The sequence below is a fragment of the Alicyclobacillus sp. SP_1 genome, from assembly GCF_024706985.1.
Taxonomy (GTDB): Bacteria; Bacillota; Bacilli; order Alicyclobacillales; family Alicyclobacillaceae; genus Alicyclobacillus_I.
This window is the reverse complement of record NZ_JAMCCX010000019.1, coordinates 1-57,671: the sequence shown is the minus strand read 5'-3', so window position 1 is coordinate 57,671 and position 57,671 is coordinate 1. Positions and strand designations below refer to the sequence as shown.

Here is a 57,671-nt window from a genome sequence, read left to right as displayed (position 1 = left end):
CAAGCTACTGAGCTTTTGCGCGCGTCGGAACAGACTGTGGTCAAAATTCTTGAAAACGGGGAGCTCCCCTTTCACATGGCTGGTTCCCACCGTAGCATGCTTTTAAGTGACCTGAATGAATACAAGAACAAAAGAGACGCTTAGCGAAGGGAAGCAATGGAGGAACTGTATCAAATCTCCGATGCGGCCGGAATGTATGAAATAATCAAATTTCCGAAAGAAGAGGACTAGTTTTGAATCAATGCGAAGAGGTAAAATAAGGACAGCCGTAGAGTATTGCTAATACGATACGGCAGGTGACAAGTGCACCCTACGGGGCGCGGCTTGTTGATAATACGGGGTGATTGAGCCGTCGGCTTATGCTGACGGCTCAATCTTTTTGTCACAATTAACTCCGCTCACGTTAATTCTCCTAAACATTATCGACGGAGTATCTGCTGCGATCTAGAATGCTTCTCAGATTAAAAGCGGCAGGTGATAAAAGTGGTAACACCGAGACACTTACTCTACACGACGAGGAAAAGTCAAAACCTATCACGACGTGAAGTAGCTGAGGGAATTTGTGCAGCGTCAACAATCGCTCAATATGAACTTGGACATCTAACTCCGACAGATAAGATGCTGGACCTATTGTGCCCAAGATTAGGGATCGAAAGAGCCTACATGGCGTTGGTTGTAGCTGTGCATAGGAAAATCATGAAGGACCTAAGCCATGCGTGTAAGATGGGAGATTACAATACCGCAGGGAGGCTATTTGCCGAACTGGCTCGGCGTGAGCAAATGCCATCTGTAGCAGAACGGTATGCTGAAACTGCACTGTCCTGCATGAGGATCATGTTAAGGGTCGATTAGATTAGTCATGTTCCTCTATTCCTACAGAAGGATGAACGATGAGGTGAAATAAGGGCAGCCATACCGTGTTCGACCACAATACGGCTGAGAAGGTGGCACCCACACTGGGTTGCGGCTTGTTAAGTAAAAACGGGAAAGATTGAGTCGTTGGCTAATGCTAACGGCTCAATCTTTTTTATTAAAAGGATCAGCATCGGTCGGTGGTTTTTCAACGAAGCTAGACTTTTCATCGGGTATGTACTCAAGTAGGTCGCCGGGTTGGATGTTTAGCGCATCACAGATGCGATTCAAAGTGTCGAGATCAATACGCCGTGCGCTACTCTTCACAGCGGGATTATGCGTGTTGCACAAGGCATTGACGGTATTGTGTCTGACCCCTGCCATTTCTGCCAACTGGAGTTGCTTAAGGTGTCGTTCAGCTAGAATTCGGGCTAGATGAATCTTGATCATTTGCCAACACTCCTCCTTTCATAGTTTATCACATGTACATACGTCTGATCTCAGAGCAATAACACCTTGACGGTATCTAATATCGTATATATTATATCTAATAAGCGATATACTATATCTACTAATAGATATTTTCTTTGAGTGTTGAAGATACATGACATTCCGTAGCCATCAGAGATGGAGGAGAACATATGACGTTGACAGTAGAACGCGCAGATGATCGTGAGTGCATTGTGGAGAGCATCTTGTCCAAGTCCAAATGCCCATGTTGTGGCCGGAAAATGGAAATGTCTATCTTCGTCAATCTCGATTCTGAGCGGCCACTGCAAATCACGTGGGTCTGTAGCAACATGGAGCATTCTGATGGGCGACAAGACCTCAGTATGGCAGTCCCCGGCATGACACGAGCAGAGAGGTTGGACAGCGTACTACATATAACCAAGTCGATAGCTGATTACGCAATGAGTTCTAACAAGTTGAGCGCGCTAAACGACCTGTTACAGATCGCTGCCACAGAAGGGATACGATTAAGTTATCTAGACCTTGCATCCACGGGAACGGTACTCGGGGGATTCTTTCACTGTGACGGCGTGCCATACATCATACTCGACGAAGGACTCAAAGCAAGGCCAATGGAGCACGTCGAGGTTCTGGCTGAAGAAATTGGACGCTATTTTGCCTTCAAAACCAACGCATCGCCGAACCACGAGGTATTTGCGCTACGTTGGGCCCTGAAGTTCGTAGCCGCAGTTCCAGAGATGATTGGTTGAGTAAGTTACAGTATGAGTTCGCGAAAGAGGGTGGCTCAACGTTCTATGACCACAGGTGTCAGGTAGAACAGACTACGTATGTCTACTGAAGCGTATGAATAAAATTCGTTCTGGAACGCGCGTCAAGAAAATGGTGAGGTGACTAGTTTTGAAAGACGGGATACAAATTCATAATATTATGACTTCTCTTGTGCGGAAACGGCCCTGTTACCACTCTGAGGACGATTTTAAGCATTCACTTGCATGGGAAATCCATAGTATTTATGACAACTTGCCTGTCAGGCTTGAGGTTCCGTTTGACCTTGGGGATAAACGAGGCTATGTGGACGGAACTGTGGGCAGTACATACATCGAAGTCAAGTATCCTACCATGACGTCCGTTTTGAATCATCGTGATGAGACATACCACTTGCGCGACTGTTCGGCGAATCCGATGAGGTATCAGTTCTGGAAAGACGTAGAGCGTTTGGAGAGGCTCAAGGAACACATGAACATTCGCGGATTGGCGATTATGCTCACAAACTATCATCGACTATGGAGGCCGTCTCGATGGGGAAAACCAACTGCGGACGAGGAATTTCGTATGGAAGATGGATCAATTCGGAAAGGAACACTACAGTACGCAAATTCATCTTATGAACCGATTCATCTTCAAGGTGTTTACGAATGTAAATGGCATCCGTATTCCCGTATCGGCGGGGTCGAGTTCCGATACTTGGTGCTTGAAGTGTAGCCGAGATATTTAGTCCAATCATACATAAATTTACTAGGGAAGTGGGAAGGACAGTAGGCGGGTGAACTAATCACGAAAGCCGAGGGAGCGTTTCGCAAACCACAACTGTTTTGATGGAGGTTACAGGTAACTTGAACACAGTGATCGATGGCATTCAAGTTCTGCCCTACGAAATCAATGTGAACGTCGCCAATGAACAACACCGAGACACATATTATTCCGAATATGCGGTAGAAATCCTTAATCGGTGCGTTAAGTCTGACATCAAAAAAATTTACTTCATAAACTTTGTTTCCGAAAGCCGAATGAAAACCTCGTACCGAGTCATTGGAATGGAATACATTGCTCCGTGCCAAATTGGTCATTGCCGATTGTACAACGGCTACGGCACGGCACTCCAATCGCATGATTATCGCCAGCAAGTTGCGCTGGAATGGCACGATCAGTTGAACAAGGACAAGGCTTGCATTGAAGATTTAACCAATGAAAATAAGACCGATGTCCAGAATATGTTGAAGGTTTACGTAAAGCATGTGCCGAGCGAACAAAAGTCACAGTTCATAGAATATTTGCTGGACACTTCTGACCTCGCGATTCTGAAGGAGGTCGGGTTGGCGTTCATTCGGTTTCTCCGTTATGCGGTGACGATAGAATGACTTCGCTATGCGAACTAACTCAGTAGGGTAGTAACCAAGATGTTTTAGCAATAGCCATGTTGCAAGCCTGAAGTTCATCGGCGTCTGTGTGCAACGTAAGAGGCGGCGGAAGGTTGACGATGGCGAATGAGAGTAGCGGCACATGGCGGCGCGTGCTCAGGCGTCCGTGGACAAAATCGGTCGGCGTGACCGTAATTCCATCGTTCGTTGGACATGCAAATCACATGGGGCTGGCGGAAGGCGATAACAATATAAATTGAGGACTGAGAAGGGGACTTAGCATTGGGATTTTTGAGGATGAGGTAGCAGAACTAGCAGTGTATGCAACACTACTCGATGAAGAGGTGGTGTTGGAGCTATCGTAAAACCCGCGAAGGATGCGCGTCGGTGTGTAAGCAGAAGAGTACGGTGACAAAGGGAGGCCGGATGGCCTCCCTTTGTTTTAGTTGCGGGGGTCGAGAGGGTCAACGTCCGGCACCTGAAACTTCCCAATTGTCCCTTAGTTGCCTAATGTCGCGTTCGCATCGACTGATGCTTGTTGATTCAACCGCCACATATATATTTCACGGTTTTCTTCTCATCTTCCCAAACTGGCCCATTCCCACAGTGCGAACAAACCACCAAAAGGCTACGTGGCCATCGCACCGTTCAAACTCGGCAAGACCATAACTCTTGGGAAGAAGCGAAGCAATTACCCAAAGAAACTTTGAAGATTTCCCTTTAGATACGTCGAATCATGTCGTGAAAATGATCGAAACGAGTAAACTCAGCCACTTTGCAGAGAGCAGGTGGTTATATGGGTTGTCAGGCAAGAGGGAAAAGCAGTGTCGCATACGCTCGAATGAAGGGCGTGAGCGAAGTGGGACAAAGTTTAAGAAGCGACAGAAATCACTTTCGAGTCACGGTTCATGGTTCTGGTGATGGCAAAACGTTGGATCAGTTGTTGCTTGAAATGTCAGACCTCATTGCTGAAACAATGACAAAAGCCTCTAAGAGATATGTTGTGAAAGAAAATAATGATAATCTAGTGGACATAGTAAACAATCAGAGAGATGCGGCGGTGTTTGAATGATTACTTTGTCCATAACAAAGGGATATTTAAATCCCTACAGTGCCCGTGAATTGGACAACTTGGCAGCGACCATAAAAGCATTGATATACGCTCGTGTATCAACTGACGATCAAGCAAGGCACGGATATTCTTTGGAATCTCAGGTGGAACGATGTGCTGAAAAATTGATTAGAGATGAGTCTGTTAAAACTGACGAGATCATTGCATTGGTTGAAATGGGAGAGATGGGGGATGACCCTAATCGTCCTGCACTTAATTTTGGCAAGTGGTTAATCCGACACGGGGTGGGGCAAAAGTTCGCGGTTTTACATCCTGACAGACTTGCACGTAACTTTCGGCAACAGGTTGAATTCATCGAAGATGAACTCTTAGAAAATGGGATTCAGTTGGTAAGCGTAGAAGTTCCTTATGATCCAGACAACGCGGAATCTGTCCTGTTTTTCAACATGCAAGCGGCGATAGCTCAGTACAATAAGGCAAAAATTCTTGCAAATTCAAAGCGTGGTCGTAGGCAGAAGGTCAAGAATGGGAAAATACCCGGTGTGCGACGAATATATGGTTACACATTCGACAAACAAAATGACACTTTGGCTGTGAACTCGGAAGAGAGAGACGTCTATTTATTAATGGTCGATTGGATACTGAATGGTAAAGATGGTCAGCCAATGAACCTAACCTCTGTAGCCCGCGAATTATCCCTGCTTGGAATTCCAGCCCCGAATGGTGACAAATGGTATCAAGCGACCGTTAGTCGTATCCTCAAAAATACGGTTTATGCAGGCCGTTTTTACTACGGCAAGACAGAATACAAGCAGAAAAAAGGTCAAAAAGACATCTTGAAAAAGCCGGAGTCTGAGTGGCAACTGGTTCAAGTCCCTGCTTATATAGATGAGGAAACTTACGAGAGACTACAACTCAAAATATCCACTTTTGCACGTGCAAACCGTGGTGCAAAACCACAAAAGACGTACTTACTCAAAGGAATGGTACGTTGTGGTCGTTGCGGAAGTGCAGTTGTAGCAGGTCCTCCCTCTCGAAACAAAAAGACCGGGGAAATCATGCACCATTATTACATTTGTTCAGGCAAAGGTCGTAAAGTCTTTGAAGTTGGTACTGGGAGGGAAGTGCATCAGTGTAAAGGCCGTAATTGGCGGCAAGATGTGATCGACGATTATGTATGGCGGTACTTGGTTCAGGTTCTGACCAAACCAGACGATGTGTTTCGAGCAATTCTCGAACGCCAAGGTGATCCTTCAAAGTTACAAGAGTTGAATACCAAAAAACGAATGCTTGAATCCGCTCTGGAAGAAAAGCAGACTGAACGCAAGCGATGGATCAATCTCAACGTCAAGGGGCGAATTAGTGACGAAGAGCTCGACGAGGCGTTAGAACCTCTTGAACGAGAAATCGAACAGCTTCGTTCGTCCATCGAACTCGCTATTGATGCTTTAGCTTCGCAGGAACTGGATAAACGACAATTAGACGAGATAAAAGCAACTATTGATGCCCTTCGTGGCTATATAAAAGAAAAAATGCCTGATGAGGAAAAACGCAAGTACGCAATGAAGCTGATAAAGCGCGTTGTCCTACATGACGATGAAATCGAGATTTTCACATCTTGGGACATTACGGGAAAGCCCGATAACCCCGACCCCGATAACGGCGGTACGAAGACCGGGCATTCGTGTGATCATGACTCTAATAATTCAAACGCTGGTCAAAGGCATGGAGGACCACCGCAATCAGTTTGTGGCCATCATCGCGGGATATGAAGCGGAAATGCAGGCGTTTCTTGCGACCAATCCGGGACTTCCTAGTCGCTTCCCACTGCAATTGACCTTTCCTGACTATACGCTCTCGTCGTTGATGGCGATTGCGAAACGCACTGCAGCCTTGCATCAGTATAAATTGTCCGCAGATGCGGAGTTTGTGCTGCGCCGTGTTCTTCAGCGAGCACTCGCCAATCCGAGTCGTCGCGAGCACTTCAGCAATGCGCGGTTTGTGCGGAATTTGATGGAAAAGGCCATTCGTGCTCAGTCGAGTCGACTCTTTGAACAACTCAATCCGTCGCGAGAAGAATTGATGACGCTTCGTCCGGAAGACTTTAGAGAGGGGAGTTTTCTGTGAATCGATACGCACAAATTGTTATCGTCGGCCGACCAGGTTGTGGAAAAACGTCTTTTTTACGGGAGTTTCTTAAAGTTGCGGGGAGGGTGGAGGCAAAAGTGCCGTATGCCGATCTCAACCAGCCCTATCCATCAAGGTGGCTTGCGGAAGCCTCTGGTCCAGTAACAGCACCAGTTTTGGTCATTAGCAAACGAGGCTTTGTGCAAAAGCGTTTCATTTTGCACGACACATTTGCGCTTGATGACGATCCAGAACGCGAAAATCAGCACCGCCAGCAGTTGAGCGACACGTTGCGCACGTTGCTCGCTGCAGACATTGTCTTACATTTAGTCGAAGCATCCGCACTCTTGGATGTTTCTTCGCCTACTTCCTTGCAGGTCAAGTCCATGAAACTGCACGGGATTGATTTGGACCTCTGGGCTTACGGAAGGTCTAGGCCTCGCTACATGATGCTTATCACGAAGTCAGACACTATCCGTAAGCGTTTTTGCAAAAGAGATGTACGCCGTGTGGTCGGCAACATTCCAGTGGCGTTAGTATCTTCGTCGGACGGCCGGGGGCTTCTGGAGGTCAAACAGCATGTCTGGCGGATGGCCTGAATTTATTCGGGTTCTTCTCTCCGTCGCGTGCATCGGAATAGTCATTCAGTGGATGGATGACATCTTTGATGTGGAGCGAGACGTCGGTGCCGGGGAGCGGAGATTCGCGGTCCGCCTAGGACGACATATCTTGCCGTATTCCGTTATCTTGGCCCTGTCTGCTGCGGCGTTCGACTGGCGCCTCGCGGTCGCCATCTTTCTCGGGGCATTTTCCGTCGGCATGTTCGGTTGGTGGAAAGGAACTCCGTCTGGCATTCTCCTTTGGTTAGAGCTTGTTGGGGCAGTGTCTGTCTCAGTCTACGGGGTAGGCTGGTTGCTCACGGGATGGGCTTTGTCTATTGTCATCTTTCTCGATGTTTTTGACGACGTCATCGACCTCAGACACGACGAACGGTTAGGCGCCCCCAACATCGCCGTGCATCTCGGCGTTCCACTCTCGATGCTGCTTGCATTAGTCGCGTTATCGGCCAGTTTTTGTGTCTCTGTTGAATGGACGGTTGCGGTGCTGACCGTGTTACCTCTTTTGACGTTATTCACGGAGTGGTCGACGGATTACATTGAGCCTCCGTCTTGATGAGTGTGCACGAACAGTCTGCTTGTCGCATGGCCCGACACTCTCTATCGCCCCATCCAGTCTCCATCGGGTTACTCGGACGATTCGCCGAGTAACCTGATTTTGTCATTGTCCGTGATACAATATGGACAAAGGGGTGACTCGCATCGCATGTCTATGAATGACAGCCAGCAGCAGGAACCTGTTTCTGTATGGTTAGCCGGAAAAGTCAGGTCACGTGAGACGACAGATGCGTGGCAGCGCCGTTTGAGTGAACTGGAGAGTTTGGTGGAAGCAGCCGGGGGCGTGGTGGTCGGGCAAACTATCCAACAACAATCCGACGTCAAATCGGCCAGTTATTTGGGGAAAGGAAAATTAGAAGAACTTCGCATGTCCTTGCCCAGTGGTGTGTCGTTGGTGGTGGTCGATGCGGACCTAGCACCCTCTCAAATTCGGAATATGGAGTCGGCGCTGTCGTGCCGAGTCCTGGACAGAACGCAACTCATTTTAGATATCTTCGCTCTGCGCGCCAAGTCGCGTGTAGGGCGTCTTCAAGTCGAACGGGCGCTCCTCGAGTATCAGTTGCCGCGATTGACTGGGCGGGGAGTGGAGATGTCTCGGCTAGGCGGTGGAATTGGCACGCGTGGACCCGGAGAAACCAAACTGGAGACAGACAGACGTCGTATCCGGGAAAAAATTCAGACCTTGGATGCAGAGTTGCGGGTGGCTACAAAGACACGTGAGTTGCAGCGGGCGCGCCGGACCTCGTCCATTCCGACCGTTGCTTTGGTAGGATATACAAATGCAGGGAAGACCACTCTGTTACGGCGTTGGAGTGCCGAACGAGGTGCGGGAGTACCGGTCCCCGAGGGACGGAATCGTCTCTTTGATACGCTCGATCCGCTCGCGCGTCGGGTCAAAGCTGGCGTTGCGTCGGAATTGGTGTTGCTCGACACGGTTGGTTTTATTCGCAATTTGCCGCATTTGTTGGTAGAAGCGTTTCATTCCACACTAGAAGAAGTTGCCTCTGCGGATGTCATCGTTCAGGTCGTGGATGCCTCGTATGAGTTGGATTTGCAACTGCGCACAACGTCTCAGGTGCTAAGGGAGGTGGGTGTCGCGGATGTGCCGTTCATCACCTTCTATAACAAATTGGACCTAGTTAGTTCACCACCAGCTCCGGATGTCGCAGCGACCGCAACTGTTTCTGGGAGCGCTTTATCAGGTATCGGATTGGACGACCTCTACCGGGCCGTGGAACGAGTTTTGCGCTTGACTCCGGTGCGACTCACGCTGTCCCCTTCTGTTCAGAAACTTCCGTTTTGGCGTGATGTCCTGTCTCATGGACGGGTCATGAATACTGTCTGTGATGAAAACGGCGAGGTTCAGCTCGTTGTCGAAACCGACGAACGCTATGCAGAGCGGCTACAGCCGTATGTCACGAACATGCACGAATAGGAGAATGTATGTTGAACGAGATCGACCTATTGAAATGGGTAGAACAACAAGAATCGGCAGTTCGAGGAGCGATGCATCGGGTTGAGAAGGTCGCATTGCACAATCAGCGCCGAGTGCTCGAAGCATTTTCGGCCGAGCGCGTCTCTGCGAGTGACTTTGCCGGGTCTAATGGATACGGCATTGGCGATGCGGGGCGAGATAAACTGGAACGGATTTATGCACGTCTATTCGGGACCGAGGGAGCCCTGGTTCGAACCCAATTGGTGTCTGGCACGCATGCGTTGGCGGCGGTCCTTTTTGCGGCGTGTCGGCCAGGCGACCACGTACTGTTCGCGACGGGTATGCCTTACGACACCTTGCAATCGGTGGCGGGAATATCGGATACACTCGGCAGCGCGAAAGAGTGGGGTATTCAAGTCGATGTCGTTCCTCTGCAGGAGAATGGGGCGCCAGATATTGTAGCAACACTTAGCCGTATTCTGCCGTCGACACGACTCGTCATGTGTCAAAAGTCTCGGGGATATGGGGCGAGAAGAGCTCTGACGAACGCAGAGTTGGCTCCTTTGTTCGACGAGATTCGGCTCCACCATCCTGACGTGTGGATCGCAGTCGACAACTGTTATGCAGAATTTGTAGAAGCGGAGGAGGTTACAGTTCATGGCGCCCATATCGCCGCGGGTTCTCTCATCAAAAATCCGGGCGGTGGGATTGTGCCAACGGGGGCTTATATCGTTGGGCCGGTGGACTTCATCGAGCGAGTTGGGGCGGAAGTTTACGCTCCCGGTATTTCGTCAGAGTTAGGACCGACGCATGGCCATTTGCGAGAGATGTTTCAAGGCCTGTTCATGGCCCCACACGTTGTCTCTCAAGCACTGAAAGTATCCATTCTGGCAAGTCGAGTTTTTGAACAACTCGGCTATACCGTCTCTCCAAGGTATGATGAGCCTCGTGCGGATTTAATTTTGTCCATCGATTTTGAGGACCGTCAGGCTCTTCAAACATTTGCTCGAGAAGTGCAAGCGACTGCCGCAGTCGATAGTTTTGCGGTTCCTGAATTCGCCTCCATGGCTGGATATTCGGACGAGGTTCTAATGGCTGCTGGTACCTTCATTCAAGGGGCGTCCCTCGAATTGACCGCCGATGCGCCGCTCCGTCCCCCCTTCCGAGCATATCTTCAAGGGGGATTGACCTACGAACATGGCTTTTGGACGCTCTTTCAAGTGGCACGCACACTGGACCAAAACATTGTCACGAGTGAGTAAGAAAACCTCACAAAAGTTGTTTACGTGAGTTCATCTGGCGTAGTAAGATAGGAGCTAAAGCTGACTAGGGGGAGGGGCATTGCTATGGATCTCAACGAACGTCGGCAGTTGCCTCTCTTTTCCATCGGTACTGTCCAGAAACTCACTGGTCTCAGTGCGCGACAAATCCGTTACTACGAGGAGCAGGGGCTCATTTCTCCGATACGGTCTGAGGGGAAGCAACGTCAATTTTCTTTTGTTGACGTCGAGCGACTGATGCGCATTCGCGAGTGGATGGAAGATGGCGAGAGCTTGAGCGGAGTAAAGCGGCGTCTGTTGGACCCTAGGTTCGGAAAGGCTGTTGTGTCTTCAGACCTGTCCGATGAGCAAGTTTATGAACAACTGCAGAGAGAACTTTTAAAAGGGTCTTCGGCTGGTCTGCAGGCGCTGTTTCAAGGGGATTTATCCCGCTTTTATCGACGTAAGTCGTGAGATTCCCATGGGTTTGGGGGTCCGGAGCAGTAAGTGCTTGCTGAAAGTGCCACAGAGTCGTGGCGAATTGTAAAGAGAGACAGGAAACGTAGCAAACAAGAGGATGGTGTCGTGAATGAGGCGAGAGCACACAAAAGAAGAAATTTTGCGTTTGGCAGAGGAAATGGATGTCCGCTATGTGCGGCTGCAGTTTACGGACTTACTGGGTGTCATTAAAAACGTCGAAATTCCAGTAGACCAATTGACAAAAGCATTAGACAATAAAATCATGTTTGACGGTTCTTCTATTGAAGGCTTTGTTCGTATTGAAGAGTCAGACATGTATTTGGTCCCAGACCGCGCAACATGGTTGGTGTTTCCGTGGGATTCTAACCAAGGACGGGTCGCCCGACTCATTTGTGACATTCACTTGCCTGGCGGAAAGCCGTTTGCTGGAGATCCACGAATGATTTTGAAGAACGTACTTGCTGAAGCCAACAAACGTGGTTTCTCGGCGTTCAACGTCGGACCAGAGCCGGAATTCTTTTTGTTCAAATTGGACGAGCACGGCAAACCAACACAAGAAGTGAACGACGAAGGCGGATATTTTGACTGGGCCCCATTGGACTTGGGCGAAAACTGCCGCCGGGAAATTGTCTTGACGCTGGAAGCCATGGGTTTTGAAATCGAAGCGTCCCATCATGAGGTGGCACCAGGTCAACACGAGATCGATTTCAAGTATGCGGATGCCATTGAGGCGGCGGATAACATCGCCACTTTCCGCTTAGTTGTCAAGACAGTTGCGCGCCAATATGGTTTGCATGCGACGTTTATGCCAAAGCCGGTGTTTGGTATCAACGGGTCCGGCATGCATTGTCATCAGTCCCTGTTTGCTGATGGCAGAAATTCATTCTACGATGAGTCGGATGAACTTGGTCTCAGTCAGATTGCTCGTCACTACTTAGCCGGTATTCTGGCCCACGCAGAGGCGTTTACGGCTATCTGTAATCCTACAGTTAACTCCTATAAGCGACTCGTCCCAGGTTTTGAAGCTCCCAGCTACGTAGCGTGGTCAGCGAAGAACCGTTCTCCCTTAGTGCGCGTACCAGCGGCGCGCGGCGCGAGTACGCGTATTGAGGTACGGAGTCCGGACCCATCCTGCAATCCGTATCTGGCTCTTGCAGCAATGCTCGCTGCGGGTCTGGATGGCATTGACCGCAAATTGGAATTGGCACCTCCTGTTAATCGAAACATCTATATCATGACTGAAGAGGAGAAGGCGACTGCTGGTATTCAAAGTTTGCCTGGCTCTCTCTTCGAAGCCATCGAATTGTTTGCCCAAGACGGAGTGTTGAGGGATGCTCTGGGAGAGCATGTCTTTACGCACTTCATTGAAGCCAAGAGAATTGAGTGGGGAATGTACAGAATGCAAGTCACAGAATGGGAAAAAGAGCAATATCTGGCCAATTATTGAAATCGGTAGAACTCCAGAGTTCCTCTTTGTCAGTCAACCCGCGTCTGTCGACAGACGCGGGTTGACTTTGTGTCTCGGTCGCTCAACAACGGTCCCTGATTGTAAACGGAAAAGTCGTCATTAGAGAAAACCGAGTGGCATACAGGATGTACGGCACGACTCTCTTTGTACCGGTTTCAATGAAAGAATCGATAGACCCCTACAACTTTTCCCAGAATCGTTACCGTATCAAAATAGAGTGGCTCCATCGAACTGTTCTCCGGCTGCAATCGAATTCGGTGCTGTTCCCTGAAAAATCTTTTGACTGTCGCTTCGCCTTCTTGAGTCATAGCGACGACAATATCGCCATTTTGTGCCGTGGGCTGCTGACGCACGAGGACATGGTCGCCATCGATAATTCCTGCATCGACCATACTTTCACCGATGACCTGTAGAGCAAACAATTTTCCATCACCCGTGTGTTGGCTCGGAACTGGAAAAAACTCTTCAATTTGCTCTACTGCCGTAATCGGAATTCCCGCTGTGACTCTCCCTACCACCGGTACCATGGTCACATCGACGGACCGGTCAGTTTCTCGCATCCGACTTGTCTGAGTCGAACTGGAGCGTATCAACAGTTCCATAGCTCGAGGCTTTGTCGGGTCTCTGCGCAAATACCCACGCTGTTCTAATCGAGCAAGATGTCCATGCACAGTCGAACTGGAAGCTAGGCCTACGGATTCGCCAATTTCTCGAACAGAGGGCGGGTATCCCTTTTCATCTATGTTTTTCTGAATACAATCGAGAATGGCTTGTTGCCTGCGAGTTAATCCGGCCATCGTAGTTCTCTCCTTTTTTGACCATTACCATACGCGCGAACCTACCGTCGTTAAAATACTAACACACTTTTTACATTTTGCAAACATGTGTTCGCGGTCGCTTGACAGAACATAAGTTCTTATGGTTTGATTACAGTAGAACATACGTTCCGAACAGGGGTGGGCGCATGGCAAAGGACTTTAGAGAGATGTCTATGAGAAGAACGACCGCGAAGTCAAAAGAGGAAAGGGTTTTCTTTCGCGCAAGCAAAACCGCAGTCGTCTTCATGTGTGTCCTGTGGTTTGTGGCTTTCTTGATTGGGCACAATCCGAATCAAATCATGGCAACAGCGCAGGCAGATCAACCCATGCGAGTTTATGTCGTAAGGCAAGGAGACACTCTGTGGAGTTTGGCTAACCGTTTTGGGGAGGGGGTATCTCCATGGGACTGGATAGACAGTGTTGAAGAAGCGAATGGAATGAAGAGCGGTCATGCTCTGGTGGTAGGAGAAAGATTATTGTTGCCGATGGCGGCCAATCGAGCGCATTAACACGTGTCCCAGGAGGCGCTGATCGCGTGGATTGAAGAGTGCAACTACCACCCCCTCGGTCTGCCGTCCTCGACTTCGCAGAGATTGAAAGTATCCATCTTCCAAAAAGCGAATTCTCGATGGTGTCAATACGGTCACGGAGATGAGTTGCTGCGTTTGTTCAGATTAAGTTGAGCTTGTGCAATGCATTATAGACGCCATTCTCTCTGGCTTCGGTGGTTGTCCAATCCGCTTGCTCCTGCACTTCTCTCGGTGCGTTACCCATGGCCACGGAATGCCCCAAACGTTGAAACATGCCTATGTCATTTCCTCCGTCACCAATGTGCAGCGCACTTTCCGGCGCAATGTCGAACTGCCGCAGAAGTGCCAGTGCTCCATGGGATTTGTCACTTTTCGCGCGTTGTAAGTCCACTGCATACGCGTCCCATCGATACACAAAGCATTCATTCGTAAGAGATTGGAGGGCGTGGTCCATTTCTTGTGGAATGAACGCGTTCATTTGAAAAATGGGCGTCTTCGAGATATTTACATCCGTGTCGCTCAACACATAGACTGGCGGAAAGTCAAAGCTTCGTAAGATGGATGTGAAATGGTCTGGCACGGGATGCACTGTGAAGATCCTCTCTTGACTGTGCAACAGGTAACTTCGCTCCTCTGATTCTAAATATGACATCAAAAGCTCTACCACATGGGGTTCGAAAGGAGAAGAGTGAACAATGGTGTTGTCCGTGAGCGCCAGACTTCCGTTGAAGTAGACGCCATGGCGAATTCCCAAGCGACATTGGAGCGTCCGTGTATGTAACAAAGACCTTCCCGTGCATAGTGCAACTGGAATGTGATTGTGCTGGAGTCGTTGAATTGCCTTGACAGCACTTGGCACTAGACGTCCATGAGAATAGATGGTGCCATCAATGTCTAGGAACACAAACTGAATGGGCATAATTCCATTCCCTTCGGATTTGTTACAACGGATAGACGATGAGATGGACTATTGACGTGACCATTGATTATGCAAGCATGTTGAAGTTGACGTCCGCCGCTGTGCCGAGGGACGGCCCCTGCTGCACCGTACACATTATATCAGCAACGGGAAGGGATTATCTTTCTCACGAAGGTCTTACCGAATGTTCCTGTGTCGTTGCGTTCGCATAGATGCTCCAGTATGATAGCAACAATATGGCTGGGAACGGAGGACAATCGACATGGCGAGTGCAATGGAACAATTGGTCTCACTGGCAAAGCGGCGGGGATTTATTTTCCCTGGCTCAGAAATATATGGAGGTCTGGCGAATACCTGGGACTATGGACCTCTTGGAGTGGAGATGAAAAACAATTTAAAGCGATTGTGGTGGAAACATTTTGTTCAAGAGTCGCCCAATATGGTGGGGCTGGACTCAGCCATCTTGATGAATCGACAGGTGTGGGTTGCATCTGGGCATGTTGGTAACTTCAATGACCCAATGGTGGATTGCCGTAGCTGCAAATCGCGGTATCGGGCGGACAAACTGATCGAAGACACTGCGACTGCACTCGGTAAGGAAATTTTTGCGGATGGACTTGACTTTGCGGAGATGGACCAATTATTGGCAACCTTAAACGTTGTTTGTCCAGACTGCAAAAGTCGCGACTTCACACCAGTTCGTCAGTTCAACATGATGTTCAAAACCCATCAAGGCGTTACGGAAGAGGCGACGAACGAGATTTATTTACGACCAGAAACTGCTCAAGGTATCTTTGTGAATTTTGTCAACGTCCAGCGGACGATGCGTAAGAAACTTCCATTTGGGATTGCTCAAATCGGTAAGAGTTTTCGGAATGAAATCACGCCAGGAAACTTTACGTTCCGCACTCGCGAGTTTGAGCAGATGGAAATTGAATTTTTTTGCAAACCCGGAGAGGACAAGGAATGGTTTTCGTATTGGCGGCAGTTTGTTTATGACTGGTTGCTGCAGTTGGGATTGTCACAGGGGAATTTGCGCTTACGAGACCATGAGAAGGAGCAGTTGTCCCATTACAGCTCCGCGACGACAGATGTGGAGTATCACTTTCCTTTTGGCTGGGGAGAACTACTCGGCATTGCGGACCGCACGGATTTTGATTTAAATCAACACGCGAAATTTTCATCAGAGGATTTTTTGGTTAAAGAAGAGAATGGTTCGTCGTTTATACCATATTGCATCGAACCTTCTATGGGTGTTGACCGATTGTTCTTGGCACTCTTTGCGGACAGTTATTCCGAAGAGGAAGTGAGTGAAGGAGACATGAGGACAGTCCTTCATTTACACCCGCAACTGGCACCGTATAAATGCGCTATTTTACCATTGTCGAAAAAGTTGTCGGATGGTGCAGAGCGGTTGTGGTCGGACATTCGGAAGTCATTTTCCTGCGACTTTGATGACTCCGGGTCAATTGGCAAGCGTTATCGCCGTCACGACGAAGTTGGCACACCCTATTGCGTAACGTACGATTTTCAATCGGAAGACGATGGGATGGTTACCGTTCGAGACAGAGACACGATGCTACAAGAGCGCGTCTCTATGACGCAATTGTCTGCTTGGTTGCGAAGTCATATTGAGTAAGGTCAAGTGACGGCGCGGTTAGGACAATTCCATCGCCCCTCATGTGACCATGGCACAGGTCTGTGTGGATAATGCGAAGACGGTCAGGGAACACATTAGGCAGGGGGTGTTCCATATGGCAAATCAGCACACCGAGAACCATAATGAAGCGTTTTCCATGCCGGGAGCTTTGAAAGCGAATCGTCGGTTCGAGTCTGTTGTAAGCCAGCGCAATGAGGAGATGGACAATGCGGAGTGGACGCCAATTCCTTGGAAAGCGTATCACCGGGTGAATTTGCGGCATACTACCCGCCACTCTTCATAACGGGACATACCTGACGTGTGCAGGGGCAGAAGCCCCTGTCACGCAAAAACACAACCTCCGGCTTTGTTCCTTGAATTTTTAGCAAAATGTTTTGTTTGTACGAGATCGAATCGTGAACAGTGGGGGAAGCAGTCATGGATCTGATGATGAATGGGAAAACTGCTTTAGTTCTGGCAGGGAGTCGAGGGCTCGGATTCGCAACGGCTACAGAACTAGCGCTTCACGGAGCTCGCGTGGTCATCGTCAGCCGAAGTGAGGAGGCCATTCAGCGCGCTGCGAAAGAGCTGATTCTTCAAGTTCCACAGGCGCAAGTCGTTCCTCTCGCGGGAGATGTTTCGTCGGCGGAAGATTTAGCCCGAGTCTATCGGTGCATTCAATCGGAATGTGAAGGTGTGGACATTCTTGTAAATAACTGTGGAGGCCCGAGTCCCGGAACTTTCTTGGAGTTGACAGACGATGAAGTTTGGGAACAGGCTTACGATTTAACATTGATGAGTGCGGTTCGGTCCATTCGCCATGCTCTCCCCGCTATGCAGAAAAAAGGTTGGGGACGAATTGTCAACATCACATCCTCGTCCATGAAGCAACCTATCCCTAACTTAGTGTTATCGAATGTCTTTCGAGCGGCTGTGGCATCACTCACGAAGAGTATCGCGTTGGAAGTCGGAGCTTCCGGAATCCTCGTCAATGCTGTCGGACCAGGTCGTATTGCGACGGAGAGAGTGGCCTCTCTAGACTTGGTTACAGCGAACGAGACGGGATTGTCGTTAGAGGAGGTTTCTGCACAGTCCGCCAGTCGCATTCCGGTTGGACGTTACGGCACTCCACAAGAGTTTGCAAAAGTGGTGGCCTTTTTGGCATCTGGAGCAAATGGATATGTGACTGGACAGTCTCTTTTAGTGGATGGCGGCTTGGTTTCCTCCATGTAATGGGAAGTAGGTCCGTTCTCCATTTTTGCGTGACATGGTTGGCCGGATTATGCTATGCTGTTCGAAATTACTGGCATATTCGTCGTTCCTTACATTCTATTACATGATGCATCTTATGGTTCTATGACTTTTTTGCGATAACACGGTTTGTTGAAACCATCCGACCACTTGAAGTTCTCATCAGTCGGAGAAGCGCCATCTGACAATTTAAAAGATGAAAGACACTCTTATCGAGAGAGGCAGAGGGACTGGCCCTATGAAGCCCGGCAACCGCATTTTCGACGTGCGCGGTGCTAATTCCAGCGAAATCGACTCGATTTCGAAAGATGAGGGGAATGCCAGTCGAGTGCGGCGCCCTCCCGTGAGGGCGCCCTTTCTATAGAAACAGGAGTGGAGAGAAAAACATGTCAGAACGGCTCATACGTGCCTTACAGTCGAAAATTCTCATTCTGGACGGAGCCATGGGAACCATGCTCCAAAATGCTAAACTCACTGAGCAAGATTTTGGCGGTGCAGCTTTGGATGGTTGCAATGAGTTGCTGTCGAAAACACGGCCAGATGTGGTTGAAAACATTCACGCGGCTTATTTGGAGGCAGGAGCAGACATCATTTCCACGAACACCTTTGGTGCAACACCACTCGTTCTCAGTGAGTATGGAATTCCTGAAATGGCGAGGGAGTTGAATGAACTCTCAGCCAAGCTGGCGCGTATGGCTGCTGCCCGCTATGATTCAGAGGCAAAGCCTCGTTTTGTGGCGGGTTCTCTTGGCCCGACGACAAAAAGTCTGTCCCTAACTGGCGGAGCGACGTTTGAGGAAGTGTCGCAGTCTTACTTTCAGCAAGTGCTTGGCTTGATGGACGGTGGCGTCGATCTTCTGTTATTGGAAACGTCTCAGGACATGCTGAACGTCAAAGCGGCGGGGCTTGCGATGGAACGCGCCTTCGCAGATTGTGGACGTCGGGTGCCAATCATTGTGAGTGGCACCATTGAAGCCATGGGTACGACGCTCGGTGGACAAACCGTCGATGCATTTTACCATTCCATCGAGCATTTGCAGCCTTTGGCAGTGGGGCTCAACTGTGCGACTGGTCCCGAGTTTATGCGCGACCATATTCGCACTTTGGCGTCTCTCGCCACCTGCCGCGTCTCGTGCTATCCCAATGCAGGATTGCCCGACGAAAACGGAAATTACCACGAGACACCTGAGAGTTTCTCTCGGAAACTTTTAGACTTCGCTGAGGCTGGTTGGTTAAACGTCGTGGGTGGTTGCTGTGGAACCACACCCAGTCACATACAGCGACTGGCAGAGCGCATGAACGACCTTCCGCCGCGAGCGCTTGGGACGAGACGCCAGATTGCCGTTTCAGGACTGGAAACGGTCCAGGTAGAGCCTGAGAATCGTCCCATCTTGGTGGGAGAGCGGACGAACGTCATCGGATCGAGAAAATTCCGAGAACTGATTGCGGCCGGAGACATGGACATTGCGTCCGATCTCGCTCGTGCCCAAGTCCGAGCTGGTGCACAGGTGGTGGACATTTGCTTGGCAGACCCCGACCGAGACGAGCAGGCGGACATGTCTCGGTTCCTCCCCAAAGTCGTGCGCAAGGTCAAAGTGCCGCTCATGATTGATTCAACGGATCCCGAAGTCGTCGAACTTGCTCTCCGTCAGGTTCAAGGAAAACCCATCATCAATTCCACCAATTTAGAAGATGGGGAGACCCGCTTGGCCCGGTTCGCCAATCTGGCTCACCGCTACGGCGCAGCCCTCGTCGTTGGAACCATCGACGAAACAGGCATGGCGGTCACACGTGAGAAGAAACTGGAAGTCGCAGTACGGGTAGTCGGCCTTCTTACCGAGAAGTACGGAATTCCCAGGGAAGATATTATTATCGATCCGCTGACTTTTCCGGTTGGAACTGGTGATCAAAAGTATATTGGGTCCGCTTTGGAGACCGTGGAAGGCATTCGCCTCATCCGCGAGGCACTTCCTGAATGTTCCCAAATTCTCGGCATTAGCAATGTTTCCTTCGGGTTGCCGCTGCCGGGAAGAGAGATTTTGAACTCGGTATTTCTCTATCACTGCACCAAAGCTGGACTGGACTATGCCATCGTCAATACTCAAAACTTGCGTCGATTCTCTACCCTATCATCGGAAGAACGGGACTTGGCAGAGCGCTTGTTATTTCAGACCTCCGACGAATTGGTGGCCGAATTCACCTCGGTCTATAGGCAGAAAAAAGCAGTTCAACCAGTTGCCAAAGCTGAATTGCCACTTCCTGAGAGGCTTGCGCGCTATGTCGTCGAGGGCACGCGAGATGGGCTTGTACCCGATTTGGATGCCATGCTCTCCGAAATGGCACCACTCGAGGTCATCAACGGACCGTTGATGGAAGGGATGACGGAGGTTGGCCGGCTTTTTAACGACAACGAGTTAATCGTAGCCGAAGTCCTTCAAAGCGCAGAGGTCATGAAGGCCGCGGTGTCCTACTTGGAAACGTTTATGGAGAAGTCGGAAACGAGCACTAAGGGGAAAGTCTTACTCGCCACCGTCAAAGGAGACGTACACGACATCGGCAAAAATTTGGTCGAAATTATTCTCTCCAATAACGGATATGAAGTCATTAATTTAGGTATCAAAGTGGCTCCTGAAGTGTTGATTGCGGCGTATCGTGAGCACAAACCGGATTTCATTGGACTGTCTGGCTTGCTTGTGAAATCGGCTCAGCAAATGGTCGTCACTGCTGACGATTTGGCCAAGGCGGGTATCGACTGCCCACTTTTGGTTGGAGGCGCCGCTTTGACGAAAAAATTTACGCTGACCAAAATCGCGCCTCAGTACCGAGGCTTCGTTTTCTATGCTCGAGATGCTATGGAGGGACTGGAACTCGCCAATCAATGGTCGAGTGATGTGACTCGGCCTGCATTGTTGACCCGTCAGGAACAAGACATGATGCGCTTTCAAGCGGAAAATTCGGGCGCCAGCCCGTCGGTTCCGGAGGCATCGGGCAAGACGTCAGATATTTCCACCCATGCACCAGTCTTTGTCCCGCCCAATCTTGAGCGGCATGTGTTACGCCATGTTCCACTTGCGCACATCATCCCGTATATCAACTGGCAAATGCTGCTGGGAAAACATCTCGGGTTAACCGGTAATGTGGAAAAGAAGTTGATGGAGGGCGATGAAAAAGCCTTGGCCTTGCGGGAGCTCGTGATGGAGTTATTGCAGGAAGGGGAGAGAGGCGGGTACTTAGCGCCCAAAGCCGTGTATCAATTTTTTCCTGCCATCGGTGACCGCGAAAAAGGGCAACTTCAATTGCTGAGGCCTGAAAATCCAACCGAGCCCTTACACGCCTTTCTGTTCCCTCGCCAGTCTAGTGGGTCGCATCTATGTTTGGCCGATTTCGTTCGGCCAACGGGATCGCCCGAGCACGATTACGTGGCGATGTTTGTGGTCACGGCGGGATCGGGCATTCGGCAGATGGCAGATGAATGGAAAGAAAAAGGCGACTACTTGCGCTCACACGCGCTGTCTGCGACTGGGTTAGAGTTGGCCGAAGCGTTTGCCGAACGCCTGCATCACATGTTGCGGGATATGTGGGGATTTCCCGATAGTGCCGAAATGACCATGCGTGAGCGATTTATTGCGCGCTACCAGGGAATTCGTGTCTCATTCGGATATCCGGCCTGCCCGGACCTTGAGCAACAACGCCCGCTCTTTGACATTTTGCGGCCCGAAGATATCGGGGTGCAGTTGACCGATGGATACATGATGGACCCAGAAGCGAGTGTTTCTGCTCTGGTGTTTTCGCATCCGGAAGCGCGCTACTTCAATGCAGACAGTGGGGGAGGAATTTAAGTGACCGTTCAACGGACTGCGTTTGATGAAGTGCCGTCCGCTCTGGTTGATTCATCCGGGCATCGAACGATTCTCCTCGATGGTGCGATGGCGACTTTCCTTCACCAAGTGGGTGTACCAGTCGGCACGGTCGTAGAACGTCTCAACGTGGAGCGACCAGAGCAGGTTCGACATGTGCACCGAGCGTATATTCAGGCGGGGTCGACCCTCATTCAGACCAATACATTTGGGGCAAATCGCAGCGTGTTGGCCCGGTCAGGTCTTGACGTGGCCAGCGTTGTTGAATTCAATCGATCCGGTGCAAAACTGGCACTCGAAGCTGCGGGAGAGGATGCGAAAGTGCTGGGGACGGTCGGTCCTGCGCTATCGTTCGCATCACCACACATTGAGACTCTCTCCGAGAACCAGTTGCGGGCGGTTTTTCGCGAGCAGATGGAAGCGCTTCTCGGAGAGCCGGTGTTTGGGCTCATCTTGGAGACCTTCGCAGAGTTGGAGACGATGTTGGTAGCGCTTGACGTGGCTAGGTCACTGACGGACAAACCAGTCATTGCTAACCTGTCTCCGGATGAAGTAGGCGTGACTCGAGACGGTTATCCGTTGGCAGAAGCATTGGGTCATTTGCATACAGCAGGAGCGGCGGCCGTAGGATTGAACTGTAAATTGGGACCAAACGGCATTCTGCGTTCCTATGAACAAATGCAGAGATTGCCCGACATTCTCTATACCGCAGTACCCAACGCCGGTATTTTACAGTTGGAAGAAAGCGAGTACAGCTATAAAGGGAACGCGTCTTATTTCGCAGCGACGCTGGCACAGATGCATCGGCTCGGAGTCCAACTTCTCGGTGGCTGCTGCGGCACCACGCCTCAGCACATTGCTGCTTTGCGAGATGTGTTGAAGACTGAGTGCAGAGATGGTGGCCCCGCCTTACCATCCGTTGGCGCTGTTTCTCCGGCCCATGAGACGAATTCCCTTGTTACCGTCAAAAATGCCGCGGATCGAACGGAGACGCCATCAGGTTTGCTGCAGCGCGTTCAGCGTGAAACCACCGTGATTGTCGAACTCGACCCTCCAAAGACACTTCAAGTCCATCGTTTTCTGCAGGGTGCAAAAGCACTGTCTGCAGCGGGGGCCGACTACATTACATTGGCGGACAACTCTTTAGGCTCCATTCGGATTTCCAATATGGCGATGGCTGCTTTGTTAAAGCAGAGTGGAGTGGAGCCTCTCGTTCATGTCACCTGTCGAGACCGAAATTTGATTGGTCAGCAGTCCCATCTCATGGGCTTACACGCTCTGGGTGTTCATCATGTGCTCTTGGTAACGGGCGATCCTTCTCGGTTCGGCGACTTGCCGGGAGCCACGTCTGTCTACGACGTTTCGTCCATTGAATTGACGAAAATGGTGAAGCGACTGAATGCGGGGATTGGGTTCTCCGGAGTTGCGATGGATCCGCCAGCCAACTTCGTGGTTGGCACGTCTTTTAATCCGCACGTTCGCCATTTGGATAAAGCTTTGGAAAGATTGCGGCGGAAAATCGAGGCAGGGGCTGACTTCGTGATGACGCAACCTGTCTTTGAGGAACGTCTGGTCGAACGCTTGGCCCTCGCCACAAAAGAATACGGGGTTCCTGTGTTTGTCGGTGTCATGCCTCTTGTCAGTTGGCGCAATGCGTCATTTTTGCACCACGAAGTCCCAGGTATTCAAATTCCAGAACATGTGTTGAATCGCATGGCCAATTGTTCCCCGGACCGCGCAACCGACGAAGGGATGGCGATTGCCAAAGCCACCATCGATGAAATCCGCGACCATTTTCGAGGGGTCTACCTAGTGACGCCCTTCCTCCGTTATTCGTTGACGGTGGAGTTGACCACTTACATCAAAGGACAACAAGCGTAGATGTGGTGCAGGACGTGGCAATCGCAAGTCCGCAGGTCTAAAATAAGGCTGTGATTCGGATAGAGTCCGTTGTTGGAACTCGTATACAGAAAGAGGGATATTCTTATGGCGAGATTTACTGGGAAAGTGGCCGTTGTGACAGGGGCAGCCCGTGGTATTGGGGCGGCTACGGCAAAATTGTTGGCAAGGGACGGCGCAGCGGTGGCGGTTCTCGACATGGACGAGTCGTCGTGTCACGATGTCGTATCTGCCATTCGAGAGTCTGGAGGCACTGCTGAGGCATTTTCCTGCAACGTGACCGACTCTGCCGATGTAAGCAAGGTCTTTGAACAAGTAGCCAATCGTTTTAGTGCCGTTCATATCCTTGTGAACAACGCGGGCATTATTCGTGACAATTTGCTCTTCAAAATGACGGAAGACGACTGGGATTCCGTGATGAATGTGCATTTACGCGGGGCATTCCTCTGTAGCCGAGCCGCTCAGCAGTATATGGTTGCTCAAAAATACGGGAAAATTGTGAATACCAGTAGTACTTCGGCGCTTGGCAATCGCGGTCAAGCCAATTATTCGACGGCGAAAGCAGGATTGCAAGGATTCACGAAGACATTGGCCATTGAATTGGGTCCGTTTGGTATTTGTGTCAATGCAGTTGCACCGGGATTTATTGTAACGGATATGACGAAAGAGACATCGCGCCGAATTGGTGTAGACTTTGATGAAAATCAACGACGGGCGGCGGAGCGAATTCCTTTGCGACGCGTTGGCCGCCCAGAGGACGTCGCGAACGTGTCCGCATTTCTCGCAAGCGACGATGCGAGCTACGTGTCCGGACAAGTCATCTACGTTCACGGGGGTGGCTTTTACTAAGCCGTTCTTGTCGTTGTAGCGGCAGGGGCAGTGCCTGATGGATTTTGTTTGAACTCGTTCGAGGAGGGACATCATTGGATTATTCGTTCGATACCATCATTGAGCGCCGCAACACAGCGAGTTCCAAATGGGACAACTTGCAAGCTCGCTTTGGACGCGACGACGTTTTGCCGCTGTGGGTGGCGGACATGGATTTTGAGGCTCCGAAAGTGGTCATCGATGCACTCCGGGAACGCGTGGAACACGGTGTCTTTGGCTACACCATCCGTACTTCTGCCTACCAAGAGGCGATTCGCAATTGGTTTATGGTACGCCATCAGTATGCTCTGGAGCCCGAGTGGTTGGAGTATTCTCATGGAGTCGTGCACGGACTGGCGATGATGATTCGAGCCGTCACCCAGCCAGGAGACGCAATTGTCATTCAGCAACCCGTGTATTTTCCGTTTAAAACGGTCGTTGAACGTCAGGGACGCCGACTACTTGTCAATCCGTTGCTCGAAGAAGCGGGACGTTATCAAATGGACTTAGAACATCTCGAGCGACTGTTTCAAAATGAGAAGCCAAAGTGGATGATTCTTTGTAGCCCTCACAATCCGATTGGACGCGTTTGGTCGAAAGAAGAACTGACTGCATTGGCGAAACTGTGCACTGCTTACGACGTCTCGGTTTTGTCGGACGAAATTCACTGCGATTTCGTCTATCGCCCTCATCAGCACCACCCATTTGCGACTTTGTTGCCGGAAATGACGGATCGCACCGTGACGTTTGTTGCACCGAGCAAGACTTTTAACATTGCCGGACTCCATACGGCGGTTGTCATTATTCCAAACGAGCAGTACCGTCAGCAGTATCGGGACACGCTTCAAGAAGCATTTATGGGCGATCCCGATGTATTTGGGCCAGTTGCACTGGAGGCAGCGTATCGGGGCGGCGGGGAATGGCTGGATGCCCTTCTCGTCTATCTCGAAGGGAACTATGATTTTTTGCGTGAATTCTTACGCACAGAACTTCCTGACATTAGCGTGTCTCCACTCGAGGGAACTTATCTGGCTTGGTTAGATTTTCGAAAGTTGGGAATGACGGATGAATCCTTGAAGGACTGGATGATTTCGAAAGCACGACTGGGACTCAATACCGGTGAGACGTTTGGCGTTGGCGGAAGCGGCTTTCAGCGCATGAATTTAGGTTGTCCTCGTCCGATTCTGGCCGACGCTTTAGTGAGATTATCGGAAGCAGTACAACAGCTATAAATGCGTAGCGGAGAGGCGAATTTGTAGCGGGTGAATCGTCAGTTCAAAGCGTAACTTTGTCTTAAAGGTCAACAATGCATAAGTTCAGGAGGCTTCATGAATTATACGAGTCGTTTTATCAAGCACATCGTGTACCCCAGCATGTCCCGTTGGAGAGGGAACCGCGTGCTCGAAAACGTCCGGACGCTAAAGGCGTCCGAACGTTTTTCTCTGGACAGGCTGGAAGCTTTGCAACTGGAAAAACTGAAAAAACTTTTGAGACATTCTTTTCTCCACGTTCCTGCGTATCAAGATTTCCGTCATCGTCTGGAAGACGTGGAGAGGAATCCGAGGTCTGTTTTTGCGGAGATTCCGATACTTCGCAAAGCAGCTTTTCGGGACAATCGCGACCGCTATTTGTCGGATGAAGCCAATGAGAAGGAGATGTTTTTGAATCGCTCTGGAGGGTCCACAGGTGAACCGGTCACGTTTTACATGAATCGGTACGCCGTGGAATTTTCGGAGGCTGCGCGGTGGCGTGGGTTGTCGTGGTCGGGCATTCAACCTTGGGATCCTTGCCTGATGATATGGGGCTCACCCATAGAGTTGGCCCAACATCAAATGCTGTCGTTTCGGCTGCGGGAGCGATGGCTGAAAAATCGCGTTTTAATTCCTGCATTTGCGCTTGACCAACAGAAAATTTCGGAGTATCGCCGACGTATTGAACGTTTTCAGCCGGCTTACATCTATGGATGGCCTTCATCGATGTCCATTCTTGCACAACTGTTGCTGTCGTCTGGGGGGCCGCTCCGAGTTCAACTGAAAGGCGTCGTTTCGACTGCAGAGACCTTATCGGATGCACACAGGGATTTGCTCAAAGAGGCTTTTGGTGCGCCAGTCATCAATGAATATGGGGCCCGCGAAGGTGGTATTCTTGCCTACGAGTGTCCTGCTGGGAATCTGCATGCAACGGCCGAAAATTCTTGGTTGGAAGTGGTTCATCCGCAAACATATCAACCAGTTCCAGAGGGCGAGTCCGGGCTGTTGGTCGTGACTGACTTAAACAATTTTGTCATGCCACGCTTGCGCTATGAACTGGGGGATTTAGTGTCTCTATCGTCCCGTACATGTCGTTGCGGGCGTACATTACCCATTTTAGAGGCAATCGACGGGCGGTCCGACGATACGTTCATTACCGACCAGGGTATTTTGGTCAATGGGCAGTATTTTACGAACATCGCGAGACTTCTTCCCAGCGTCACGAAATTTCAAATCGTTCAACAAAGCCCTTCTCAGATTTTGCTACGGCTCAAGGACGTCGGACTGACAGAACAGGATGTACAATCGTTTTGCACCCAGATAAGAGACAAAATGGGCAACGTCTCCATCGAAGTGGAACGGGTTACGGATATCCCAGCTGCCGCATCCGGGAAAGTCCGGGTGGCTATGCGCCAATTTCCGCTTCCCTCAAAACATGCAGATTAGCGGCTGTTTGGAAAAGTTCCGAGTGTAATCATCACGTTTTCCGCAGTTGCATGGCGGTAAATGGTCACTTGAATGCGTTGACCGATGGCGTACGCTGCAATGCGTGAAGTCAATTGGCCAACGGAGGTGACCGACTGCCCATTGATTGCGGTAATGATGTCACCATCTGCGAAGGACTGTCTGGCAGACTCGCTCGCACCACGAATCTTCGCTTGGCTGGCTGGACCGCCAGGAACTACGCTTACGACGAATACGCCGCGCGGAACAGGTAGATGATAGCTCGTGGCTAATAGGGGGGTAATGCTGAATCCTGTAATACCAATCCATGGGTAACGTACTTCTTCTCCGGCGATGAGGGTAGGCATGACTCGTTTGAAACGGTCGATGGGAATGGCGAACCCAATCCCTATAGATCCCTTAACAGGGGAAACAATCATGGTATTGATTCCAACAACGCGGCCTTTGTCATCAAACAGCGGGCCGCCTGAGTTTCCTGGGTTAATCGGAGCGTCCGTTTGAATCAAGTCGCTCATTTCCCGGTCGCCGAGAGATGGCATGGTGCGGTGTAATCCGCTGACGATGCCGCTGGTAACCGTATCGGTTAATTGAAAGGGATTGCCGATGGCAACGACGGGCTGCCCGGGCACGAGCGTCGTGGCTGTACCGAGCGTGAGAGCTTGTGTTCGGATTCCGCTAATGTGGACGACCGCCAAATCATCCAATCGGTCTGTACCCAGCACCTCGCCGTGGAATGTGTCCTGCCCTATTGCAACGACGACCGAGCGACTACCATCGACCACGTGGTCATTGGTCGCAATATCTCCGTGACTATCGATGAAAAAGCCAGTGCCTAAGTCCTCTACAGGCTCGTTCGTGGAAGAGGTTGCGTCATGTACACTGGTGATCGTGCACACGCTCGGTACGCTGCGCTGATAGATTGTCGAAATGTCGATGCCTGTATTGCTGCCGTGACGAGCAGGTAAAACGGGCTGCACGGCAGACGCGTAGTCTCGATCGTTGGACTTACCAAGGTTGGTTACTGAAGATGCAGAATCGTCGACCTCATTGCTATCTACTGGAACTAAGGTACATGCGGTGGGGAGTAGCGCGATGGTTGCAAGTAACGTCAGATGAACGACCTTTCTCGTTTTCGTCAACCGTATAGGCATCAAAGTCACTCGCGCTCTCTCCCTTACAAATGGCGTCTTCACCGCATTGTGTCTTGTATCGAATGTCTTTATGCAGCGATGAAGGATTTACACCAGAGGACGTCATGAGAGTGCGGCCCTTCGAAAAATGCACAAATTATAAAATAGTGTTCGGCGCAGAGGAAACCGATTGAATGTAACCGTTTTTAAGGGCGTATTCGACAAGTTCCGCGCGCGTTTTGAGTGCCAGCCGGCGCATGATGTTGGCTCTGTGCGTTTCGACGGTCTTGACACTGATGTGAAGGCGCGTCGCAATTTCTTTGTTCGTAAATCCGTTAGAAATGTACACTAAAATTTCTGTTTCTCGAGTGGATAAGGCTGAGTGAACCGATTCAGAGTGAACTTTGTTGTGCATCAGTCGTTCTCGAACTTCGCCGGATATTCGTTTTGGCAGATACGGAGAGCGGGGGGAGCCATACTGTATCGCTTCTAAAATTTCGGAGCTCTCATCGTGTTTAAAGAGAATTCCACTGACACTTGCGGCGAGCATTTTTTCCACATGAACTTCGTCGTCAAACATGGTTAACATGAGCACGCGAATGCTTGGATTGGACTCATGAATGTGACGAGCGGCGGTGATGCCATCAATACCTTTCGGCATGTGAACATCGAGTAGCATGACATCCGGATGCAATTGCTCCGCAAGTGCAATAGCTTCATCCCCACTAGAGCCTTCCCCTACGACGACAGTATTCGGTGCACTGTTGAGTATGAGTTGAAGTCCGTGGCGAACCAACGCGTGGTCATCGACTATGACGACTTTCACTTTAGACATGTTGTTCCCCTCGCTTTTGAAGCAAACTGGCCTCTGCCGAGAATGCGACTTCAATCGTCGTGCCTTGGAGCGGAGCGGACCATATGTTTAAGCGGCCTTGCAACGCACTCGCTCGCTCGCGCATGTTGCGAAGCCCATATCCCGGAGTGGACGCTAGGCTGTTCAGATCGAAGCCTAGGCCGTTATCCGTGATGCGGAGCGTGCAGTCTTGGCCGCAGACAAAGGACACTTCAATAGACGTTGCCTTTCCATGATGAACCGCATTGTGTAAGGCTTCTTGGACGATCCGGTAGACGTGCACCACACTGGGGTTCAATTCGTCCTGCACCCAATTTTGTTGTATATTAACAGAAACTTTTCGAGTCGGGGCAGACATTTGCTCTGCAAGGGTGCGGATGGCCGCCGTGAGTCCGAGGTCATACAAAACCGCTGGGTACAGTGTTCTCGACATTTGTCGAACTTCCGTCGCGCATCGTTGGACTTGTCGGTATACCTCGTGAAGCTCTTCGCCTTCGGCAGGGTGTTGGTTCATCCAATGTTCGAGACGAAGATTGATGCCATACAATGTCTGCGAAATGCCGTCATGCAGTTCTTGCGATAGACGTTTTCGTTCCTCTTCTTGGACAACGAGGGTATGATGATTGATTTGAGACCGCAATTCCAATTCTTTTGCCTGTCTTTCCACAGTCACATCGCGAATAATGATGACCATGTCGCGAGAGGATGAATGGGTACCACTCGATAAGAACGTGCGGCTCATCCCTACGGGGATGGGAGCTCCTCGCTTTGTAGGCATCTCCGACTCAAAATAGCTTTGTGTCGGTTGGCTGGCCAGAAAGCAACGCTCCTCTCCTTCCGCAACGGTTCTCTGTTGGCAATATAGGCAATAAGGGATGACGTCACCAAGAGACCATCCTGTCATTTGTGTTGCAGCCGGATTGACAAACACGATGACGCGATGCTTGTCCATCACCACGATTCCATCGTTCAGAACATTGAAAAGTTCTTTCAGACGTTGAGTTTCCATGTCCGAAGCGTGTTCTATCACTGACTCGCCTCCATGTCGAAGAAAGTTGGATTTTTGCGCAAGAATCAGGGGTTTCCCCGATATCACCGATTCCTTATCCATCTTACACTGTTTCCTGTGAAAGGAGGAGACGATATGACGTCACTACAAGTTGTTTTAGCGATTGCATCAGGTGGGGCCGTTGGATTTGCACTCGGGTTGCTGGGCGGAGGAGGCTCTATTTTAGCAGTGCCGCTCTTGTTGTACGTGGTGGGCATCCATGACCCTCATGTGGTCATCGGTAGCACAGCCGCCGCAGTGGCAGCGAATGCTTTTCTCAATCTTATCCCGCATGCTCGGCAGAAGCATGTCAAGTGGAAAATTTCTGTACTCTTTGCTCTTCCGGGCGTGTTAGGTGCCTATTTGGGTTCCGATTTAGGAAAACTCGTTCCGGACAAAGAGATTTTGTTCCTCTTTGCGATTTTAATGATTGTCATTGCCGTTCGGATGGCTTTCCCAAAGAAGAAGTCAGAAGACCTAATGGCTCCGGCGAAGTTGCGACTCTGGTTGGTCCTGCTCATTGGATTCTTGGTGGGCTTCACGTCTGGCTTTTTTGGAATCGGCGGCGGATTTCTCATCGTCCCTGGACTCATTCTTGCGACAGGAATGCCCATGATTGAAGCCGTCGGTACGTCTTTGTTTTCCGTAGGAGCGTTCGGTCTGACAACGGCAGTAAACTACAGTCTGTCCGGCCTTGTCAACTGGTGGATTGTCTTAGAATACGTTGCCGGCGGAATCGTCGGTGGAGTGCTCGGCACCATTCTGGCAACTCGTCTGAGTACAAAGCGAAAGATGCTCAACTACATTTTTTCTGGGATGGTCTTTGTGGTGGCCATTTACATGTTGGTTCTCAACGCCGAGGCTCTGCATCTGTAACTACTCTATGGCGAGAAGTGAAGAATATGAGTATCGAGTTACTTGTGAATAATCAGGGTTTTCCCTGATGGGGCTACTCGCTGCTTAGGAGTACCATGAACGAAGAAGATGGTTTGGAATATTTTCAGGAAAGCGATTTCAAATCTCGAAACTCTAGGGAAAAGTGAGGTTGATGAATGATGCATTATCGAGTCGTCGTTGTTGGCGGAGGTAGTGGCGGAATCACGGTTGCTTCAAGATTGTTGCGCGAAGCTCGGCATCTTTCTGGGCAGGTGGCGATTGTTGAACCGGCCACAAAGCATTACTATCAGCCACTTTGGACGTTGGTCGGTGGTGGCGCCGCAAAGCGAGAGGTAACCGAACGCGAAGAAGCAAGCGTTATCCCTGAGGGTGCGGTGTGGATTAAGGATGCTGTGCTAGAGTTCAACCCAAAGGAAAATCTCGTGGTCACGGCAGGGGGATCGACCATTTCCTACGATTTTTTGGTAGTCGCTGCAGGGATTCAAATCGATTGGGACAAAGTGAAAGGTTTGAAAGAGACCATCGGTAAAAATGGCGTCTGTAGTAATTATTCGTATGACTACGTCAACTCCACTTGGGAAAACATTCGCAACTTTACTGGGGGAACTGCAATTTTCACACAGCCGAGCACCCCGATTAAGTGCGGTGGAGCACCGCAAAAGATTATGTATCTCGCCGATGACTATTTTCGCAAGTCGGGAGTGCGAAGCAAGTCGAAGGTGATGTTTTATAACGGCGGTCCGTCTATTTTCTCCGTCAAGAAATATGCGGATGCGCTCAACAAAGTCGTGGAACGTAAAGGGATTGAAACTCACTATAAGCATAATTTAGTCGCTGTCGACGGAGAGAAGAAGCAAGCAACCTTTGAAGACCTGAATACAAAAGAGCAGCACACGGTCCAATATGACATGATCCACGTCACGCCCCCAATGAGTGCCCCGGACTTTATCAAAAAGAGTCCGTTGGCCAACGCAGACGGGTGGGTGTCTGTCGATAAGTTCACGCTTCAACACACTGCGTTTTCTAATGTGTTTGGCATCGGCGATTCGAGCAGCCTACCCACCTCGAAAACTGGAGCGGCCATTCGGAAACAGGCGCCTGCCTTAGTTCACAATTTGCTCAGCTTAATGCGGTCTGAACCGATGGTCAATGAGTATGACGGCTATACGTCCTGCCCACTTGTGACGGGATACGGAAGTCTTATACTGGCGGAGTTTGACTATAACTTGGAGCCGGATGAAACGTTTCCTTTTGACCAAGGGCAGGAGCGCTTTAGTATGTACCTCCTCAAAAAAGAAATGTTACCCATCATTTACTGGGATGGAATGCTCAAGGGCTTGATGTAAGGCAGTCCTGCCTACCCGATGAGATAGGCTTTTGCACCTTAGATGCAAGAAGGTGCGGAAAGGAGTGACCGATGGTGACCGTAAAAGCTACCGATTCTGGCAAGAGTGTCGATGATGCCTTGAACGCCGTGTTGAATAATCCAGACGTCCAAGCCAGTTTGGTTCTGGCCCTCGAAAAGCTTCCAATGGTGATGGAACAATATGCTTCTATCGAACGGACACTTGGGTTTGTGACAGCTGTCTTGAAGGATAAGGAATCCTTGACCAACCTGATGGGTGGGCTGAAACAAGAATTGCCTCCTGTGACGTTGGACCACGAGACGCTCGTCGCTTTGTTGACTTTGTTGGATAAACTCCCTAAGTTGGTGCGTTATTTGGAGCTTTTGGAAACAGGCGCCGATTTCGTCGAATCAGTCTTGACGGACAAAGAGTCCGTGAAGTATTTGTTGGACAACGCCAAGGAATGGGTGGAACCATGGGAGTCCAAGGTGCGCCAGACATTGTCTCACGTCGAGACAGCCCGCAAGAGAGCGGAATCCGACAACACACCAGTCAGCGTCTTCTCGTTGATGAAACTGCTCAAAGAGCCAGCCGCCCAACGCGGGGTTCATTTCTTGAAAGCTTTCTTAGAAGTGGCCGGAGAGAGCTCTTGATGGCCTGAATGATAGCCCCATAGTGTCGAATCGAATGCACCGAAATGGAGGTTCTAGTATGCTGCTAAAATATTTCTACGATGACAAGTTGGCACACGCTTCCTATCTCGTTGGTTGTCAAGCATGCAACGTAGCACTGGTGGTCGATCCTTCTCGAGATGTAGAAAAGTACATTTCGGTAGCGAAAGCCGAAGGACTGCGTATCGTCGGCGTCACGGAGACACACATTCACGCCGATTTTTTGAGCGGATCAAGAGAGTTAGCCAGTCGAACGGGTGCCACACTTTACTTGTCTGCGGAAGGTGGTAGTGAATGGAGCTACCCATATGCTGCATCCTATGCCCATCAACCGCTGCATGATGGAGATACTTTTTCGATTGGAAACATCCATATTCAAGTGTTGCATACACCTGGGCATACGCCGGAGAGTATTTCCTTTCTTGTCACGGATGGTGGTGCAAAGGCACCGAAACCCATGGGCATTTTTTCGGGCGACTTTGTATTCGTAGGAGACATTGGCCGACCCGATTTGTTGGAAAAAGCTGCCGGACAAAAAGGAACTTCGGATGAACTGGCGAGAAAAATGTATCACTCTTTGAAGCGGTTTCGAGAACTGCCGGATTTCCTTCAAGTGTGGCCAGCCCACGGGGCGGGAAGTGCTTGCGGCAAAGCGCTTGGAGCGATTCCGTCGTCTACGGTTGGATATGAGAAGATGGTCAATTGGGCGCTCAATGAGCCGGATGAAGATGCGTTTGTCGCGGCGCTGCTGGCAGGACAGCCGGAACCTCCTCGGTATTTTGCTATGATGAAGAAGTTGAACAACGAGGGGCCAACCTTGCTTGATGAAGTGGCAGCCTCCAAGCATGTGTCGGCCTCTTCCGAGACACTGGCGGCCTGGTTGAAGGAGGGCCAAGTGGTCGACGTTCGCAGCGCCCATCAATTCGCTGAAAAACATGCCGTTGGAACGCTCAATATTACGCTCAATAAGTCGTTTGTCAATTGGGCGGGTTGGTTGCTCGATTATGATCGCCCCATTTACGTTCTGTGTGATGAACAGCAAGCGGGTGCGGTTCGCAAAGACTTGCAGTCGATTGGGTTGGATGGCTTGGTCGAGACGATGGATGTGTCCGTGTTGAATCATCCGGATGTGTCTGTTGAAAGCTATGGGGAAGTTCGTGCCGAAGACATTGCTGGCCCTATCGAGCGTGGCGAAGTCTTTCTGCTCGATGTGCGAAATCACTCCGAGTGGGAGGAAGGGCACATTCCGCAGGCGACGCACGTCATGCTCGGTCAATTGCCGGACCGAGTCAGGGAGATACCTACGGACAAACCGATTGTCGTACAATGCCGAACTGGTGGACGGTCAGCCATAGCTGCAAGTGTTCTCCAAGCGCATGGGGTCTCTAATGTTCAGAATCTCCTTGGCGGATACGAAGAGTGGTTGAAGCTTGGTCATGCCACGACGGTCTGATTTAAAGCAGATGACTGTCCAGTAATCGCTTTGCGGGGCCCTTTGTGGAAAGGGCCCCTTTTTCTCATGTCGGGAACCGATTGCGGGGCGGTTGCCTTCAATAGTCGCGTATAGTATAACTGCAATATACCCAATAGGGTATTTAGGAAGGTGGAGTTTGGCGATGTATGATGTATTGGTTGTTGGTGGCGGCGTGGCTGGTCTAAGTGTTGCGATGTTTACTGGTAAAGCAAATTTAAGAACTGTAGTGGTGGATGAAAGCGAATCACAGCTCGTGAAAGTTAAAGAAATCCGTAATTTTCCTGGAGTTTTAGGCGGCATATCTGGGGAAGAGTGGATTGCGTCCGCACGTCGGCAAGCACAGTCTGAAGGAGCCGAATTGGCGTTTGCCAAAGTGACGAGATTCGAAAATGTCCATGGCGAGTATTTTTCTGTGCACGGGGTTTCAGTTGGCGGAGAGGCACTCGAGTGGCGGTGCAAGTATTTGGTGATCGCGGTCAATCTGGGGTATGCTTTGTTAGCGGAGTTAGGTTTTGAGGTGCGCGTCAATGAGCACGTGCCAAGCGGGAAGATACGCTTTCTCGATGGCGTTCAATATGACGGTCGCACAGAGGTCGACAGACTCTATGTGGCTGGGCTGTTGGCCAATGTTCCGAGTCAATCGGTGGTGTCTGCAGGCCAAGGTGCTTTTGTCGGCATTCAAATTGCGAGTGAAGTTCTCGGAAAGCCGTTTATGTGGCATGATTGAACGGGGATGGAGGGGGACTATAATGAGTGAGGGTTTGATGGCATCGCAATTGGAGCGTTCGCTTGACCCTTCGTCGGGCTACATGGAATTTGACTTGGCGAACGAACTTGGGTATCAAGAGTGGCGAGGCATGTTTGCAGAATTAGGCGTTAAAGCATGCTTGTTTAACGCTTACTGTATCCAGAAAGATGACTCTGTACGCGTTTCTCAAACGCCCGTCCAGCTTCACTTGTTCAATCACGCTATGTACTTGTCTCCTCCCTTTGAAAGCGAGCAGTTTTACGTGGAGATGACAAGGTCTCGACTCCTGCTGGGTAAAGTTTATTTTGCGTTTCCCGAACACATTCCCGCGAGTCTCATGAAAGGATATAAGCCGAAGCGCGAAGAACTGTCTCTTGTGGACATTTGGTTGTCGCAGGCGGATGGGTCACACGAAATATATTCGCTGGTCTATGAGGCGTCTATTGAAACAAGCCGGGGAACATACCAAATTTCTCGGTTTACGGTCTGAGGAGGATTATCGTGGAAATTATTCCTGAAGCGATGGGTCAATCGGACAATGTCTTGGTTTTCTGGGACCCCCATCCGGAGATTGGCGTGGTGTGTCCTCGGCCAGTGCAGTCTGTGTCAGAAGTCACCTTTGGCCTCGGCAGTGCCAATACGGAGCCTTGCCTGACGATGTTCTTGTTTGTGGGAGACACCGACTTAGAAATTTATTTACCAGAGAACCTGCAAACGGATGAAGCGAGCAGTGTTCCGGTCTGGGAAGTTCTGTTGGAGTGGAAACCCGAAGTGTTGAAAGTGCGCTATGGAGAGACTCCTGCGGACCGTTCGTCGGAAATCACTTTTTTGCTACCCACGCTTCCGGGGGAGACCGTTCATGAAAAATTGAGAGATATGGTGAAAAAGTCGGAATCGTGGGACAACAGTGTGGATGGCGGAGAATTGTGGAAAAGTGTGATGTCGAAGATCACGGCATTGGTACAAGATTGATTTTTCTGTACAAAGAGCTTGCGTTGTAAAAGGGGCGCCTTCATGCACATAGAGAGTTTTGAAGTGTTTCGGACGGCGGTGGAGTATGGTAGTGTGACCAAAGCATCGCAAGTCCTACATATGACACAGTCTACCGCCAGTCGTCATTTGCAATCGCTCGAAGATGAGTACGGGGGACTACTGTTTGAGAGAAGTGCCTCCGGACTTCGATTGACTGCGCTTGGACAGGCGCTCTACCCGTTCTCGTGCGATATTTTGTCGTGTGCAGCACAGGCCAAGCAAGAATTGCTAAGGATTCGTCAGGAGGGCGGGGGAATGGCGGTTGGGGCAACCCTCTCCATTGGCGAAACCGTTTTGCCGAAAATTTTAGGTGCGGTTCGGCAGCAGTATCCACAGGCGGAAATTCGGATGCGAATTTCCAATACTAGCGATATACTGGAAGATTTAGCTCGGCATCGCATTGACGTCGCCCTTATTGAAGGAATGGTCGACGCCACCGTGGACTTTCAGGTGACGCCATGGCGAGATGACGAACTCATTTTGGTAGCCTCTCCACAACATGAACTTGCTGGTCATCCCTTTATCACATTATCTGAGTTGCTCGGTCAACCTTTGCTCATTCGTGAGGAAGGGTCAGGGACCCGTCAAGTGACTCAGCATGCATTGGAAGAGCACGACCTTCTCTCGCATGTCACCATCACGATGGAACTTGGTAGCAATCAAGCCATCAAATCGGCGATTGCGGCTGGGCTTGGTCTCGCATTTTTATCGCGTCTGACTGTTGCGGAGGAATGTCGTCAGGGGCAGTTAGTCCATATTCCTGTTCAAGGTTTTCAGATACATCGAAAGCTGTCAATTGTAGAGCGTCCAGAACGTTATCCGAAATATTTGGTCAAGTCCCTCCTGCAAGTATTGTTTTCGACAAAAGTGTGAATACCTCCATGCATTCTTTGCATTACCGCCACGGCTTCCTCCGGTGTTACGCTTTGATTAGTCGCAAAGCGTAAAGGAGGAATGACGATGCTGGATGTAGAGTCCGTACCCCGTTCGACGGATACGCCCATCCGCTGGGGAAAGGTCATCAATCAGGAGACTTGCATCGGATGTCACGCGTGTTCGGTTGCCTGCAAAATGGAGCACGATGTGCCCCTCAGCGTCAATCGGACATATGTCAAGCAGGTTGAAGTAGGCGTTTATCCAGAAGTCAGTCGGCAATTTCAAATTACTCGTTGTAATCAATGTGATGACGCACCGTGTGTTCCCATCTGTCCGGTAACCGCTATGTTCAAACGGCCAGATGGTATTGTGGATTTTGACCGTGATGTATGTATTGGTTGTAAAGCGTGCATGGCAGCTTGCCCTTACGATGCTATCTACATTAATCCAAACGTGCACAGTGCCGAAAAGTGCAACTTTTGTGCCCACCGGATCGATCAAGGACTGGAGCCTGCGTGCGTCATTGTTTGTCCGGTAGAAGCCATTGTGGTTGGCAATTTAAATGACCCGGAGAGCGAGGTCCTGCAACTCATCTCTCGCCACAAAGCAGACGTTCGCAAGCCGGAAAAAGGAACAAATCCGAAGGTCTTTTATGTCGGGGCCAGCGACTATACCCTAAATCCGTCCAAAGCTGTCTATGAAAATTCCCACATGTACGCAGATGAGAAAACAGGGTACCCAGTCCACTCGGAAAAAGCTGCGCATCCGAAACACAGTGTTGCCGCAGCGCGATTGGCTTACGATGTACCTCATCACAGTCCGTGGCATTGGGAGGTTTCCCTGTACACATGGACGAAATCCATCGCTGCGGGTTCGTTTTTAATGTTCGCTATCCTCATTTTGGCCGGACTGTCGCTTACTCCTGCGTGGGAAATTACGGCCTCTCTTGTCGGCCTCATCTTCCTCGGCATAACCGGAATTTTGTTGATTTACGATTTGGACCACCCAATGCGCTTTATTCGCATTTTCACGAGACCGCAGTGGCGTTCTTGGCTGGTGCGTGGCTCGTTCATCATTGCCGGATATGGCATTGTCCTCCTCCTGCTGTTGATTGAAGGTCTGATGGGAACCACTGCATGGAATGTCCCGCTGGCCGTCGCTGGTGCGTTGCTCGGTGGATTCACAGCGATGTATACGGCGTTTCTATTTGCTCAGGCGAAAGGTCGCGACCTCTGGCAAAATCCCTCGCTTCCGCTTCACTTGCTGTCGCAAGCGACCGTCGCCGGTGCTGCGGCTTTCACGCTCATCGCGCTGGTTCTACCTCTGCCAACCGTGGCAATTGTCTGGGTTCACGTGACCTTGTTGCTTGCGGTCGCTGTGCACCTTGCATTGATACTCAGTGAGATGGCTATTCCACATACGATTGCGGACGCAAAGAGAGCCGCTCACCAGATGATCTACGGTAAGTATCGCGGCTATTTTTGGACTGGACTGCTCGCTGGAGCGTTAATTCCCTTTGTACTTGCCTTCTTCGTTGGTTCGACAGATACGGTTGCCGTTGCGTCGGCGTTTGCTTTGCTTGGGCTGCTCGCTTACGAACATGCCTTCGTACAAGCGGGGCAGTCTGTGCCCTTGAGTTGATAGGGCATCCAATTGAGCAGCGTGCGCGGTGTACTTAGAACATGTGTGCGGCCGTGCGATGAAGACCATAGGGAGGTCAAAAGATGAGCATTGAAGAACAGCACCTACAATTGACAAAAGGGTATGGACATCTTCGGTCGCATCCAGAACCAGCCAAATGGGATGATTGGACCGAACTGGATGCCAAAGCGTGGCCGAAGAAGAAAGTCCATCATTACGAATTGATTCCGACAGTTTGTTTCAATTGCGAAGCAGCTTGCGGTCTCCTAGCGTATATCGACAAGGAGACGGGCGACATCAAAAAACTAGAGGGCCATCCGCTTCATCCTGGTAGTCGTGGTCGCAATTGCGCGAAGGGACCGGCTACGGTTAGTCAAGTGACCAATCCGGAGCGTATCCTCTACCCGCAAAAGCGCGTTGGCGAACGGGGCGAGGGCAAATGGCAGAGAGTTTCTTGGGACGAGGCGCTAGACGACATCGCGGCTAGAATTCGCAAGAGCATTATGGAAGACCGCCGAGACGAGGTGGTCTATCACGTCGGGCGGCCGGGAGAAGACGAATACACCGAGCGCGTTCTGAAGGCGTGGGGAATCGATGGGTTGTCCAGTCACACCAACGTATGCTCTTCTGGTGGCAGAACGGGATATGCGTTCTGGATGGGCATGGACAGACCGTCTCCGGACTATGCTAACGCCCGTTTCATTCTGATGATGAGCGCTCATTTAGAGGCTGGACACTATTTTAATCCAAATGCGCAACGCATTATCGAAGCGCAGCAAAATGGGACGAAAGTAGCCGTCATTGACACGCGACTGTCCAATACGGCCTCGAAAGCAGATATTTGGATATCCCCTTGGCCAGGAACAGAAACCGCTTTGTTGCTCGCCATCGCGAATCAACTGATTCAAACGGAACGCTTTAATCGCCAATTTGTTCGAGATTGGGTCAATTGGAAGGAATTTTTGGCCGATCGCGCTTACCTAGCGGACTTACATCGTCGAGGATTTCTTCATCATGTACCGGAGTCTCAGACATTCGATGATTTCGTTGCCGTTCTCCAGCAGATTTACGGGCACTACACGGCGGACTGGGCGGAGGCTGAATCCGGCGTTCCTGCGGCCACGGTCTACGAGGTGGCGGACGAGATTGCGAAAGCTGGTAGTGCCTTTGCGAGCAACATTTGGCGCAATGCTGCGGCTGGACATCGTGGGGGCTGGATGATCACTCGGAGTTTGATGTTTCTCAATGTCTTGATGGGAGCCGTGGGAGAACCGGGAAGCATGATACCGAACGCTTGGGTTAAATTTATTCCAACTCGGAACACTACTCCAGCCCCCATTCGGGTTTGGAACGAGAATCATTTCCCACGGGAATTCCCACTGTCCTTTTTCGAAATGAGTTTTTGTCTCCCGCACATTTTGAAGCAACGAAATAAGCGCCTGGAAGTGTATTTCACGCGAGTGATGAATCCGGTCTGGACGTTCCCTGATGGATTTTCGTGGATCGAAATGTTTCAAGAACCGGACCGAGTCGGCTGTCATGTCACACTTTCGCCAGTGTGGTCAGAGACATCTCAATTCTCGGATTACGTACTGCCAATGGGTTTGGCCACGGAACGTCACGACCTGCACTCGTATGAAACGCATGCATCGCAGTGGATCGGCTTTCGGCAACCCGTACTCCGCGTTTCCAAGGAGCGTCGCGGAGAGGCGATTCGCGATACGAGGGACGCGAACCCAGGCGAAGTGTGGGAGGAAAATGAATTCTGGATTGAATTGTCTTGGCGGATCGATCCCGATGGTAGCCTCGGAATTCGCCAGCATTTTGAATCTCCGTACCGACCGGGCCAGAAGATCACGGTCTATGAATACTATCAATGGATTTTCGAAAATGCGGTACCAGGTGTACCGGAGGCTGCGGCGAAAGAAAACATGACACCGATGGAATATATGCAGCGGTATGCTGCATTTGAAATTACGAAAGATGTCTACTCTGTCTATCGCCGCCCGGTGGAAGACAAGGTATTGGCAGAGGCAGTTTTGGTTCCGGAGCCGTCCGACGGTCGAACGCTTTCTGGTCAAGAGTCGGGAGTTTGGGTGGATAAGCCAGTACATTCTGCGAATCATGCGCCGTACCCAGGACCGTTTCGGAATGCCCAAGGGCAATTTCGAGCGGGAATAGTCGTCGATGGAAAGCCAGTGAAGGGATTTCCTACTCCTTCTGGACTGTTGGAATTCTTCTCGACGACTCTTCGAGATTGGTCGTGGCCAGAATATGCCATTCCAATTTACCCGCGGAATGCAAAAGAACGGGAAGAAATGGTTCACATTGTTACACAGGTGCATCCGAGTACGATTCACCAAGAAGATGGCGAATACATGCTGCTCCCAACGTTTCGTCTGCCGATGTTAATTCACACGCGTACGAACGGAGCAAAGTGGCTCCATGAGATCGCACACACTAATCCTGTCTGGGTGCACCCCAAAGACGCACAACGCCTGGGTGTCAAGACTGGGGATGAAGTTCGCATTACAACCGAGATCGGCTCACTTGTTGATAAAGTCTGGGTGACGGAAGGCATCAAGCCCGGTGTCATCGCGTGTTCTCATCATCTTGGGCGTTGGCGTCTACACGAAACTACGGGAAGTGACCGGTGGAGTTCTTCCTTGGTCAAAATTGGGCGGTCATCCGAAGGGATGTGGAGTATGCAACAGATTCACGGACCTACGCCCTGGGAAAGTTCAGACCCGGATTCGAGTCGTGTTTGGTGGTCGGACGGTGGTGTGCATCAGAACATAATTTTTCCTGTTCAGCCAGATCCGATTAGCGGCATGATGTGTTGGCACCAACGCGTTCATATCGAGCGCGTTGAATCTGGCCGGCACTATGGGGAAATTCAAGTGGATACCGCTAAGGCGCATGCTGCCTTTGAAAATTGGCTCAAACTGACTCGCCCTGCTCCTGGCCCTGACGGCACATTTCGACCCTACTGGATGCTTCGAGTACTGAAGCCTCATCCGGATGCCTATCAAGTTCCTGAGGCCTCCCAAGGGATGCGTAAAGAAGTGGGAGAAAAGGGATAACGTTTTGTGAAGTAGCCCCACACATTCTGGATGCGTTGAATCTCCGTTCCCGAGACGGGTATAATGAAGCCAGTCTTTGCTCGATACTTGCGATTTTCAGCCGATTTGAGTCTGGCGGGAGGTGTATGAAGTGGTTCGAGAAGTTCAGGATATTTTTGAATTATTAACCGCGGTTCACAGGACCATGGATGGCATGGTGGAGGATTTAACGGATGAGCAGTGGATGAAGAAACCTCTTCCGAATTTCAACAATATTGTTTCCGTGTTCGACCACGTCAATCGCGTGGAAGCAAGATTTCTCTCCATCCTGTCAGGTGCTCCGGAAGCTATCGACACACAACTGCCATTCCATACTGATACGTGGGATTTAAAGGAAGTTCGTGACGGTTGGTCCCATGCATTGATGAACGCAGAACAAGTCTTTTCGTCATTGACCGTTGTGCAACTGGAAGAAGAAGCGGTCACTCTGGGGATTGGTAAACTCAACAAACGACAGTTGCTCGGTTACATGGTTGCGCACACTGCACATCATCGGGGGCAAATACCGCTCATTAAAAAACTGTTGCTTTCGTAAAGAAGTTTTCGATAGATGTTCACGGAGGGGCGCAATCGGTGCACATTTTGTGCCCTGCGCCTCTCTTTCTCCGTAGCTATCTTGCTGAGGATGTCAGTGGCATGTGGTGTGGGCATCTGTCTTTGGACAACATCGTGAAGTTGGAACGGTTGACAGAGGCCCGCAGTTTGGTTAGACTCCTGATATACCCCAATGGGTATGGAGGTGAAGCAAGTGATTCAAGTGTCTTCAGCGGCCGCCGAACAACTGCGCACCTCTCTTGAGAAGCGTAAAAAGCGCTTTATACGATTTAAATTAGAGGCAGGTTGAGGTGGACCAAGCATTCGATGGACTCTGGATGAGTCGATTCGCGAAGGGGATGAAACGGTAGACGTCGAGGGTATTCGGTTTGTTTATGCGAAGATTCACCAAAAATACATTCAAAATGCACGCGTAGAGACAATGAAATCTTGGATGGGTGAACGTGTCGTAGTTCGCTCTCTGCATGGAGGTAGCTGTTAAATGCCGAGAATTGACTTCATCTGTACGACTTGCGGTCAATCCTTTGCTGAATTTGTTCGATTTGAGGAAAGAGACTCCGTGAAATGTCCAAGTTGCGAGAGCAGTCACGTGAAACAGGACTTTTTGGGACGCTGGAATGGCGGAGGAAGTGGTTCGAGTGGAAAGACCGCAAATGCAGTCGGTGGACGTCCACGGTTTACGTGAGGCGGGGGATGCTAAGGGGAAGCAGGTGCTTCCCTTGACTGCAAGTGAGTTAAATCGACATACTTTTTCTTACTCAACGACTTTTCAGCAACAGTTCCATCGCTTGTTTGACGGTTTCGTGGGAATCTAACTCTCCTTGTATGTCTTGACGTAGGCACATTTCGAGATTTTCGACGACAATCGTTGCGATGGTCTGGTCAACTGCGCTGCGAATGGCGGACAATTGGGTGACAACATCTTTACAGTCCCGTTCGTTGTCCATCATGGCCATCACGCCGCGCACCTGGCCCTCAATCCGCTTTAGTCGATGTATCATTTTGTCATTATATTGCATATGTCCTCTCTCCTTATAGTCAATCGCTATATACCGTTAAGGGTATTGTAGCGCTGTTCGAGGATGTGTCAATGTGGAAGGGTGGTGGAAAGTATGCAGTGGCTATGGCTTGTCATCGTTGCAGCGTTGCTTGTTTACTTTGTGTGGAACAAGATTGGAGGGCGTGGTATTCGCAAAATCACTGGAGCGGACCTTCAAGAAAAGATGAAGGCTGGAGGTCAAGCGTTGGAGATTGTGGATGTGCGAGAGCCTTCTGAGTTTAAAGGTGGACATATTGTCAAGGCCAAGAATATTCCGCTCGGGACCTTGTCATCGAAACTCGGAGAATTTTCGAAGGATAAAGAAATAGTCTTTGTCTGCCGAAGCGGCACGAGAAGCATGATGGCTGCAAAGAAAGCGAAGAAAGCAGGTTTGAACGTGTATAATTTGAATGGTGGTATGTCTGCTTGGCATGGACCCGTTCGAAAATAGTAGTCGAGACTTACCGCTCGCGATGCGGTTAATGAGGTTAATAACGAAACACATGAATGAAAGGGGCAACTTGATATGGAGATTCCACAGTGGGTTTCGACAGATTTGCAGGTGCAAATGAAGCAGGGACACAACATTCAAATTATTGATGTTCGTCAACCTGAAGAATTTTCATCAGGTCACATCCCTGGTGCCAAATTGATTCCTCTGGGAGAGCTCGCCGCACGTTTCCAAGAAATCAAGCCAGATGTGGAAACTGCCATCGTGTGTCGGAGCGGCGGTCGCAGTATGAAAGCGTGTGAATTTTTGGCCAGTGCAGGATACCAAAAAATTCACAATCTCTCAGGGGGAATGCTGGCCTGGGATGGAGATGTCGAATAGCTGACCCTTACTGACTGCTTTGCGCTCAGAAGGTAGCACCCTCATACATTCGCTTGAAGAGCGCCGGATGGCAACAATGACCTCGCATCGGAATTTCAAGCTTACAGATATGGGGGCGGTATCATGCGATTTTGGAAACGTCTGTGACCATCGCAAAAATTGATGCTCTTGGTGGGAGCAGTCGTTGTGTTAGTGATGGTCGGAAAGCAAATTTTTTGAAGCTGTGCAGAGGGTAAACTGGACATAGGCTCCCTATATGCGGTAGCCTATGTCTGGGCTTGTTGTATGAAGTGAATAAACATGTTGCGTAAGCGGTGGTCGCGTGAAAGTAGCAAAGGGCTCCTTTTGGTGTCAACACGAGCGCTTGACGAAATGAGAATTGGCAGATTTGACTGTTTGCTCAATGTCATGATTATAAGACTGTAGGGGGGATGACGAGTGCATGAGCGCAGATTCAATCCAGAACATTTGAGCCATCTTGACAGTCCTGAAAGGCGCAAAATGTTGCCACCCGAAAAATTGCTCGAGTATTTATGTATAGGACCAGAGGATACTGTATTAGATTTGGGAGCGGGAACAGGATATTTTACTATTCCGGCCGCAAAACGGACCGAGGGACAGGTAGTAGCACTTGATGTAGAACCACGCATGTTGGAAGTTCTAAAGTCCAACGTTGAGGAAAATTTGTTAACCAATGTTCGTTACGAAACGGGGCAAATTGAAAATATTCCACTTGAGGGTCAGTCGATGAAAAAAGTCATCGCGTCACTTGTACTGCATGAGGTTGAGCCACTGGAGAAGGGAATAGAAGAAATACGTAGAGTCTTGACCGCAGATGGAAAACTCTTTTTGTTAGAGTGGGAAAAAACGCCTTCTGAATTTGGACCACCATTGCATCACAGAATTGCCTCGAAGGTCATGAAAGAACAATTAGAATCGAATGGATTTCAGGTGCTTCAAACAGAGTTTCCTACCTCAAGTCACTACCTCATGATTGCCTCGTTGGCATGAGTCTACATAACCAAGATGCAGAAGGATATTTTCTGGACGGCTGTTGTTGTGGTTCCTGCGTTTTTCGCGTTTTGGACAATTCACACCTATTTTTCATTGGTTGTTGAGTCGTCTCGAAATGTCGACAAGCTCACAATTCGCGTCAAAGTTTTAAGAGACCAATGCATGAATTTCCCGCAATCATCGGTAATGGCCGAAAAATTGCGGGAAATTTCACATCTTCTCAACCAAATTGAAGAGATAAAGCAAGTTCGTAGGATTCGGCAAAGAAACGCACTGTGTAAGTCTTTAGAGGTGTTAGTAGACCAATTGGAAGAAGACATGCAGAGACTTTCGGAGTCCTGTAGGTGACAGGGGCCGCTGTGTGTCTTAGAACATGCGGTCGGTGTGGTCAACCGCCTCTTTGCGAACTGCACATGATTTGACGCTCACGTCGATATGGGGTTCCCTCAGCCGCAGTGCCTATGTTTGTCGAGCGACGGATCAGATGAATTGTAGTGAGAAGCCTGGATAATAAAGACTTAAAATACTGGTAAATGGCTCTTGAGCAACACTTGCCCAATATTGCGTGCCCCATTGTGACATGATACCAGAACCCACAAAGCCCCAATTTGGTCCACCGGGATAACCTGACCGGTAGTCTAATGGCGTGATTTCTCCGTTAGATGGCACAAACGTGACATTCCATGTAGATTGGACCGCGGAGTCCGTCTCCGGAGTGCCGCTAAGATAAACGAATTTTTGGAAATTTGTTGTGTTGTCTACGTCATATGTCCAACCGCCTTCAGTCGTTGGATGCAGCGACCAATACCAGGCAAACATTTTGATGGCAACAGCGCCAGCTTCGAGCGACTGTTGGTTCCATGAAGGTATCCACTCATTTGGCAAGACGTCTTCACAGTACTCTTCGAACCCTACGGTTTGCACGTAAAGAATAGGGCCAAATGGGTTGTTGTAGGCTCGAATGGCTACTCGAATGACGGACGGAAGGGCTGTATTGTAGATTGTTTGCACGGGTTGTGCGTGGACGTTTGGATAGAACGCTGTTGGAACTGTCTGTTGAGAACTCGCCTGGGGATCGGATTCGGCGTAAGCCGTTGTACAAGATGTGCTGAACGCAATGAACATGGCTGTCAGTGTTGAGCGGATGAAGCGTGGCAATGCCAAAGCAATGACCTCCATCTTTGTGGTCTTCGCCGGAAATGTGTATTATTTTGGCGACTAGAACTCACGGTGTGTTCCCTGTAGGTCATCATCTCCACTTTTGCGAGTTCCATGCGTACGCCGGTGCGGTGCAACGGGGAGATGTCAGGACTCGGTGGAAAATAAAAACGTCATGTCATGAATGTGATATGATGGATTGCAGTACGTATGTTTGTGCGAGTGCGGGTCTGACGAGCGCAATGGAAGGTGGATGTCATGTGCTACAGACATTGAGCCAATATGAAAGTATTAGAGAAAAGCTACTGCGCGAGATTCAAGGATTAAGTGAACAACAGTTGAATTGGAAAGCAGATGATTCATCTTGGAGTATCGCACAGGTTGTGGAACACATCTGTAAAGTGGAGGATTCGGTTCTGCCACTATTGTCTTTGAGCTTGGCTCAGTCTCCCGAATTTAAACAGCGGGATCTTCCCCTACAGCAATTAATTCCTGACCGTTCTACAAAAGTACAGGCTCCTAGTGGTCTCGAGCCTGCTAACCGGATGTGGACCTACGACAGCCTCATTTCTTTACTCAATGAAAGGCGTCATCGAACGGTTACCGTTCTTACAGGGATTACGGATACCTCTCTGTTGTCGGTAACTTCTCCACCATATCCTCACCCGGTTTTTGGTCCGTTGAGTACAGGGCAGTGGATGGAATCCATTCCTCTTCATGAGCTGAGACATATTCATCAAATTGAAGAATTAAAGCAGCGAATGGACGAAAATGAGGGTTGAATGGTGATATATGGGTACAAATGACGCTGTAGCGTGGTTTGTGGCGCAGGATTGAGGGTCTCGTGTCGAAAGGTTCAGACCAACATTCTTTACTCCGGATTGCTCCAAGCTCTCTAAACTTAGCACTCAGAAACTCGGCTTTGGTCCCATCTGGTCTTGGATGATTATTGAACTTGGTTGGGTGGATAAAGTCGATGAACTCGTCGATGCCGCGCTTGCTCCCGCCGTGGATGTGATTTACGAGCTTGGCGTTGACGGTCGATTAAGCACCTGACGGTCGATTAAGCACCGCCTTGCGCTCTCTGCGTTGGATTTTGCGTCTGTGGCCTTCAGTCGCTTCGAATACACAGCGCACGCATGTCGTTCTACGACCGTTACTCGAATGCTCTAGGCGGACGGGACGACGAGGAAGGCGTTCATCCTCCTAGGACGAGGGAATATTCACAAGACCACAAGCCCGACTTAAAACGAATTATTTTGGATGGTCACCATACCACACGGCACTTAGACGTAGACCTTCACCGGGATGCCTCACTTCTCCAGTTCTGCAAAAAGAAACGGGTACAGGACTTCGGCATCGCTTCGGGGGAACATCCGTCCTCGTTGGTCAAGCGGGAGGGGTATTTTATAGAAAAGGCGTTCTAGGACGGTAGCGAATATCCATCGTGTTGGTTTCGTGGGAACCGCCAAGCTCTCTCTTGGAGGACGACGTAGTTGTGCTAGACTGGGGATAAGCACCGAAGAACTTGGGACATCTCCTGCCCGCACGTGTTGCGGGAAGGAGGTGGGGCCGATGAGTATCGCCCGTACGCTGACCCTCATGGTCCAATTTGGACTCTTGATTGTGTCGCTTTTGGCGGTCATCGTCGCCGTGGTCGCACTTGCTCGGAAAAGCGACAAGTAGCCACCCCTCATAGGTTCACGCCTGTCGGGTGGCTACTGTCTGCTACTGAAATTTTGGCGGGCAGGTTCGTGCCCAAGGCTTAGGTGCCCGAGAGTTAGAGGTGGCCGCCTCTAGCTCTCTTTTCATTCTTAGTGTAGCATAACGGGAATATACGTCAATCCGGAACCAAGTATCCCACGTCGGCCATTCTGCAGACAGGCACGACAGCGCTTTGTCCCGACGGGAAGCCAAGATAACGCAGATGTCGGTATCCCGTCCGACCTATACTCATTCACGGTAAGCGTAGGAATGCTTTCTCCATGGAATGATCAAAAACGAACAACATTTCATGCTCTATCTGATTTCCAGTCAACTGCCATACGTAGAACTCCAACTGCCTCATTAGTCTCGTTAGCCCCGGCCATGGATACGCGGATTATATATTTTCCCTGCATAAAAGAGGCACTTGAATAGCTCCCGTGGACGCCGTTTTGTACCGATGCAACACCCGGGCTTGGGGGGAGTAACCGTACATTCATGTAACTCACCATAGCACGGGCAGCTTGAAGTTCCGTACTTGATAAACTATTTGGCAAAATAAAAGTCCAGTCTCCCTCGTCCCAAACAAGGGTTGGACTGTAGTTCTCCAATTGATACATTGTTCCAACAATGCCGTGGCCCAAACTAACATTGTGGTGCGGCCACGACTTCCAGGGTTCCGTGTCAGTGTTTAAAGACACACCGCTCAGTAAATTGTTCATTCTTTTCGAATGCATCGCAGGAATTCTCGTCTCGTGTCAGTGATTTTACTTACACTGAACGACCATGAAGGACCTAGTTCCCAATCAGTCAAATTTTGCAACACCCCATTTGTTGACTTTTTGAGAATTTGTGGGCTATTTGTCTTGAACGGATGCGTAGTCAGGTACACCTTTGCCAACCATCCGTCTGAAATGGTTCGTACTATTGCAGAGGGAAATCCTTTTAATTCTGTGTGTGGCAGCATCGTTGGGGCGCCTGGTATGTCCTGCGTATGCCTGCCTACTCATTCGATGACACCGCGAAGCGGCGTTGGATAGAGATGCAGGCTTCGTTGCAAAATAGATTTGTGCATAGCTGGAGCGGAGGGGGGGTTCTTGCTGTCGGATTGGTCGCTGTTAACGTTTGAAGGCGGATAAGTGGTTATGGTAGGTGAAGAGTTTGACGTAACCATTCGCGAAGTTCCGGTAGCGGTTGTAAGTGGTGAGGAAGTCTCAGACGTCCCACACCCCGTCACGGTCAAGCACGTCAACGCCAGCGCAGCTGCGCTAACTCCCCGCAGTCGTTTTTGCATCGTCACCACTCCTCATGACTTATTGTAGACTACCGCCCATCATCCTTCCGTCTCCTTAGACGGAGTAGCTTCGGGAAATGTGACATCGCGGCACGGAGACAGCCGTTTGGGCCGTGAGGTCGCCGTCGTTCACGGGTGGCGTCTCCTTGCTGCTTCACGAGGTACAGAAGGCGCTGTGGGAGTCCTGGAACGGCTTGGAGTGTTGGCCGAAGGTGGTCCAACGCTGCTGGGTGTGACGGCGACGCCGACCCGAGCGGACAAGCGTGTGCTGGGGGATATCTTCGAACGAGTCACGTACGAGGGTGCGATTTTGCAGAGGATCCTGGGCGGCTACAGGATGAAGCGTCCAGTCAGCACAAGGTACTCCACGTGCCCATCGGGGATACGAAAGGCGGGTTATCAGTTCACGTATCGTATCTGCTGTCAATCAACCAGCGGACGCTCGCAACTGAGAATGCGAGATGCTTCCAACGATACCCTGCGGCCAGATAGGGCAACCGTCTGCATCCTGTCCGATATGTACCTGTGTCATACTGTCGCCGCATCATGCACGTAGCGCCAAGAACGCCGCATGACGGCCAAGGCTACGCTCCAATTGTCGTTTGCGCTGTAACTTTTGTGGCTCTTCGTCATCTGCAAATTCTGACCACGACAGCCAAGGACCTGTGTATGGTGCGAAATCCAAAATCGATTCGACGTTCTCCTCGCCTTTCATACAGTTCGCTCCAAGATCGTCTCTTGTTTATTCCGCAACATTAACTTTTCGTCAACGAGTGCCACTATGGCGGCTAAGACATAGAAGGCGCAGCCGATTTCACTCATAAGCCAGACGTACTGTGCCGTCCAGTGAATCCCGAAGAGATGCGGGAGATAGTCATAGTTGAGCGGAGGCGTGCTGACAAATGGCAGGTAACCAAGCAAAGCAAAGTAAATGACATCCTCGACGAAGGTCACATGGAGACCTATGACGGCTACAAAAAGCACTATTTTACTATGACCGAGTTTGACCCTATCCAACAGAGCTAATGTGCGATTGGGCACCGCAATGCCCCACAAAAAAATCCAGTAAATGATTGTCCAAGACTGTCCTGGACTGGCAGATCTCCAAGGCAGAACCCATGGAGCATGAATCCAGTGCGGAAAATGCAGGCCCATTGCGAATACATCCAGGATGCTGTCTGCTATAATGAGAATTATATTCCACATTACAAAGTTTTTAGCATTATGTGTATTTTGTATAGAAAATATGGACAGCACAAACCAGCCTAAAAGAATCGGCAAAAACAGATCCACACCACCTTTTTGAACGGTAACTACAACCGCAGAACCGATGGTCCCCACCAACAGATTTCGAAAGTGTACGGTAATGGATTGCTGGTTGCTGCTTAAGGTGTTCATGAACGTCCCCCTTCTGCTATCGAAGTGAATAACTCCACCGTCTACCACAAGTACTTGGCCACGAATATTTTCCATGTTCGCATTCTTCAGGGTTTCGCATATGTGTGCTGTGCACTTCGACATCTCGCGCCAGAGGCTATCAGTTCATACTGTGCCGCTTCTGCTGCTTCTGTGTTTTACAAGTAAGTAAGGATGAGTATTGTTTGAATCAGAGCGAAGCGACTCGAGATGACACGACCGACACCCCCTATACCACCTGTAATGAGTACAACTTGGTTCATATGGAATCCTCAGTTCTGTTACTTGCAGATTTCTCTTGATTCTCTGCATGCTATTCAGTTTATATCTGCGCCGCTCTTGCATAGCTAGTCTTGTCTTGAAGAAGTGACGGCATCTGAAACAAGTATGTGAACCAGCGATTCGCCTCTGCTGAATGGCCAAGCCGGTGCTGCAGAAGGGCGAGGTGTATTACACAGCGGGGCCCCTGTAGATGAATGAATGCCGCGACTCGATGCCCGGTGTTTGCAGAGGTTACTCCACAAAGCCACTTGAGTAGCTGTTCCATCAATGTCGCCCACGCATACCACGCCAGCGGCTCAGGGGGGATTTCCCGCACGGACTTCCAAAGCGCGCGCCGATTATTCATAGCATATAAAATCTTCGCGAAGGGGTTCCTATAAGGCTTTGCCAGTTTCCCACAGGTTCTTCCGCGTTAAAGAACGGCATACGCGCTGCGCTCTTTGCTTACAAGCGATATGGTCTGCCATAGCGCTGGTAGCGCGGCTTCGTCGTCACTGTAAAAGACATTTTGACTTGTTTGGAGGCGGTATCAACAGCTGGTTCCAGCGTCCAGATTTAGGTTCAAACGAGTGGTCATGACGTTCCGTATACCGTTCATGGCGCATTCTTGCCGAGCAGTCATATCTGTCATCTTCCCCAAATGCCGAGTAGAACGAAAATTACAAATCAAATGTACATGGTCACTTTCAAAATGAACCTAGTAAAAATAACAGGTTTTTTCCCGGTAATTCTGACGTGTCGGGCTCATCTTAATGTCAATATCATAGGCAATGTATACATTCATGGAGGGTAGGAGATGAAAGTGACAGTAGCGTCAGAAGTGTCGTCGGAGGCGAGTCTTAGCACGGTCGGAAGAGCATTGGTGCTCAATGGTGTAACCAAGAAATACGGACAGTCTGTCGCGATAGACGGCGTAAATCTAATGGTGGAGCGAGGAACGTTTATGGGGCTGCTGGGCCCAAATGGTGCTGGAAAAACCACGCTCATTTCACTTATCTCTGGGCTTATCAAGAGCGATAGCGGGGATTGCCAAGTGGTCGGCTATGATACACGCCGCAATGCTGCACGCGTCAAGCAGATGCTTGGCGTGGTTCCACAGGACCTCGCCTTATATCCAGAACTCAATGGTTGGGATAATTTAATGTTCTTTGGATCCATGTATGGATTACGTGGAAGAGTGTTGAAGCAGCGAGTACAGGATGCTTTGGTGCGGGTTAGCCTGCACGAACGCGCGAGGAAACTTGCTGTAGGCAAGTACAGTGGAGGACAGAAACGCCGTTTGAATATTGCGGCTGCATTGTTGCATAGACCACAAGTGCTGATTTTGGATGAACCGACCGTAGGTGTAGACCCGCAGTCGCGGAATCATATCTTTGAAACCTTACGGGAGCTTAATGAGGAGGGCATGACGATCCTCTATACGACGCACTACATGGAAGAGGTAGAGACGCTCTGTAATGAGGTAGCGATTATCGATCATGGGAAAATTATTGAACAAGGCAAACTCCGCGACATTCTAGAACGCTACGGTTCATCGGTTGTTCGTTTAAAACTGACCGAAGCAGAGTTGGCGCGCGCAGTGCATCTGCTGCAAGACAAGTCGGAAGTCAGCTGGCAACAGCACGAAGCGTATTTGACGATTTCAGCCAGACATCTGCAAAATGCGGTGAACATTTTGACGACGATTCTGAGTGATATAGCGCCGAATCCGGAATCCTGTCAAATTCTACCCCCATCTCTAGAAACCGTTTTTATTCAACTTACAGGAAACGGACTGCGAGACGAGTAAACATCTGAAAAGATCCTAATCATTGAAATGGAGGAGAAATGAACTTGAAGACGATACGTGTATTTTGGAAAGACTTTCTTATTTTGATGAAAGACCGTGGTACCTACATCAACTTGTTTGTACTACCTATCATGTTTAGCGTCGTACTGACCTTTGCGCTTGGCGGCGTATTTGGCGGTGGAGCAAACAAATCACCCGTAAAAATACCGGTCGTTGCATCGTCGTCAAGTGCCACAAGTATAGTTACGGGATTGGAAAAGATACCTGGTGTAAAATGGCAGAAGGACACTCAATCCAGAGCAAAGTCTCTCGTTCAGGCAGGAAAGGTTGTTGGGGCAGTACTGGTATCGAATAATGGACGGACTATTCAATTCTATGAGGATCCAGATGAGCTCACAGACGCAAGATTAGTACTCGGTGAAATCAACTCCTATATGGCTGCTCAAACACTCGGTACCCGGCAAAGCGCGCTCGTGCATGCTGCGGCTTCATCAGACTCCGTGCAGTTCAAGAGAGATCTAAGCGCAATTATGGCGACTCCCGCTACACAAGTCGTGCCAAGACAAGCGGATCGTAGCAACAAGTCGATTCAACCGACTGCGTCCGAGCAGTACATTCCCGGATTCACGGTCGCGTTTTTGTTCTTCATTGCCAGCACGATTGCACAATATATGTTCATGGAGCGCGAAAGGGGAACGTTACGGCGCTTGTTGACGAGTCCAGTCAGGCGGTATTCCATTCTCTTGGGCAAACTTCTTCCCAATATTATTATTGGATTTGGGCAGGTTGCGGTTATCTTCGCTGTTGGACGGTTGTTGTTCCACATGCACTTGGGCAACTTGCCCGCTCTATTCTTGGTCTCTTGTGCAGCAGTAGCTGCTGCAAACGGATTCGGTTTGATGATTACGGCACTAAGCAAGACGCAAGCACAGGCAACTGGCCTCGCAACCTTATTCGTCTTCACTTTGGCTACACTGGCCGGCTGTTACGTGCCGTTGTTTCTAATGCCGGGATTTATGCAGAACGTTGCGATGGCAATTCCACAGGGATGGGCAATGTCCGCTTACCAAGACATCATCATCAAAGGAGCGAATGTGGTTCAAGTTCTGCCGAACATTGCCGTCCTCTGTGGATTTGCCATCGCGTTCTTTCTCGTAGGGCTCTCACGGTTTCGCTTTGATACATGAGGAGGTGCTTTCAATGAATCCGGTGTTAGACAGCCTGATATCCACATACTTTCCACATCGTCACCCATTTTTGTTGATTGACAAGGTGGAGTGCATCGAAGACGGGCGTGCAGTCACACTTAAGTCCGTGACTAGGACAGAACCATGGTTTACAGGACATTTCCCCGACCATCCTGTTTTACCTGGTGTCATACTGCTGGAGGCCATGGCGCAGACCGGACGTTCCACTAACAGATTGGAGCGGGTACGGATCGGCTCATGGACGGATACGTGCAGGGAGAAATGTCTTCGGATCATTAAGCAAATTTGACGGTGCAAGGTGCGGGATTAACAGTGCTGTAGAAATCGAAAAGACAGAAGTGATGCGCGCGCATGAGGTGGCGTGTCCCTCAAGATGACTGCAGTCTGCCGCAAATAAAGCCCTACAAAACAGTGGGATTCCCGTTGAAGACTTGTTTCAGCGGACAGCACTGGTCTTAGGGACGACGTTGGGATCCGTCGAGTCAGCCACGCCATGTGATAGATGAAACACGGCGAGGCTCCCAACTTGACTGCCGTCATGCGTTCAATGTGCGAGTGCGGCGGTCACTCTTTGGCGAATAAATGTAAGATTCCAGGCCCAATTCTCACGACTGTCACGGCTTGCCCAGCAGGAACGAATGCGATTGGACTCGGAATGGATCGCATTCGGCGGACACGCGGCAAGCATTGCATTTTTGGCTGGGCCGGATAATGGTCAATCGCTCAGCCATCCAGCCTCTTTCGCTTTGATGACGGCCTCCATCCGAGACCCCGCATCCAGCTTAGAAAGTATGTTTCCCACATGGTAATGAACCGTTCGTTCACTGACGTACATGTGGTCAGCAATTTGTTTGTTACTCAGACCCCGCGACACCAACGCCAGCACTTCCAGTTCCCGTTTTGTTGCTTGAACGGGAGTCGAGAAGAAGGCTGTACGGTTATTCCCACTGAGTAAGTGGTTTGAAAAGACCATCTGTCCTGCGTAAACATTGACAATGGCCTGAACGAGCTCTTGGTGACTACATGTCTTGCACAGAAAACCGGAGGCGCCGATTTGAAAGGCGGTCCGAACGTACTTTGCGTCATCGTATCCACTTAGTATCAAAAACTTAGGAACAGGAGTTTGAGTGGAGAGTTCTCGAACTAGGTAGAATCCATTTTGATCGGGCAGGTTGATGTCTACAATCATGACATCTGGATGAATCTCTTTGAAGAGTGCCATTGCCTGCGCTGCGGTGTCGGCTAATCCGACCACTTCCATCGCAGGTTCAGCACTGAGCAATTGCGCCGTCCCTTCTCGAAACAAGCAATGGTCATCGACGAGCATTACACGTATTCCCATAGATCCAGACTCCTTCGCGATTGATGTGTCATCCCGTCTGCCGGGCGCGGGACAGACACTGCGACAACCGTCCCTCTCTGCTCTCCCTTCGATATCCTCAAGGTTCCATTGATTCCTCGGATGCGTTCGAACATACCGACGATACCCATGTGACCACCTTCACTCAGACGAATGAGATCGGATTCTTGGACGGCAAATCCGACACCATTATCGGATATATTCAGGTGAATACTGTTGATTTCATACTTGAGCGCGATTTCTGCGCTCGTGGCTTGCGCATGCCGAAGCACATTGGATAGTGCGCTCTGTACGACTCGGTACAGCATGACCTCAACTTTCTTATCGATTTGTTGAGGTAAGCTCGGTCCAGCCGATATTGTCTGGAAGTCGATTTCGAGGTTAGAATGACTCTGGTAGCGCTCAATCAAACTCTCGAGGGCAAGCGGCAGCGGATATTGGTCGAGTACGTGTGGCCTGAGGTCGGCACAAATTTCGCGAAGCTCTAACACAATATCCCGCCCTAGCTCAGAAATCTCGCTGAGGAGAGATGATGGTGTCTCTGAATCGATTTCGCTTATTCGAATGAGATGAAATAGGGACTGCAGCGCTCCATCGTGAAGCTCCCGTGAGAATCTGGCAAGGGCCTCCTCTTCGTTCTCTAAGAGGCGCCGATACAGGATACTGCGCTCCGCCTCGGTCTCTTGGAGTTTTTGGACGCGGGCGTTGAGGTCTTTAACCAACTGATAGTTGTCCAGTACAACCGCCGTGTGATGAGCGATGGTATCCAGCAAGTCTTCGTCAATGGGACGAAGTCTCATGTGCGAACGTTTGCTAGCAAACACAATTTCGCCAATCTGATGCTGATTAACTTGAAGTGAAATCCGTCGAGAAGATGAAGAGACTTTCAGGCAGTCCATTATCTTGCCTGTATCCGAAAATCCAGTTGCGTAAATCGGCTTCATCTCTCCGGAGACAAGGACCGCGACGGTACACCACTCGAGATTGAGAGCCTGTGTCAAATGAATACAAACATACTTTCCCAATTCTTTAGCGTCTTCCATGAGTGGAATGGTAACAATCATCTGGCGCAGCAGTCCTCGAAAGTCATAGTGGTCCCGATAGATGACAAAGTCTGTTAAATGATGCGTGGTCCGGACAAGCGGAATCAAACAAATGGATAAAAGTGCGATGACCAACATCGAGAGAACTGTATGATGACTGCGAGGTATGCCACTGGAAATCAAATAAAAAATTATCAAGTATGTTGAGGAGATAGCAGCTGTCAGCAAAATGTAAACGAATTGACGACTCAACTCAATGTCCATAAAACGACCGCGCAGAATCGATAGAGATACAGAAAGCGGAAGAATGACGGAGGTAATCGGCCAAAGCCAAGCTAGACCTTCAGAATAGCCGATTATAGAAAGTGTGAATAGGACTAAGAACTGTATTAGGCTACCGAACATGACCGTCCGAATCTGGTTTCGTCGTTCTACTGAGTCCTCCTTCATCCACAGACCACCAAGCACGACAAGCGCAACCGCCAATTCGAGGCTGATGAGCGTGAGAATGATGACTGAAAAACCAGTGATTCCCGAATAAACTCCTAAGACAGCAATGATGGATAAAAGTAGGGCAGTGATATCGAACAGATACACGATGCGTTGCATAACTGTGCTTTGAAGCGAACTCAGCGCCAAATAAGAGCGAATTAACAGACTTGGAAGTAAGATAGCCGTCAATTGTACGATGAGTCGCAACCACGAAAAGGTTACATAAGACGAGTCTAATGCAGACAAGATAAGAACAAGACCAGCCACGTTGAGGGCCAAACATCCAAAGGATTGATGGTTGGACGAATACAAGTAGACTGACGCCCCTGCAACCCAATATACAAATCCAGTAACATAAATAGAAATTCTTAACAGAAGGGAACTTCCTTCAGGAATTTTCCATTCCGTATAAAGGATAGTTACGATGACCATGAGTGTAGAGACGTAAAAGACCGACCACTTCAGATGTGTCAGTATGGTCACCTCCGACCGCAAAATCTAGCGGATGGCAATGACAGTTTATTCATATAATTAGTATGAATTTTACATTAAATGATCGTCATTGTCAATAAAAGTGACGGCTCATGTGAAACTTCAGCGTGAGCGTCAAACTCCGCACAGCGCGCCTAGCCAAGCTAGGCACAACTAACCGGTGAGAGTCCGGTCGAGGTAGGGA

The 57,671-nt window shown here is 49.9% G+C and carries 58 protein-coding genes and 1 riboswitch (1 of these 59 running past the window's edge); of the genes, 46 read left to right on the top strand and 12 right to left on the bottom strand.

Annotation, left to right across the window (positions count from 1 at the left end):
* Together M4I36_RS16830 and M4I36_RS16825 are read left to right on the top strand one after the other, a co-directional pair.
* Positions 1-144, top strand: the 3' portion of a protein-coding gene (locus M4I36_RS16830; protein WP_374985646.1) for an excisionase family DNA-binding protein. Its footprint begins 27 nt before the window's first position; the window shows 144 of its 171 coding nt (coding positions 28-171); the start codon falls outside the window, past its left edge; the stop codon is at positions 142-144.
* 330 nt (positions 145-474) lie between these two features.
* Entirely contained in the window at positions 475-852 is a 378-nt protein-coding gene (locus tag M4I36_RS16825) for a helix-turn-helix domain-containing protein (protein ID WP_374985644.1), read from the top strand.
* A gap of 165 nt (positions 853-1,017) precedes the next feature.
* On the opposite strand, the gene M4I36_RS06595 is transcribed toward M4I36_RS16825, so the two are convergent.
* Positions 1,018-1,302: a helix-turn-helix domain-containing protein gene (locus tag M4I36_RS06595; RefSeq protein WP_258110939.1), complete on the bottom strand. Its 285-nt coding sequence runs from the start codon at positions 1,300-1,302 to the stop codon at positions 1,018-1,020.
* A 191-nt stretch (positions 1,303-1,493) separates the two neighbouring features.
* Here M4I36_RS06595 and M4I36_RS06590 point away from each other — a divergent pair, with 191 nt between their 5' ends.
* The 13 genes from M4I36_RS06590 (at position 1,494) to glnA (ending at position 12,456) form a co-directional block, all read left to right on the top strand.
* Positions 1,494-2,072, top strand: coding sequence for a hypothetical protein (locus M4I36_RS06590; protein ID WP_258110938.1), 579 nt, complete (start codon positions 1,494-1,496; stop codon positions 2,070-2,072).
* Between the two features lie 148 nt (positions 2,073-2,220).
* A complete protein-coding gene (locus tag M4I36_RS06585; protein ID WP_258110937.1) occupies positions 2,221-2,805 on the top strand; it encodes a hypothetical protein in 585 nt (194 codons plus the stop codon).
* Positions 2,806-2,936: 131 nt separating this feature from the next.
* Positions 2,937-3,461 (top strand): hypothetical protein, encoded by a 525-nt coding sequence (locus M4I36_RS06580; protein ID WP_258110936.1) that lies wholly within the window; start codon positions 2,937-2,939, stop codon positions 3,459-3,461.
* A gap of 113 nt (positions 3,462-3,574) precedes the next feature.
* Positions 3,575-3,721, top strand: a complete 147-nt coding sequence (locus M4I36_RS06575; protein WP_258110935.1) for a hypothetical protein — start codon at positions 3,575-3,577, stop codon at positions 3,719-3,721.
* 536 nt (positions 3,722-4,257) lie between these two features.
* Positions 4,258-4,533 (top strand): hypothetical protein, encoded by a 276-nt coding sequence (locus M4I36_RS06570; RefSeq protein WP_258110934.1) that lies wholly within the window; start codon positions 4,258-4,260, stop codon positions 4,531-4,533.
* Positions 4,530-6,305, top strand: a complete 1,776-nt coding sequence (locus M4I36_RS06565; RefSeq protein ID WP_258110933.1) for a recombinase family protein — start codon at positions 4,530-4,532, stop codon at positions 6,303-6,305. The genes M4I36_RS06570 and M4I36_RS06565 overlap by 4 nt, the downstream gene beginning before the upstream one ends.
* A complete protein-coding gene (locus M4I36_RS06560) occupies positions 6,259-6,660 on the top strand; it encodes a hypothetical protein (protein ID WP_258110932.1) in 402 nt (133 codons plus the stop codon). The genes M4I36_RS06565 and M4I36_RS06560 overlap by 47 nt, the downstream gene beginning before the upstream one ends.
* Positions 6,657-7,259 (top strand): GTPase domain-containing protein, encoded by a 603-nt coding sequence (locus M4I36_RS06555; RefSeq protein WP_258110931.1) that lies wholly within the window; start codon positions 6,657-6,659, stop codon positions 7,257-7,259. The genes M4I36_RS06560 and M4I36_RS06555 overlap by 4 nt, the downstream gene beginning before the upstream one ends.
* Positions 7,240-7,833, top strand: coding sequence for a UbiA prenyltransferase family protein (locus tag M4I36_RS06550; protein ID WP_258110930.1), 594 nt, complete (start codon positions 7,240-7,242; stop codon positions 7,831-7,833). Before M4I36_RS06555 ends, M4I36_RS06550 begins: the two co-directional genes overlap by 20 nt.
* A gap of 150 nt (positions 7,834-7,983) precedes the next feature.
* The gene (gene hflX / locus M4I36_RS06545) at positions 7,984-9,270 is read left to right on the top strand and encodes a GTPase HflX (RefSeq protein ID WP_258110929.1); all 1,287 of its coding nucleotides are present in this window, start codon (positions 7,984-7,986) and stop codon (positions 9,268-9,270) included.
* Between the two features lie 11 nt (positions 9,271-9,281).
* On the top strand, positions 9,282-10,532 hold the full coding sequence (locus tag M4I36_RS06540) for a methionine gamma-lyase family protein (RefSeq protein WP_258110928.1): 1,251 nt from the start codon (positions 9,282-9,284) through the stop codon (positions 10,530-10,532).
* Positions 10,533-10,616: 84 nt separating this feature from the next.
* Complete coding sequence (locus M4I36_RS06535; RefSeq protein ID WP_258110927.1) at positions 10,617-11,003, top strand: MerR family transcriptional regulator; 387 nt, start codon at positions 10,617-10,619, stop codon at positions 11,001-11,003.
* A gap of 115 nt (positions 11,004-11,118) precedes the next feature.
* Entirely contained in the window at positions 11,119-12,456 is a 1,338-nt protein-coding gene (gene glnA / locus M4I36_RS06530) for a type I glutamate--ammonia ligase (RefSeq protein WP_258110926.1), read from the top strand.
* Positions 12,457-12,632: 176 nt separating this feature from the next.
* Here glnA and lexA read toward each other — a convergent pair whose 3' ends face one another.
* Entirely contained in the window at positions 12,633-13,274 is a 642-nt protein-coding gene (gene lexA, locus M4I36_RS06525) for a transcriptional repressor LexA (protein WP_258110925.1), read from the bottom strand.
* A 188-nt stretch (positions 13,275-13,462) separates the two neighbouring features.
* Here lexA and M4I36_RS06520 point away from each other — a divergent pair, with 188 nt between their 5' ends.
* On the top strand, positions 13,463-13,804 hold the full coding sequence (locus M4I36_RS06520) for a LysM peptidoglycan-binding domain-containing protein (protein WP_258110924.1): 342 nt from the start codon (positions 13,463-13,465) through the stop codon (positions 13,802-13,804).
* 160 nt (positions 13,805-13,964) lie between these two features.
* Here M4I36_RS06520 and M4I36_RS06515 read toward each other — a convergent pair whose 3' ends face one another.
* Positions 13,965-14,744 (bottom strand): Cof-type HAD-IIB family hydrolase, encoded by a 780-nt coding sequence (locus M4I36_RS06515; RefSeq protein WP_258110923.1) that lies wholly within the window; start codon positions 14,742-14,744, stop codon positions 13,965-13,967.
* 262 nt (positions 14,745-15,006) lie between these two features.
* Here M4I36_RS06515 and M4I36_RS06510 point away from each other — a divergent pair, with 262 nt between their 5' ends.
* The 8 genes from M4I36_RS06510 (at position 15,007) to M4I36_RS06475 (ending at position 26,953) form a co-directional block, all read left to right on the top strand.
* Complete coding sequence (locus M4I36_RS06510; protein ID WP_258110922.1) at positions 15,007-16,383, top strand: glycine--tRNA ligase; 1,377 nt, start codon at positions 15,007-15,009, stop codon at positions 16,381-16,383.
* Between the two features lie 115 nt (positions 16,384-16,498).
* Entirely contained in the window at positions 16,499-16,687 is a 189-nt protein-coding gene (locus tag M4I36_RS06505; protein WP_258110921.1) for a hypothetical protein, read from the top strand.
* A gap of 134 nt (positions 16,688-16,821) precedes the next feature.
* Positions 16,822-17,616, top strand: coding sequence for an SDR family oxidoreductase (locus M4I36_RS06500; protein WP_258110920.1), 795 nt, complete (start codon positions 16,822-16,824; stop codon positions 17,614-17,616).
* Between the two features lie 224 nt (positions 17,617-17,840).
* Positions 17,841-17,949: riboswitch (SAM riboswitch) on the top strand.
* 71 nt (positions 17,950-18,020) lie between these two features.
* The gene (gene metH / locus M4I36_RS06495) at positions 18,021-21,473 is read left to right on the top strand and encodes a methionine synthase (protein ID WP_258110919.1); all 3,453 of its coding nucleotides are present in this window, start codon (positions 18,021-18,023) and stop codon (positions 21,471-21,473) included.
* Positions 21,474-23,372 (top strand): bifunctional homocysteine S-methyltransferase/methylenetetrahydrofolate reductase, encoded by a 1,899-nt coding sequence (locus tag M4I36_RS06490; RefSeq protein WP_258110918.1) that lies wholly within the window; start codon positions 21,474-21,476, stop codon positions 23,370-23,372. It begins immediately after the preceding gene.
* A 105-nt stretch (positions 23,373-23,477) separates the two neighbouring features.
* Positions 23,478-24,239: a 3-oxoacyl-ACP reductase FabG gene (gene fabG, locus M4I36_RS06485; RefSeq protein WP_258110917.1), complete on the top strand. Its 762-nt coding sequence runs from the start codon at positions 23,478-23,480 to the stop codon at positions 24,237-24,239.
* Positions 24,240-24,313: 74 nt separating this feature from the next.
* Positions 24,314-25,489: a MalY/PatB family protein gene (locus M4I36_RS06480; protein ID WP_258110916.1), complete on the top strand. Its 1,176-nt coding sequence runs from the start codon at positions 24,314-24,316 to the stop codon at positions 25,487-25,489.
* A gap of 165 nt (positions 25,490-25,654) precedes the next feature.
* Positions 25,655-26,953: a phenylacetate--CoA ligase family protein gene (locus M4I36_RS06475; RefSeq protein WP_258110915.1), complete on the top strand. Its 1,299-nt coding sequence runs from the start codon at positions 25,655-25,657 to the stop codon at positions 26,951-26,953.
* Here M4I36_RS06475 and M4I36_RS06470 read toward each other — a convergent pair.
* The 3 genes from M4I36_RS06470 to M4I36_RS06460 form a co-directional block, all read right to left on the bottom strand.
* Positions 26,950-28,122 (bottom strand): S1C family serine protease, encoded by a 1,173-nt coding sequence (locus tag M4I36_RS06470; protein ID WP_258110942.1) that lies wholly within the window; start codon positions 28,120-28,122, stop codon positions 26,950-26,952. The two genes, M4I36_RS06475 and M4I36_RS06470, sit on opposite strands and share 4 nt — an antisense overlap.
* Before the next feature lie 136 nt (positions 28,123-28,258).
* Positions 28,259-28,936: a response regulator transcription factor gene (locus M4I36_RS06465; RefSeq protein WP_258110914.1), complete on the bottom strand. Its 678-nt coding sequence runs from the start codon at positions 28,934-28,936 to the stop codon at positions 28,259-28,261.
* Positions 28,929-29,984 (bottom strand): sensor histidine kinase, encoded by a 1,056-nt coding sequence (locus M4I36_RS06460; protein ID WP_258110913.1) that lies wholly within the window; start codon positions 29,982-29,984, stop codon positions 28,929-28,931. The genes M4I36_RS06465 and M4I36_RS06460 overlap by 8 nt, the downstream gene beginning before the upstream one ends.
* 114 nt (positions 29,985-30,098) lie before the next feature.
* Between M4I36_RS06460 and M4I36_RS06455 the strand changes: the two genes are divergently transcribed.
* The 12 genes from M4I36_RS06455 to M4I36_RS16820 all read left to right on the top strand — a co-directional run bounded on the left by M4I36_RS06455 (position 30,099) and on the right by M4I36_RS16820 (position 43,049).
* On the top strand, positions 30,099-30,878 hold the full coding sequence (locus tag M4I36_RS06455) for a sulfite exporter TauE/SafE family protein (RefSeq protein ID WP_258110912.1): 780 nt from the start codon (positions 30,099-30,101) through the stop codon (positions 30,876-30,878).
* 179 nt (positions 30,879-31,057) lie between these two features.
* Complete coding sequence (locus M4I36_RS06450) at positions 31,058-32,245, top strand: NAD(P)/FAD-dependent oxidoreductase (RefSeq protein ID WP_258110941.1); 1,188 nt, start codon at positions 31,058-31,060, stop codon at positions 32,243-32,245.
* A gap of 71 nt (positions 32,246-32,316) precedes the next feature.
* A complete protein-coding gene (locus M4I36_RS06445; protein WP_258110911.1) occupies positions 32,317-32,898 on the top strand; it encodes a DUF1641 domain-containing protein in 582 nt (193 codons plus the stop codon).
* Between the two features lie 58 nt (positions 32,899-32,956).
* Positions 32,957-34,369 carry an MBL fold metallo-hydrolase gene (locus tag M4I36_RS06440; RefSeq protein ID WP_258110910.1) on the top strand — a complete coding sequence of 471 codons (1,413 nt, stop codon included), beginning with the start codon at positions 32,957-32,959 and terminating at the stop codon, positions 34,367-34,369.
* 163 nt (positions 34,370-34,532) lie between these two features.
* A complete protein-coding gene (locus tag M4I36_RS06435; protein ID WP_258110909.1) occupies positions 34,533-35,117 on the top strand; it encodes an FAD-dependent oxidoreductase in 585 nt (194 codons plus the stop codon).
* Between the two features lie 22 nt (positions 35,118-35,139).
* Positions 35,140-35,628, top strand: coding sequence for a hypothetical protein (locus tag M4I36_RS06430; RefSeq protein ID WP_258110908.1), 489 nt, complete (start codon positions 35,140-35,142; stop codon positions 35,626-35,628).
* Between the two features lie 11 nt (positions 35,629-35,639).
* Positions 35,640-36,110: a hypothetical protein gene (locus tag M4I36_RS06425; RefSeq protein WP_258110907.1), complete on the top strand. Its 471-nt coding sequence runs from the start codon at positions 35,640-35,642 to the stop codon at positions 36,108-36,110.
* A 42-nt stretch (positions 36,111-36,152) separates the two neighbouring features.
* Positions 36,153-37,043: a LysR family transcriptional regulator gene (locus M4I36_RS06420; protein ID WP_258110906.1), complete on the top strand. Its 891-nt coding sequence runs from the start codon at positions 36,153-36,155 to the stop codon at positions 37,041-37,043.
* An 87-nt stretch (positions 37,044-37,130) separates the two neighbouring features.
* Positions 37,131-38,687: a 4Fe-4S dicluster domain-containing protein gene (locus M4I36_RS06415; RefSeq protein ID WP_258110905.1), complete on the top strand. Its 1,557-nt coding sequence runs from the start codon at positions 37,131-37,133 to the stop codon at positions 38,685-38,687.
* A gap of 83 nt (positions 38,688-38,770) precedes the next feature.
* Complete coding sequence (locus tag M4I36_RS06410; protein ID WP_258110904.1) at positions 38,771-41,770, top strand: molybdopterin-dependent oxidoreductase; 3,000 nt, start codon at positions 38,771-38,773, stop codon at positions 41,768-41,770.
* Positions 41,771-41,900: 130 nt separating this feature from the next.
* Positions 41,901-42,344: a DinB family protein gene (locus M4I36_RS06405; protein ID WP_258110903.1), complete on the top strand. Its 444-nt coding sequence runs from the start codon at positions 41,901-41,903 to the stop codon at positions 42,342-42,344.
* Between the two features lie 501 nt (positions 42,345-42,845).
* A complete protein-coding gene (locus M4I36_RS16820; protein ID WP_374985628.1) occupies positions 42,846-43,049 on the top strand; it encodes an FmdB family zinc ribbon protein in 204 nt (67 codons plus the stop codon).
* A 73-nt stretch (positions 43,050-43,122) separates the two neighbouring features.
* Here M4I36_RS16820 and M4I36_RS06400 read toward each other — a convergent pair whose 3' ends face one another.
* Positions 43,123-43,383, bottom strand: a complete 261-nt coding sequence (locus M4I36_RS06400) for a metal-sensitive transcriptional regulator (RefSeq protein WP_258110902.1) — start codon at positions 43,381-43,383, stop codon at positions 43,123-43,125.
* A 93-nt stretch (positions 43,384-43,476) separates the two neighbouring features.
* Between M4I36_RS06400 and M4I36_RS06395 the strand changes: the two genes are divergently transcribed.
* The 3 genes from M4I36_RS06395 to M4I36_RS06385 all read left to right on the top strand — a co-directional run bounded on the left by M4I36_RS06395 (position 43,477) and on the right by M4I36_RS06385 (position 45,246).
* Positions 43,477-43,854, top strand: coding sequence for a rhodanese-like domain-containing protein (locus M4I36_RS06395; protein ID WP_258110901.1), 378 nt, complete (start codon positions 43,477-43,479; stop codon positions 43,852-43,854).
* A gap of 75 nt (positions 43,855-43,929) precedes the next feature.
* The gene (locus M4I36_RS06390; RefSeq protein WP_258110900.1) at positions 43,930-44,235 is read left to right on the top strand and encodes a rhodanese-like domain-containing protein; all 306 of its coding nucleotides are present in this window, start codon (positions 43,930-43,932) and stop codon (positions 44,233-44,235) included.
* A gap of 438 nt (positions 44,236-44,673) precedes the next feature.
* The gene (locus M4I36_RS06385) at positions 44,674-45,246 is read left to right on the top strand and encodes a class I SAM-dependent methyltransferase (RefSeq protein ID WP_258110899.1); all 573 of its coding nucleotides are present in this window, start codon (positions 44,674-44,676) and stop codon (positions 45,244-45,246) included.
* Between the two features lie 483 nt (positions 45,247-45,729).
* Here M4I36_RS06385 and M4I36_RS06380 read toward each other — a convergent pair whose 3' ends face one another.
* Positions 45,730-46,413, bottom strand: coding sequence for a SpoIID/LytB domain-containing protein (locus tag M4I36_RS06380; RefSeq protein WP_258110898.1), 684 nt, complete (start codon positions 46,411-46,413; stop codon positions 45,730-45,732).
* A 254-nt stretch (positions 46,414-46,667) separates the two neighbouring features.
* On the opposite strand from M4I36_RS06380, the gene M4I36_RS06375 reads away from it, so the two are divergent.
* The 4 genes from M4I36_RS06375 to M4I36_RS16990 all read left to right on the top strand — a co-directional run bounded on the left by M4I36_RS06375 (position 46,668) and on the right by M4I36_RS16990 (position 49,961).
* The gene (locus M4I36_RS06375; RefSeq protein WP_258110897.1) at positions 46,668-47,189 is read left to right on the top strand and encodes a DinB family protein; all 522 of its coding nucleotides are present in this window, start codon (positions 46,668-46,670) and stop codon (positions 47,187-47,189) included.
* 793 nt (positions 47,190-47,982) lie between these two features.
* On the top strand, positions 47,983-48,093 hold the full coding sequence (locus M4I36_RS06370) for a putative holin-like toxin (protein ID WP_258110896.1): 111 nt from the start codon (positions 47,983-47,985) through the stop codon (positions 48,091-48,093).
* Positions 48,094-49,250: 1,157 nt separating this feature from the next.
* Positions 49,251-49,433, top strand: a complete 183-nt coding sequence (locus M4I36_RS06365; protein WP_258110895.1) for a hypothetical protein — start codon at positions 49,251-49,253, stop codon at positions 49,431-49,433.
* 78 nt (positions 49,434-49,511) lie between these two features.
* On the top strand, positions 49,512-49,961 hold the full coding sequence (locus M4I36_RS16990; protein ID WP_258110894.1) for a hypothetical protein: 450 nt from the start codon (positions 49,512-49,514) through the stop codon (positions 49,959-49,961).
* On the opposite strand, the gene M4I36_RS06355 is transcribed toward M4I36_RS16990, so the two are convergent.
* On the bottom strand, positions 49,950-50,120 hold the full coding sequence (locus tag M4I36_RS06355; RefSeq protein ID WP_258110893.1) for a hypothetical protein: 171 nt from the start codon (positions 50,118-50,120) through the stop codon (positions 49,950-49,952). The genes M4I36_RS16990 and M4I36_RS06355 overlap by 12 nt on opposite strands.
* A complete protein-coding gene (locus tag M4I36_RS06350) occupies positions 50,117-50,878 on the bottom strand; it encodes a hypothetical protein (protein ID WP_258110892.1) in 762 nt (253 codons plus the stop codon). The genes M4I36_RS06355 and M4I36_RS06350 overlap by 4 nt, the downstream gene beginning before the upstream one ends.
* A gap of 1,021 nt (positions 50,879-51,899) precedes the next feature.
* Between M4I36_RS06350 and M4I36_RS06345 the strand changes: the two genes are divergently transcribed.
* From M4I36_RS06345 to M4I36_RS06335, 3 genes are read left to right on the top strand one after another with little or no spacing between them, the layout of a single operon-like run.
* Entirely contained in the window at positions 51,900-52,892 is a 993-nt protein-coding gene (locus M4I36_RS06345) for an ABC transporter ATP-binding protein (RefSeq protein WP_258110891.1), read from the top strand.
* 44 nt (positions 52,893-52,936) lie between these two features.
* A complete protein-coding gene (locus M4I36_RS06340) occupies positions 52,937-54,079 on the top strand; it encodes an ABC transporter permease (protein WP_258110890.1) in 1,143 nt (380 codons plus the stop codon).
* 13 nt (positions 54,080-54,092) lie between these two features.
* Entirely contained in the window at positions 54,093-54,389 is a 297-nt protein-coding gene (locus tag M4I36_RS06335) for an ApeP family dehydratase (RefSeq protein WP_374985620.1), read from the top strand.
* A 426-nt stretch (positions 54,390-54,815) separates the two neighbouring features.
* Here M4I36_RS06335 and M4I36_RS06330 read toward each other — a convergent pair whose 3' ends face one another.
* Together M4I36_RS06330 and M4I36_RS06325 are read right to left on the bottom strand one after the other, a co-directional pair.
* Positions 54,816-55,442, bottom strand: a complete 627-nt coding sequence (locus tag M4I36_RS06330) for a response regulator (protein ID WP_258110889.1) — start codon at positions 55,440-55,442, stop codon at positions 54,816-54,818.
* Positions 55,427-57,478, bottom strand: a complete 2,052-nt coding sequence (locus tag M4I36_RS06325) for a sensor histidine kinase (protein WP_258110888.1) — start codon at positions 57,476-57,478, stop codon at positions 55,427-55,429. Before M4I36_RS06325 ends, M4I36_RS06330 begins: the two co-directional genes overlap by 16 nt.
* Positions 57,479-57,671: the final 193 nt, after the last annotated feature.

Bases quoted from the DNA above. Each gene is read 5' to 3' on its own strand.
- M4I36_RS06595 (WP_258110939.1), bottom strand. From the start codon at position 1,302: ATGATCAAGATTCATCTAGCCCGAATTCTAGCTGAACGACACCTTAAG.
- M4I36_RS06590 (WP_258110938.1), top strand. From the start codon at position 1,494: ATGACGTTGACAGTAGAACGCGCAGATGATCGTGAGTGCATTGTGGAG.
- M4I36_RS06570 (WP_258110934.1), top strand. From the start codon at position 4,258: ATGGGTTGTCAGGCAAGAGGGAAAAGCAGTGTCGCATACGCTCGAATG.
- M4I36_RS06565 (WP_258110933.1), top strand. From the start codon at position 4,530: ATGATTACTTTGTCCATAACAAAGGGATATTTAAATCCCTACAGTGCC.
- M4I36_RS06560 (WP_258110932.1), top strand. From the start codon at position 6,259: ATGGAGGACCACCGCAATCAGTTTGTGGCCATCATCGCGGGATATGAA.
- M4I36_RS06550 (WP_258110930.1), top strand. From the start codon at position 7,240: ATGTCTGGCGGATGGCCTGAATTTATTCGGGTTCTTCTCTCCGTCGCG.
- hflX (WP_258110929.1), top strand. From the start codon at position 7,984: ATGTCTATGAATGACAGCCAGCAGCAGGAACCTGTTTCTGTATGGTTA.
- M4I36_RS06535 (WP_258110927.1), top strand. From the start codon at position 10,617: ATGGATCTCAACGAACGTCGGCAGTTGCCTCTCTTTTCCATCGGTACT.
- glnA (WP_258110926.1), top strand. From the start codon at position 11,119: ATGAGGCGAGAGCACACAAAAGAAGAAATTTTGCGTTTGGCAGAGGAA.
- lexA (WP_258110925.1), bottom strand. From the start codon at position 13,274: ATGGCCGGATTAACTCGCAGGCAACAAGCCATTCTCGATTGTATTCAG.
- M4I36_RS06520 (WP_258110924.1), top strand. From the start codon at position 13,463: ATGTCTATGAGAAGAACGACCGCGAAGTCAAAAGAGGAAAGGGTTTTC.
- M4I36_RS06515 (WP_258110923.1), bottom strand. From the start codon at position 14,744: ATGCCCATTCAGTTTGTGTTCCTAGACATTGATGGCACCATCTATTCT.
- M4I36_RS06510 (WP_258110922.1), top strand. From the start codon at position 15,007: ATGGCGAGTGCAATGGAACAATTGGTCTCACTGGCAAAGCGGCGGGGA.
- M4I36_RS06505 (WP_258110921.1), top strand. From the start codon at position 16,499: ATGGCAAATCAGCACACCGAGAACCATAATGAAGCGTTTTCCATGCCG.
- M4I36_RS06500 (WP_258110920.1), top strand. From the start codon at position 16,822: ATGGATCTGATGATGAATGGGAAAACTGCTTTAGTTCTGGCAGGGAGT.
- metH (WP_258110919.1), top strand. From the start codon at position 18,021: ATGTCAGAACGGCTCATACGTGCCTTACAGTCGAAAATTCTCATTCTG.
- fabG (WP_258110917.1), top strand. From the start codon at position 23,478: ATGGCGAGATTTACTGGGAAAGTGGCCGTTGTGACAGGGGCAGCCCGT.
- M4I36_RS06470 (WP_258110942.1), bottom strand. From the start codon at position 28,122: ATGCCTATACGGTTGACGAAAACGAGAAAGGTCGTTCATCTGACGTTA.
- M4I36_RS06465 (WP_258110914.1), bottom strand. From the start codon at position 28,936: ATGTCTAAAGTGAAAGTCGTCATAGTCGATGACCACGCGTTGGTTCGC.
- M4I36_RS06455 (WP_258110912.1), top strand. From the start codon at position 30,099: ATGACGTCACTACAAGTTGTTTTAGCGATTGCATCAGGTGGGGCCGTT.
- M4I36_RS06450 (WP_258110941.1), top strand. From the start codon at position 31,058: ATGCATTATCGAGTCGTCGTTGTTGGCGGAGGTAGTGGCGGAATCACG.
- M4I36_RS06445 (WP_258110911.1), top strand. From the start codon at position 32,317: ATGGTGACCGTAAAAGCTACCGATTCTGGCAAGAGTGTCGATGATGCC.
- M4I36_RS06440 (WP_258110910.1), top strand. From the start codon at position 32,957: ATGCTGCTAAAATATTTCTACGATGACAAGTTGGCACACGCTTCCTAT.
- M4I36_RS06435 (WP_258110909.1), top strand. From the start codon at position 34,533: ATGTATGATGTATTGGTTGTTGGTGGCGGCGTGGCTGGTCTAAGTGTT.
- M4I36_RS06430 (WP_258110908.1), top strand. From the start codon at position 35,140: ATGAGTGAGGGTTTGATGGCATCGCAATTGGAGCGTTCGCTTGACCCT.
- M4I36_RS06420 (WP_258110906.1), top strand. From the start codon at position 36,153: ATGCACATAGAGAGTTTTGAAGTGTTTCGGACGGCGGTGGAGTATGGT.
- M4I36_RS06415 (WP_258110905.1), top strand. From the start codon at position 37,131: ATGCTGGATGTAGAGTCCGTACCCCGTTCGACGGATACGCCCATCCGC.
- M4I36_RS06410 (WP_258110904.1), top strand. From the start codon at position 38,771: ATGAGCATTGAAGAACAGCACCTACAATTGACAAAAGGGTATGGACAT.
- M4I36_RS16820 (WP_374985628.1), top strand. From the start codon at position 42,846: ATGCCGAGAATTGACTTCATCTGTACGACTTGCGGTCAATCCTTTGCT.
- M4I36_RS06400 (WP_258110902.1), bottom strand. From the start codon at position 43,383: ATGCAATATAATGACAAAATGATACATCGACTAAAGCGGATTGAGGGC.
- M4I36_RS06395 (WP_258110901.1), top strand. From the start codon at position 43,477: ATGCAGTGGCTATGGCTTGTCATCGTTGCAGCGTTGCTTGTTTACTTT.
- M4I36_RS06390 (WP_258110900.1), top strand. From the start codon at position 43,930: ATGGAGATTCCACAGTGGGTTTCGACAGATTTGCAGGTGCAAATGAAG.
- M4I36_RS06370 (WP_258110896.1), top strand. From the start codon at position 47,983: ATGAGTATCGCCCGTACGCTGACCCTCATGGTCCAATTTGGACTCTTG.
- M4I36_RS06355 (WP_258110893.1), bottom strand. From the start codon at position 50,120: ATGAAAGGCGAGGAGAACGTCGAATCGATTTTGGATTTCGCACCATAC.
- M4I36_RS06350 (WP_258110892.1), bottom strand. From the start codon at position 50,878: ATGGAAAATATTCGTGGCCAAGTACTTGTGGTAGACGGTGGAGTTATT.
- M4I36_RS06345 (WP_258110891.1), top strand. From the start codon at position 51,900: ATGAAAGTGACAGTAGCGTCAGAAGTGTCGTCGGAGGCGAGTCTTAGC.
- M4I36_RS06335 (WP_374985620.1), top strand. From the start codon at position 54,093: ATGAATCCGGTGTTAGACAGCCTGATATCCACATACTTTCCACATCGT.
- M4I36_RS06330 (WP_258110889.1), bottom strand. From the start codon at position 55,442: ATGGGAATACGTGTAATGCTCGTCGATGACCATTGCTTGTTTCGAGAA.